34 protein-coding genes and 1 pseudogene are annotated in these 43,269 nt (G+C 61.0%); 13 read left to right on the top strand and 22 right to left on the bottom strand.

Annotated elements, in window-relative coordinates:
- Positions 1-66: 66 nt before the first annotated feature.
- Both PLL20_10395 and PLL20_10400 read left to right on the top strand, forming a co-directional pair.
- Positions 67-2,424 carry a hypothetical protein gene (locus PLL20_10395; GenBank protein ID HPD30396.1) on the top strand — a complete coding sequence of 786 codons (2,358 nt, stop codon included), beginning with the start codon at positions 67-69 and terminating at the stop codon, positions 2,422-2,424.
- A gap of 44 nt (positions 2,425-2,468) precedes the next feature.
- Complete coding sequence (locus PLL20_10400; GenBank protein ID HPD30397.1) at positions 2,469-2,879, top strand: hypothetical protein; 411 nt, start codon at positions 2,469-2,471, stop codon at positions 2,877-2,879.
- A gap of 41 nt (positions 2,880-2,920) precedes the next feature.
- Here the strand turns inward: PLL20_10400 and PLL20_10405 are convergent, their stop codons facing one another.
- The 8 genes from PLL20_10405 to PLL20_10440 form a co-directional block, all read right to left on the bottom strand.
- On the bottom strand, positions 2,921-3,775 hold the full coding sequence (locus tag PLL20_10405) for a protein-glutamate O-methyltransferase CheR (GenBank protein HPD30398.1): 855 nt from the start codon (positions 3,773-3,775) through the stop codon (positions 2,921-2,923).
- Complete coding sequence (locus PLL20_10410) at positions 3,766-4,899, bottom strand: chemotaxis response regulator protein-glutamate methylesterase (GenBank protein HPD30399.1); 1,134 nt, start codon at positions 4,897-4,899, stop codon at positions 3,766-3,768. The genes PLL20_10405 and PLL20_10410 overlap by 10 nt, the downstream gene beginning before the upstream one ends.
- Before the next feature lie 36 nt (positions 4,900-4,935).
- Complete coding sequence (locus PLL20_10415; GenBank protein ID HPD30400.1) at positions 4,936-6,594, bottom strand: methyl-accepting chemotaxis protein; 1,659 nt, start codon at positions 6,592-6,594, stop codon at positions 4,936-4,938.
- A 157-nt stretch (positions 6,595-6,751) separates the two neighbouring features.
- Entirely contained in the window at positions 6,752-7,237 is a 486-nt protein-coding gene (locus PLL20_10420) for a chemotaxis protein CheW (protein ID HPD30401.1), read from the bottom strand.
- Positions 7,234-10,356: a chemotaxis protein CheW gene (locus PLL20_10425; protein HPD30402.1), complete on the bottom strand. Its 3,123-nt coding sequence runs from the start codon at positions 10,354-10,356 to the stop codon at positions 7,234-7,236. Before PLL20_10425 ends, PLL20_10420 begins: the two co-directional genes overlap by 4 nt.
- A gap of 40 nt (positions 10,357-10,396) precedes the next feature.
- Complete coding sequence (locus PLL20_10430) at positions 10,397-10,705, bottom strand: STAS domain-containing protein (protein ID HPD30403.1); 309 nt, start codon at positions 10,703-10,705, stop codon at positions 10,397-10,399.
- A 17-nt stretch (positions 10,706-10,722) separates the two neighbouring features.
- On the bottom strand, positions 10,723-11,160 hold the full coding sequence (locus PLL20_10435) for an ATP-binding protein (GenBank protein HPD30404.1): 438 nt from the start codon (positions 11,158-11,160) through the stop codon (positions 10,723-10,725).
- A gap of 8 nt (positions 11,161-11,168) precedes the next feature.
- Entirely contained in the window at positions 11,169-12,440 is a 1,272-nt protein-coding gene (locus PLL20_10440; protein ID HPD30405.1) for a fused response regulator/phosphatase, read from the bottom strand.
- A 666-nt stretch (positions 12,441-13,106) separates the two neighbouring features.
- On the opposite strand from PLL20_10440, the gene PLL20_10445 reads away from it, so the two are divergent.
- The 5 genes from PLL20_10445 to PLL20_10465 all read left to right on the top strand — a co-directional run bounded on the left by PLL20_10445 (position 13,107) and on the right by PLL20_10465 (position 20,239).
- Positions 13,107-14,123 carry an ATP-grasp domain-containing protein gene (locus PLL20_10445; GenBank protein HPD30406.1) on the top strand — a complete coding sequence of 339 codons (1,017 nt, stop codon included), beginning with the start codon at positions 13,107-13,109 and terminating at the stop codon, positions 14,121-14,123.
- A 142-nt stretch (positions 14,124-14,265) separates the two neighbouring features.
- Positions 14,266-14,961, top strand: coding sequence for an HAD family hydrolase (locus PLL20_10450; protein ID HPD30407.1), 696 nt, complete (start codon positions 14,266-14,268; stop codon positions 14,959-14,961).
- 445 nt (positions 14,962-15,406) lie between these two features.
- On the top strand, positions 15,407-17,059 hold the full coding sequence (locus PLL20_10455) for a polysaccharide biosynthesis/export family protein (protein HPD30408.1): 1,653 nt from the start codon (positions 15,407-15,409) through the stop codon (positions 17,057-17,059).
- Between the two features lie 22 nt (positions 17,060-17,081).
- Complete coding sequence (locus tag PLL20_10460; protein ID HPD30409.1) at positions 17,082-18,005, top strand: exosortase/archaeosortase family protein; 924 nt, start codon at positions 17,082-17,084, stop codon at positions 18,003-18,005.
- The gene (locus PLL20_10465; protein HPD30410.1) at positions 18,002-20,239 is read left to right on the top strand and encodes a polysaccharide biosynthesis tyrosine autokinase; all 2,238 of its coding nucleotides are present in this window, start codon (positions 18,002-18,004) and stop codon (positions 20,237-20,239) included. The genes PLL20_10460 and PLL20_10465 overlap by 4 nt, the downstream gene beginning before the upstream one ends.
- A gap of 105 nt (positions 20,240-20,344) precedes the next feature.
- On the opposite strand, the gene PLL20_10470 is transcribed toward PLL20_10465, so the two are convergent.
- The 11 genes and pseudogenes from PLL20_10470 to gatB all read right to left on the bottom strand — a co-directional run bounded on the left by PLL20_10470 (position 20,345) and on the right by gatB (position 31,163).
- Complete coding sequence (locus tag PLL20_10470) at positions 20,345-21,433, bottom strand: hypothetical protein (GenBank protein ID HPD30411.1); 1,089 nt, start codon at positions 21,431-21,433, stop codon at positions 20,345-20,347.
- A gap of 119 nt (positions 21,434-21,552) precedes the next feature.
- Complete coding sequence (locus tag PLL20_10475) at positions 21,553-22,392, bottom strand: sugar phosphate isomerase/epimerase family protein (GenBank protein ID HPD30412.1); 840 nt, start codon at positions 22,390-22,392, stop codon at positions 21,553-21,555.
- A 342-nt stretch (positions 22,393-22,734) separates the two neighbouring features.
- On the bottom strand, positions 22,735-24,375 hold the full coding sequence (locus PLL20_10480) for an SPASM domain-containing protein (GenBank protein HPD30413.1): 1,641 nt from the start codon (positions 24,373-24,375) through the stop codon (positions 22,735-22,737).
- A gap of 219 nt (positions 24,376-24,594) precedes the next feature.
- Positions 24,595-26,529: a DUF115 domain-containing protein gene (locus tag PLL20_10485; protein HPD30414.1), complete on the bottom strand. Its 1,935-nt coding sequence runs from the start codon at positions 26,527-26,529 to the stop codon at positions 24,595-24,597.
- A 26-nt stretch (positions 26,530-26,555) separates the two neighbouring features.
- Positions 26,556-27,176 carry a leucyl/phenylalanyl-tRNA--protein transferase gene (gene aat / locus PLL20_10490; protein ID HPD30415.1) on the bottom strand — a complete coding sequence of 207 codons (621 nt, stop codon included), beginning with the start codon at positions 27,174-27,176 and terminating at the stop codon, positions 26,556-26,558.
- 266 nt (positions 27,177-27,442) lie between these two features.
- Positions 27,443-27,742 (bottom strand): DUF2442 domain-containing protein, encoded by a 300-nt coding sequence (locus PLL20_10495; protein ID HPD30416.1) that lies wholly within the window; start codon positions 27,740-27,742, stop codon positions 27,443-27,445.
- Between the two features lie 123 nt (positions 27,743-27,865).
- Positions 27,866-28,289: pseudogene (locus PLL20_10500) on the bottom strand (HEPN domain-containing protein).
- On the bottom strand, positions 28,279-28,713 hold the full coding sequence (locus PLL20_10505) for a nucleotidyltransferase domain-containing protein (protein ID HPD30417.1): 435 nt from the start codon (positions 28,711-28,713) through the stop codon (positions 28,279-28,281). Before PLL20_10505 ends, PLL20_10500 begins: the two are co-directional and overlap by 11 nt.
- Before the next feature lie 3 nt (positions 28,714-28,716).
- Positions 28,717-28,941, bottom strand: coding sequence for a hypothetical protein (locus PLL20_10510; protein HPD30418.1), 225 nt, complete (start codon positions 28,939-28,941; stop codon positions 28,717-28,719).
- A 66-nt stretch (positions 28,942-29,007) separates the two neighbouring features.
- Complete coding sequence (locus tag PLL20_10515) at positions 29,008-29,541, bottom strand: hypothetical protein (protein HPD30419.1); 534 nt, start codon at positions 29,539-29,541, stop codon at positions 29,008-29,010.
- A gap of 140 nt (positions 29,542-29,681) precedes the next feature.
- Positions 29,682-31,163 (bottom strand): Asp-tRNA(Asn)/Glu-tRNA(Gln) amidotransferase subunit GatB, encoded by a 1,482-nt coding sequence (gene gatB / locus PLL20_10520; GenBank protein ID HPD30420.1) that lies wholly within the window; start codon positions 31,161-31,163, stop codon positions 29,682-29,684.
- A gap of 350 nt (positions 31,164-31,513) precedes the next feature.
- On the opposite strand from gatB, the gene PLL20_10525 reads away from it, so the two are divergent.
- The 6 genes from PLL20_10525 to PLL20_10550 all read left to right on the top strand — a co-directional run bounded on the left by PLL20_10525 (position 31,514) and on the right by PLL20_10550 (position 39,411).
- On the top strand, positions 31,514-33,169 hold the full coding sequence (locus tag PLL20_10525) for a hypothetical protein (protein ID HPD30421.1): 1,656 nt from the start codon (positions 31,514-31,516) through the stop codon (positions 33,167-33,169).
- 216 nt (positions 33,170-33,385) lie between these two features.
- The gene (locus PLL20_10530; GenBank protein HPD30422.1) at positions 33,386-34,315 is read left to right on the top strand and encodes a sugar phosphate isomerase/epimerase family protein; all 930 of its coding nucleotides are present in this window, start codon (positions 33,386-33,388) and stop codon (positions 34,313-34,315) included.
- A 314-nt stretch (positions 34,316-34,629) separates the two neighbouring features.
- Positions 34,630-36,018, top strand: a complete 1,389-nt coding sequence (locus PLL20_10535) for a Gfo/Idh/MocA family oxidoreductase (GenBank protein HPD30423.1) — start codon at positions 34,630-34,632, stop codon at positions 36,016-36,018.
- 173 nt (positions 36,019-36,191) lie between these two features.
- A complete protein-coding gene (locus PLL20_10540; protein HPD30424.1) occupies positions 36,192-36,431 on the top strand; it encodes a DUF433 domain-containing protein in 240 nt (79 codons plus the stop codon).
- Positions 36,432-36,930: 499 nt separating this feature from the next.
- Positions 36,931-37,992: a tRNA preQ1(34) S-adenosylmethionine ribosyltransferase-isomerase QueA gene (gene queA, locus PLL20_10545; GenBank protein HPD30425.1), complete on the top strand. Its 1,062-nt coding sequence runs from the start codon at positions 36,931-36,933 to the stop codon at positions 37,990-37,992.
- Positions 37,993-38,001: 9 nt separating this feature from the next.
- The gene (locus tag PLL20_10550) at positions 38,002-39,411 is read left to right on the top strand and encodes an RtcB family protein (protein ID HPD30426.1); all 1,410 of its coding nucleotides are present in this window, start codon (positions 38,002-38,004) and stop codon (positions 39,409-39,411) included.
- Between the two features lie 417 nt (positions 39,412-39,828).
- Here the strand turns inward: PLL20_10550 and PLL20_10555 are convergent, their stop codons facing one another.
- The 3 genes from PLL20_10555 to PLL20_10565 form a co-directional block, all read right to left on the bottom strand.
- Positions 39,829-40,740 carry a PEP-CTERM sorting domain-containing protein gene (locus tag PLL20_10555; GenBank protein ID HPD30427.1) on the bottom strand — a complete coding sequence of 304 codons (912 nt, stop codon included), beginning with the start codon at positions 40,738-40,740 and terminating at the stop codon, positions 39,829-39,831.
- Positions 40,741-41,527: 787 nt separating this feature from the next.
- Positions 41,528-41,731: a hypothetical protein gene (locus tag PLL20_10560; protein ID HPD30428.1), complete on the bottom strand. Its 204-nt coding sequence runs from the start codon at positions 41,729-41,731 to the stop codon at positions 41,528-41,530.
- Positions 41,732-41,791: 60 nt separating this feature from the next.
- On the bottom strand, positions 41,792-42,601 hold the full coding sequence (locus PLL20_10565; GenBank protein HPD30429.1) for an alpha/beta hydrolase: 810 nt from the start codon (positions 42,599-42,601) through the stop codon (positions 41,792-41,794).
- Positions 42,602-43,269: the final 668 nt, after the last annotated feature.

Below are 43,269 nucleotides of genomic sequence, written 5' to 3' on the forward strand. Positions count from 1 at the left end.
ATCGCACCGGTCAGCCGGCGCCAGCGCTGGTCGCTATAGGGGTCTGAACGGTTACGCAGTCCCTTGGTGCTCGGCCAGCCGCCCAAGGCCGTGAATGAAAACACGGTGTCATGGCAGGGCAAGAGCTGGCATTTGATCGATGACGAGGGGGTGTTTGCCTGTGAGGCGTCGGTCGCAGGGGAACGTCAGGCCTTGCCGCCGCCCAATCGGCCGGCCGGAGAAATCATCAGCCGACGCGGCTGGGATACACCCGTCAAATGCCGGCTGGTTGACTCCGTCGACTGTACCCAAACCGACCACGGTTTTGAAGACGACGGGAAGTCGCGGGTGCTCGACCTCCCCGGCGGCAAGTTCCGGGTGACCGGTGCGGCCAAGGGCTTCGAGCTGACGTGGTTCTCTTACACGGTGCAGACCGCAGACCGGGCGGGCGTGCCGCACCTCGTCGTCGTCGAGACCCCCAACGACCGCGAGCGCTATACGACCGTGTCTCTGACTATTCCGAAGGGTGAACCCTGGTCGCCCCCGTTTGCGGGCCAGGAGGCTGTCAAGGTCAATTCGATGGAGATTTCGCAGGAGCCCTTCTGGTATGAGCCGGACGTGGGTCTGGCCGTCTATACCGGCCGCGAGCTGCCGATCAACGACAAGCCCTTCACGTTTCAGTACGTCTTTTTTCCGAAGGCGGCGAGGATCCGTGTGGCCGTCAGCTCAAGCGGCTGGGCCAAACCCAACACTCCCGAGAGCGGTGGGGCGGTCTCGCGGATGTGGGTCTTCGAGATTCTCGACCGGTTGGCTGACCGGTTGCCAAAGATCGACCCGCCGAACGGGCGGCAGCGTCGCGTCGGGCTCTACGCCACGCACCCCTGGTACTTCCTGGCCCATTACGGCGTGCCGCCGCACACGCCCCAGCAGCGGCGGCAGTCGTTCGAGAACATGTGCGACCTGCTCGCCTTCTGCGGCATGAACCTGATTCAGTTCAATGCCATCAACGGGTCGGACCGGGCCGGCCGTGCGTGGTACCCGGGCAGCTACTATCGGCAGCTTGGGGCCGATCTGCTCGCCGAACTGCCACCCGTCGCCGCAACCCGGGGCATCGATATCGTCCCGGTCGTGACCTCGATCACCGCTCCCGGTAAGATCGAAGGCGGCAAACCGAACAAATACGGGTTTTCGGAGTTGTCTTTTCAAAGACATGCCGACCCGAAGGCCGATCCACGGGCGTTTGAGCATCGGCCGCCGGACCCGCTCCGCGCCGAGACGCAGCGATGGCTCATCAGGCACCTGCTGGAGATCGGCCGGCACTGCAAGCAGCACAAGAATGTGATCGGCATCGGCTTTCGCGTCAACGGCAAGATTGGTACCTGCTATATCTCCGGCGAGGACAAGTCCGGCGGCGAGACGAAGGTGTACAGCGCCGAGATGATGGGCTACTCGTCGTGGAACCTGAGCCAGTTTCGCAGCGAGTCGAAGCTGGCGGTGCCCAATGAGTCCATGGAAGCCTACCAGTGGCTCAAGGCGGATCCGAAACGGTGGGACCAGTGGCTCAACTTTCGCTGTCGGCACACGCGGGAGTTCTGGATTAAGGCCCGTGACGCGATTCGCAGCGTTCGGCCGGACTGGACGCTGTATGTGCTCACCGACCTGCCGTCGGAGGTTACGGGGACAAACATCGAGTGGCCGGGCGCGGACTCGCCGGATGCGGAGAAGATCACACTGGACTTGTTGCGGGCCCACGGCTACGACCCGCGGATGTTCAAACAGGACGAGGGGATCGTGATCCAACGGGTGATGATGGTGGACATGGAGCGGTTCTTCAGCAAGTGGGGCCCCCCGTGGGGCAGCAACCCCGAACGATATCGCGATTTTCACGAACAGGAGTTCCTGCCGGACTGGTTCCGGACGCCGGCCGGGTCGGCAACCGAGTTGTATCACAACTACTGGGAAGAACCGTTCCATCCGGTGGGCTGGGAGTTTGGCCCCGACGATCGCGGAACCGGTATGCGGACCTCAACGGCCACGGCCAGGGGGCGCGCCTTCTATCGACCGGCGACCTTTGCGCTTCGTGTCGGTGACACCGACACGATCGCCATTAACGGCTGGCAACGGCCCGTCATGGGGCACGAACATGACCTGCGCCGGTTCTGCCAGGCGGTCAGGGCCTTGCCGATCGGCGAATCAAAACCGTTGAAAACAACGCCTCTCGACCCGAAGGTGTCGGCTACCCGGTACGCAGACCGCATCGCGGTGATCAACGATCGCGACAAGCCCGTGACGGTTGCGGTGAAGCTTGATGAGGCTTTGCCGCCGGACAAGCGGTTGCGAGATCTGGCCACGGGGCATGTGCTGATTGAAGCGGGAACAGGCAGCCGGGACTCTTTCGTCGTTCAGATGGAAGACTACGATCTTCGTGCGATGGCGGTTGAATAAGAGGGCGGTTGACCGGTTCGTCACGCGGCGGCAGGGAGACGATCGTGCAGGATCGAGAGAAGCTGGAGCTGTTCAAGGCGGCGTTGGCGGTTGCAGCGGCGGACCGGACGCTCAAGCGGTCTGAGCTGGGCCTGATCCAGGGGCTGGCCGTCAAGGTCGGCATCGGGAAGGCGTCTTTTGACGCCATGATGGCGGCTGCTTTGCGCGGTGAGCCCATTGCCACGGGCGTATGTATCGGGTCGCCGGACACGGCACGACTGGCACTCAAGCTGCTCGTCGCCGAGGCCCGCATAGACGGCGAGATCAGCGACGCCGAACGCGATCTGCTCGTCACCATCGCCCAGCGGCTCAAGATCGCTGGCGACCAGTTCCAGGCGATCTATGCCGAAGGTCTCAGCCAGGCCGACGAGATTCGCCGCCGCCGCCGTCTGTCGAGTCAGGGAGAAAAACCGTAAGAGGGAGGCCTGCCCGGCGGGCAGGCGGTGGCGCGGACACCTCAAACCGCGACGGGAACAAGCGACGTCTTGTTGGGTTGATAGAAGATGGCGCGGCAATGATGCTGGGGAATGAATTGCGGGCCGAGATCGGTGAGCGACTCGGATGATCCGACGAACAGATATCCCTCCGGGGTCAGCTCCTTGACCAGTCGCTCGAAAAGGGATTTGCGGGCCACGGCATCAAAGTAGATGGCCACGTTCCGGCAGAGAATCACATCGAACGGTCCGATGCCGTTAAAGGGTTCGAGCAGATTCAAGCGGCGATATGCGACCATCGCGCGGATCTCGTCCTTGATCTTCCAACTGTTCGGTTCGCGGATGAAGTATTTCTCAAGGATCTCCGGCTTGAGGCCGCGTTGAATCTCGATATCGCGGAATCTGCCGATGCTGGCCTGTTGAATCGCGGAGTCCGAGATGTCGGTCCCGGTGATCCTGATGTCCCAGGTGGCGATATCGGGCAGGAGTTCGTGCAGCACGATTGCCACACTGTAGGGTTCTTGACCGGTGCTGCAGGCGGCCGACCAGATCCGAATTCGCTTGGGCGTGGCGGTCTTCGCTTTGGCATCGAACAGATCGGGAAACACTTTGTGCTGCAGGGCCTCAAAGGGTGACGTGTCGCGGAAAAAGAGAGTCTCGTGGGTGGTGATGGCGTCAATGATCTTGATCTGAATGGTCTTGTTGTTCTCGTAACGCGCCTTGTAGTACAGTTCCGAGAAGTTCTTGCAACCTGCGTCTTCAGCAACCTTGGACAGGCGGCTCTCGATCAGATAGGCCTTGCTTTCATCAAGGACCACTCCGCAAAGGTCGTTGACGAGACGGGCGAGGATTTTGAGTTCGTCCGGCGTCACCCGCATGCCAATGCTCCTTTCCCGGCAAAGCGGGTAATTTCAGACGCGATCCGGTCCAGCGGGGCGATCACGTCTGACAGGCCTTCTTCGGCTGGAGCCTTGGGCATGCCGTACACGACGCAGGTCGTCTCGTCCTGGGTGATGATGGTTGCGCCGGCGCGCTTGAGCAATCGACAGCCCAGAGTGCCGTCGTTGCCCATCCCCGTCATGACCACGCCCAATGAGTAACGTCCACAGGTGTAGGCGACTGAGCGGAACAGGTAGTCCACGGACGGCTTGCAGTTGTTTTCCGGCGGATCGTCGGTGATTCGAGCCACGAGCTGACCGTCGACGCGTTCGATCTTCATCTGGCGGCCGCCGGGTGCAATGAGAATACGCCCGGCCTCAACGGCTTGGTGGTCGACGGCCTCGCTGACCGCGAGTTTGCTGCGATTGTCGAGGTCGTCGGCGAGCGATTTGGTGAACTTCGGCGGCATGTGCTGGACGATCAGCACGGGCGCGGCCAGGTCTGCGGGCAATGCCGGCACCATTTTCGCGAGGGCCGCGGGACCTCCCGTGGAAATGCCGATGGCGACGACTTCCGGCTTCCCGGCCGGCATGGCCGAGATTTTGCGCATCCGCTGAGCGACGTCGGCTGTCGGAGCGGAAAGGACGGGCGGACAGTACCGTGTCGGGGCCGGCTCTCTCAGTCGCCGCTTGACCGCAGCGGCACGAGCGAATGCCTGGATTTTCGGAACCAATTCTGAACGCAGCGCCTTGATGCTGCTCTCGATGCTGCCGGTCGACGGCTTCAACACGAAATCAAATGCCCCCAGACTCAGGGCGGCGATCGTTTCTTCGGCACCCTGTGTGGTAAAGGCGCTCAGCATGATCGCGCCCACCGTGCTGCCGGTCGCGCGGAGATGGCGCAGGACGTCGAGACCGTTCAGCTCGGGCATCTCCAGATCCAGGGTCAAAAGGTCGGGCCGCAGTTGATCGATTTTCTGGATGGCGATCCGGCCGTTCGAGGCAGAGCCTAAGAGCTCGACCTCCGGCACCTCGGCCAGAAGGTCGCTTATGACCTTCCGGTAGGTGACGGTGTCGTCGACGACCAACACCCGGATCCTGTCTGTGCTTGCGTTGACGTTCAAGTCGCCTCTCACTCGCCACCCCCGCCGCGAGGTTCCTTACACCTTGAACTGCCCTACCAGTTGCTGGAGGTTCTCCGCCAGTTTGGACAGCTCCTGGCCGGCCGTTTGGGTCTGGGCTGCGCCCTGCGCGGTTTGCCGTGCAGCCTGATCCACACCGGCGATGTTCTTGGTGATTTCCTTGCTCGCCGCGGCCGATTGGTTGACGCCTTGCGAAACAGTCTGTGCCGCCGTCGCCGTCTGTCCGACGTTCTGAGCGATCTCCTTGGTGGTGATGCTTTGCTCTTCGACGGAAGAGGCGATCGTGCGAGACACCTCGTTGACCTTGGTGATCACGCCGCTGATTTCGCCGATGGACTTCACCGCGTTGCCCGTCGAAGCCTGGATGCCCTCGATTCGCCTGCGGATGTCCTCGGTGGCTTCTGCGGTCTGTTTGGCGAGTTCCTTGACCTCAGTGGCGACGACCGCAAAGCCTTTGCCGGCTTCACCGGCGCGGGCCGCCTCGATCGTGGCGTTAAGGGCAAGCAAGTTCGTCTGTTCGGCGATATCCTGAATGACCTCAATGACCTTTCCGATCTCGTCGGCGGCGGCGCCGAGTTGTCCGATATCCTGATTGCTCGTCGCGGCCAAATGGGCGGCTTGCTCCGCGACGTTCGCGGCCTGCTCGGCATTCCGGGCAACCTCGCCGATGCTGGCGGTCATTTCTTCAACCGCCGCAGCCACCGTCTTCACGTTGTTGGACATTTCCTCGGTGGAGGCTGCCATGTTCTGCATATTGGTCGACAGTTCCTCCGCCGCACTGGCGACGGTGGCGGATTGCCCGGTCGTCTCCTCGGCCCCGCTGGCGAGTTGCGTGGCCGTTGCCGATAGTTCCGTGGACGAACTGGCAAGAGTCCGAGAAGTGTGCGCAAGCTCGGTGATCGTCTTACGGAGGTTCTCGGTCATCGTTTGAATGGCCTTGGACAACGCGCCGACTTCGTCGCGACGGGTTACGAGATCTTGAGCCACGTTCTTGGAAATGTCGCCTTGGGCCACGTTATCAAGCTGACGAACCACCTGGCCGATCGGCACCGATACACTTCTCCCAATCAGGACGCTGAAAACCATTGCCAGAATGCTGGCCGCGGCGCCGATGGTAATGAGCATCTTATAGACTCTCGAAGAAGTCGTCGCGGCTGCCTCGTTGCACTCTTCCTGACGCTTGCCGACGAACGCGACGTAGTCCATGCAGGCCTGCGCGGACGAGTCCGCGTGTCCGGCCAGGTCTTTTGCAGCCATGGCGGCGGCTTCGGCGGTCTTGCCTCCCTGGGCCAGTTCAATGACTTTGTTGTTGACGTCCCTGGCATCCGCCAGCTTCTGCTGAATATTGGCAATCAGTTTCTTGCCGTTCTCGTTTGTTTCCGTCTGATCAAGGTTCTCCATGATCCTCTTGTACGACGCTCTCGACGTCTCCACGTCTTTCGACAGTCTCTCAAGGCCGGCGGCATCGGAGGTCACCGACATCAAAACGATGGAGAAGAAAATGCCATCAACGGTGCTTCGCACCTCCGTCGCCTTGGAAGCCATCGCAGCGGCTTTCTCGTACTCGGCCATTTTCTCGTTAACCTGACTGAGTCCCCAGTACCCGACCGTGATGACGCCGACCATCATCGCCACCACAACGCCAAACCCGGCCAGCAACCGTCTTCCGATTTTCATGTTCTTGAACATAGTGGCACCTGATCCTCAAAAAAGACTCTCTGAACCCAAGGCGGTCCGTCTTTGTGCGGGCCGCAACCCGAACGTACAGCGATCCGAAAACATGCGCGCAACCCGCACGGCTCTCTGGCCGTAAGGTGCTAACCTTTCACACGGTTCACGTCGTCTGCTTGGAGGCCCCCTCGCTGGCGAGCGCCTCTTCCACGTCAAGAATGACCACGAGCTCCGACTCCAGCTTGTATACACCCGCGAAAAAGCGGCCGTCGATGCCGTTGACATTCGCGGGCGGAGGCTCAATCTGATCGGTGGCCGCGATCACGACGTCGGCGATCCGGTCGACCAGCAGGCCCACGCGCTCACCGCGCGAGTTGACGATGACGTTCCTGCTGTCTTCGGTGATAATCGTCGGTTCCAACCCGAGCGCCCGGCGCAGATCGAGGACGGTGACGACCTCGCCGCGGAGGTTCACCACCCCCCGGATCGTCTCGGGCGTGTGGGGGGCTGGGGTCATATTGAGCTGACGGTTGATCTCCTCGACCTGATGGATGTCGACTCCGAGGAGGAGGTCACCCACGTAGAACGTGGTCAACTCCAGCTCCTTGCCCGCCATGTTTCTCTGTTGTCTTTGCATGGTGGTTGTCATGCGTTCCTCCCGCTAACCGCCGTAGCCGACCTCTTGATGAGCCGGGTTACCGCGGCGATCAATTGGTCGCGATCGAGCTTGATCTGATACTCATCAATACCGACCTCGCCGCCTTTCTGTATGTTTTCTTGTCCGGCCAGCGAAGTCACCGCGATCACCGGTATGTTGGCGAACCTTTGATCGTTCTTGATCTTTCTGGTCAGCTCGTAACCGTCCATATTGGGCATTTCAATGTCCGTGACGACGAGGTCGAACGGCTCTGCACTCTGTTGTATGGCATTCCAGGCGACCAGACCGTCCTCGCAGGCCTGGACTTCATAGCCGGCCTCGGACAGGAAACCGGCGACCTGTTTGCGGAAGAAGGCCGAGTCTTCCGCGAACAGGATCCGACGGCCGGCGTCGGTCGCCGCGGCCTGCTGCTGTTGGCTGAACCACTCGCCGTGAGCGGCTCGGGCCAGCTCGGACAAGTCGATCAGGCGAGTGGTCTTTTCGTCGATCACCAGTGAGCCGAGCACTCCGGGTTCGCGGAACGTCACCACGTCGATATCGGTGCTGATCTCCCGGATATCCACGAGGTTCGGGGCGATCAGGCCGATCTCCTGCCTTTGGCCGATCAGATGGAAGACAATGACGTACATGTGCGGCTGCTCAGGCCGCGGCTTGGCCTTGATCAGCTTGTCCAGACTGAGCAGCGGCAAAGAACTCCCCCGGTATTGCAGGACCTCCTGGCCGCCCACGCTGTCGATCTGCTCGGCGCGGATGCGCTCAATCCGCGAGATGAGACTCATGGACACGCCGAATTGCTCTGATGGATCGTTGGTAAAGAGCAATGCCGTTTGATGCTCGGCTTTTTGCGCGGCTGATTCCTCGGCACGCGCCGTTGCACCGTGTTCCTCCGGCATTTCGATCGCGCATTGCGCCGCGATCCCGGCGATGTCGAGGATCAGGGCCACGTGACCGTCACCCAGTATGGTCGCCCCCGCCAGGCAACGGACGCCTTTCATGTGACGCCCGAGCGGTTTGACGACGATCTCCTCGGAATCATGCAAGCCGTCGACCACCAGTCCGTATCTGAGTTGGCCGGTTTCCACCACGATGATGTTGAGGGCTCCGGCCGTCGTGTCCTGCCGGCGCTCCTGACCGCTGCGGGCTTCGACCTCGGTTGGGTGTTCCTCGTCGGCACGCCGGTCCGCGAGGTTCTTCCGGCGGTCATCCTTCAGTTCGGATGGCACCGGGTCCAGGTACTTGGACTGGAGACCGAGGGCGCGGCTGAGGCGAACCAGCGGCAGGAGATTGCCGCGAAGCCGGAGCACCTCGGCGTTCTTAATGTGCTCGATGCGACTCTTGACGTCACCGGCCTTGATGCGAACGAGTTCGTTGATGTTAACCTGCGGGATGGCGAAACGCTCTTCTCCGCAACGCACGATCAGCGACGGAATGATGGCCAGCGTGAGCGGCAGGCTGATTCTAATGGTGGTGCCCGAGTTCACGCGGCTTTCGATCTCCACCGTTCCGCCGAGTCTCTCGATGTTGGTACGGACCACGTCCATGCCCACGCCTCGGCCGCTGACGTCCGTGACCTTCTCCGCCAGCGAGAAGCCGGGCAGGAAGATCAGACTCAGCGCCTCGCGGTCGGTCATTTCCCGGGCTCGTTCGGTGCTGATCAAGCCCTTGCTGACGGCCTTGGTCTTGATCTTGTTCACGTCGATGCCCGCACCGTCGTCGGAAATCTCGATGTTGACCTTGCCGGCCTGATGGAAGGCCCGGAGAGAAATGCGCCCTATGGGGTTCTTGCCCTTGGAGGTTCTCTCCTGTGGCGCCTCGATGCCGTGGTCGACGGAGTTGCGAATCAGGTGGGTCAATGGGTCGCCAATGGTCTCGAGAATGGACTTGTCGAGGTCGACATCCTTGCCCTCGATGGTCAGGTCGCACTGCTTGCCGAGCTTACCGCTCAAATCGCGGACGATTCTCGGGAACTTGTTGAAAACCGTCCCGATCGGCTGCATGCGGGTCTGCATGATCGCTTCCTGCAACTCGCTGGTGACCTGGTCGAGGCGGGCGCTGACGGACTCGAGGTTCCGCGTCTCCCTATTGTTGATCGTCTGGACGAGTTGGTTGCGGGAGAGAACCAGTTCGCCGGCCAGGTTCATTAGATGGTCCAAGAGGCCGACCGATACGCGAATGCTGGTCTCGACATTTGTTTTGGACGTTTCCGAAGGCGGCGAAGAGTCCTGGGCGCTGACCGGCGGCGCGGCGGGCGCGGCCGACGAAGGAGGCGCGGCAGGTGCGGCCGGGATCGCGACGGCCTGGGCTGCAACTGCGGGGGCAGCTTGCGCCGCAGGGGCGGGAGATGCCGAACCCGCATCTGCGACCTGGTGGATGTGCTCTTCCGCCAGACCAAACTCCACCATCAGCATTTGGCGATCGACCACCGTGCCGATCAAGGCGACAAAACGCAGCCTGTCGGGTATGCCGGTGGAGAGATCCCCGAGATTGAACGCATCGAGCCTCGCCTCGACCACTTCCCCGAGGGCCAGAAGATCCTTGATGAGCGACAAGGGCGTCTTGCCCCGTTCCTCGACATCCTTGATCAGGTCGAAGTCAAGCACGAAGAGCTGGTGACCCAGTCGCCGGTGGGTTGCCAGAAGGTGCTCCGACACCTCGAACATGGCGGTGGCCGGTTGTCCGACCTGTACGTTGCGCTCGAGGCTGGCCGAGACCTCGGGAGACGCCTGGCCGCTGATGATCTGCTTCAGTGCGTCGATGAAGGATCGGACATCCTGCTCATTGGAGGTGTTCACGTTGTTCAGCAGCCCGCGAAGCGCGTCCACCGATCGCAGAAGCGAATCGACCACCGGCGCGGTCGGAACCAGTTCCTTCGAACGGACAAGGTTCAGAACGTTCTCCAGGCTGTGCGCCAGATCGTTGATCGTGGTCAGCCCGAGGAACCCGGCGGCCCCCTTGATCGAATGGACGGCCCGGAATACCTTGTTGACCAATTCGGGGTCGCTGTCCGCGCCGCCCTCTTCAATGGTAAGCAGATCATTCTCGACGTCGGCCAGGTGTTCGAAAGACTCGACGACGAACTCTTCAATCATCTTCTGGTTATCAAGGGACATGTTGTGACTCCGACCAGTTCTCCCATCGAATTCAGCAGTATCACAGGCTCTCGGCGATCGTAAAGTGCTCGTCCATGCGCATGACATGGAACAAATGCCTGAAGTCCTGATTGCGCGTTAAGACCGTAAGCGAACCTCCGGCGGCGCTTACACTCTTGTGACAGAGCATCAGGACCGCCAGGCCCTTGGAATCGATCATTTTCACGTCGCCCAGGTCGATCACGAGGTGAACGTGACCCTGGCTGATCAGATCCTGAAGCTGCGCGCGAAACTGTTCCGTGTGCGAGGCGACGATATCGTAGTCCGGACGGACGGTGTGCGTTTGTCGTGTTTCCGTTACAGATGTCATGCTGTTCTCCCATTCTCTCAGATAACACACCCGACCGGCGGGGTGAGCTCATGGCGAACGCTCAGTTCGACCCGGTTGCCGGCCTCGTTGAAGGTCACTTGTGAAGCGTATGTTTTCATCAGCGGCAGTCCCCTGCCGCCGTCACCCGTCACGTCGAATCCCGCTTCGCGGTTTTCCCAGACAAACCCGGGACCGTTGTCTTCCACGATGAGTTTGATTTCGTCCGTTGCGAAGACCAGTGCCACGCGGACCTGTCCTTCGGGCGCCTCGCGACATCCGTGTGTCACCGCGTTCAGGGCCGCCTCGCGGAGGAGGATACGCACCGCGAACATGTTGACAGGGACCTGACGCCGGTCGAGTTCCTGGGCGCAAAGATCATCGGCCCGGTCGATGTTCTCGAACGACGGGGACATCGTGATCCGCAACGCGTCTGGAGTATGCTCGATGTCGAACATGTCCGGCCTCAAAACTCGATTCCCATCAGAACGACGTCGTCTTCCGCCTTCCCGCCGCAATCACACAACAGTTCGTCCACCACCGAATCCACAACTTGATCGATCGGCAGGGCGCGCCGGGCGAGCAGACCTTCCTTCAACCAGGCCATGCCTTGGACCACGCTTAAGCGCCCATCGGGACCTCGCCGGCTTTCGATCAACCCGTCGGTGTAGAGAAACAGTCGTTCGCCCCGTTCAACCGGAAAGCGTTTTGACTCGAACCTGGCGGTCTCCAGCATGCCCAGAATGTCACCGCTGAGATCGATGAACTCGCCCTCATGGCGCGATGACTGAAAGAACGCCGGCGGGTGGGCGGCATTGGCAACCTCCACCTCCATGGTCAGCTTCGAGAAGCGCGCACAGCAGGCGGTGACATAGCGTCCCTCGCTCAGAAACTTGAGGAGACTTGAGTTGTGCAATGACAAGACCTCGAGGGGGGTCAGCGATTCGTTCAGGAACGTGGCCGCCAGAGCTTTGAGGGCCCCCGTAACGAACGGGACGCTCAGGTCATGGCCGGAAACGTCACTGACCAGAAACCCGAACTCATCATCGCACAGACGGGCGATCTCGTAGAAATCTCCGCCGGCTTCATGGGCCGGTTGAAACCGGACGCCCAGTTTCAGTTCCGGCAGGCTGCTGGGCGGTGTCAACAAAGACACCTGTCCGTCGCGAACATCCTCAAGGCGGTCGGCGCTCTCCATGGACACGGCTTCGTAGATCGTTGCCTTGCGGCGAAGCAATCGGCGATTCAGCGACAGCTCCAATCGGCTTCGAATGCGCGCGAGGAACTCCTGTCGTTCAATAGGCTTGGTGATGTAGTCTTCGCCGCCGACCGCAAAGCCCCGGGCCTTGTCGCTGGGATCGGAGCGGACCGTCAGGAAGACCACTGGCAGATCCGCATAGTTGGGATTCTTCTTCAATTCGAGGCAGGTGCTGAATCCGTCGAGACGGGGCATCTGGCAGTCCAGCAGGATCAGCTCCGGCAGACGCTTCTCCAGCATGGCGAGAACCTGCTCTCCATCCTCGGCTTCAAGGACCTCGTATCCGGCCTTTTTGAGAAGATGTCTGATCAACGCCCGCACGTCCGGGTCGTCATCAGCCACCAGAATGGACGCAGTGCCGGGTTGGGATCCGAGCATGCCCAGGGCGTCGACTTCAGGTGTCGCGTCCCGCTCGGCGCCGCTGCTTGGCGTCGGGACGGCACAGCGGAGCAGTTCGGCCTCTGTGGGCGAGGTAGCCACAACCCGTCTCCTGAGGGCAGATCGAACACATAGACTGCGCGGCGGCCTTGCCGCCCACCTGTGCCTCCGTGCGCTGTGCCAAGCCGCAACCCCGGGTATCTCCCAAGCCGTGTCGGGAAAGACACTGTGATGGCCGCTGACGGATCGATGGTGTTATCCAGACGTCGTGGTCCGGACGGCACCCCACGCCGAGCCATAACCCGGGGAAGATTCAGCCAGACGACTGGTGTATCGACCCCCGGAAACAAGGCCTTTACTTGCCATCGGATCGGGAAATCACGGGAAAATGCTCATCCTGATGAGCTCAACAACGCCGGCGAAAGGGTTCACTTGGCACCCAGTCGGAAGCCGCGTTTAGTCCGGTAACCGCACAGGTCCGCGAGACCTTGCTGCCTGTGGTTTGCAGCCTTGCGGCCGGTTATGGCGCTATGGGATCCTGCAGTACGCGTGGCCTGAGTAGGCCGGCCAACGCGGGTTTGCCCAGGACTTGTGTGTCCTGTTTGTCTTGTCGATGAATAGCCAATGGCAGGGTGTGCCTTGAGCCGCCGGCCAGGATTATTGGACACTCGTCCAACGGCCCGGGGCTGGGCAGGTTGACGGCCGGTCGAAGGGGCGTCAACCTATAGGCCCAAGTTGAACTGACGAAGTCGATATGACGGGCACTGGATGACCGGAATACAAGCCATGTACGGAGCCGGCGCGCGCCGCCGAGATGTGGGGATACTATTCACTTGCGCCGGCAGGCGAATCGAGTTGATCAGTGCGTTTATACGAGCAGCCAGGGCGCTCGGGCTTCGTCCGAGTATCCACGTGGCGGATACTGAGAGCCATTTTGCGGCTGCTTGTATTGCCGATGAGGCTCACCAGGTTCCTCCGACTCACTCGACGGACTATATCCGTTCATTACTGAGAATCGTCAAGCGCCGGCGGATCGACATTCTCGTTCCGCTCACGGATACGGATCTGGTCAAGCTCGCCGAGTCTCGAGATGAGTTCGCCCGATCGTCGTGTATTGCCCTGATTTCATCTCCGGCCGTTGTGCATACCTGTCGCGACAAGCTGTTGACGTACCGATTTCTGACGAGCCACCGGATCGACACGCCGGCCACGTGGACTGCGCAGGAGGCTCTGGCGCGGCGGCGCCATCGCTTTCCCTATTTCCTGAAACCCAGGCGTGGAAGCGCGAGCAGGGGAAGTTTCGTGATCCACCATCGGCGGGATCTGGAAGCCATGGTACCCAGAGTGCCAGAGGCGATCGTTCAGGAGTTTGTGCCCGGGCTGGAGCACACGCTTGACGTGTACGCGGGTTTCGACGGTTGCCCCCGGTGCGTTGTTCCCCGCGAGCGCATCGAGGTCCGCGGGGGCGAAGTCACTAAGGCCCGCACGGTTAAGAACCGGCGGATCATGGCGACCGGCGTACGCGTGGTGGAGGCATTGGCCGGGTGCGTGGGGCTGATCACGATCCAACTGATTCTTTCTCCAGACGGCAGGATCCGGGTGATCGAGATCAACCCTCGATTCGGCGGCGGGGTGCCTTTGGCGATCCACGCAGGTGCGGACTTCCCGAAGTGGCTGCTCACCGAATGGCTGGGCCGCAAGCCGAGAATCCGTCTGGATCAGTTCCGCGACGGCGAGATCATGCTTCGCTTTCATCAGTCGTTCTTTGTAAGGGATAGGGACTGACGCTGCGCCGACCCTCGATACGAACTGGAGAGCCGAATCCCGAGGCACCAGGAGCGGCTCAAAGGCGGCCAAGGGTTGGGCACGCGCTCGAGAAGCACGAGACAATCAGCCAAGACAAGCCAAGAACCGAGAATCCAATGCGATGAGCGAGCGGTTCGTCGAACTTACCGGAATTGCGGTGGTCGTTTTTGATCTGGACGATACCCTTTACCCCGAGCGGCAGTTTGTCTGGAGCGGGTTTGAGGCGGTGGCTAACTGGCTTCGCCAACAGATGGACTGCCCCGATGACCCGGCCCGCCGGATGCGCGAGCTGTTCGAAAGCGGATGTCGGCGACGGGTGTTCGATGAACTGCTTGCCGAATGGAGATGCCCACATGCCGAGGACTGGGTTCGACAGATGATCGCCTGCTACCGTGACCACAACCCAGTCATTCGGTTGTATCCAGACGCAGAAGCCGTCCTTCTGAAATGGCAGGGGCTGTTTCAACTTTCATTGATTAGTGATGGCCCCGTCAGGATGCAGCAGAACAAGGTGAGGGCGTTGGGATTGGAGTCTCTCTTGAGACCACTCGTGCTGACCGATCGGTGGGGGGAAGCCTTTCGGAAACCTCATCAGAGAGCCTTCGAGTACATTGAGAGTGTGACCGGCTGCCGGGGTCCGGAATGTCTCTACATCGGCGACAATCCGCAGAAAGACTTCGTTGCTCCAAACCAAATGGCTTGGCGATCCGTGTGCGTCCGGCATCAGGACGGGATCTACGCGAATACCGAAGCCCCACCAGAGGGTCAACCGGAGTTCCTGGTCTCGGAATTGAGTTATATTCTTATCTCCAAATAGGTAACGCAGGTTCTTGGGCCGCCGGGTGCACCAGGCAATACGAGCCGTGGACGCTTAGCCGTCTTGTCGCTCTTCCTGCCCCAAAGTATTGTGTAGCCGGTTGGCAGGATTGAAGCAGCACAAATGACTTGAAATCGCGAACCTTCTGGCCGGCAAAGCGGTACAGTAGCTGTGAGTGGATTTCCGGGAGGGTGCTTAACTGGGCCATCTTTGGCGGCTCATCCTCAACCGCCAACTGCCTGTGTGCCGATAACTTACGGATCAGTCTGCGAAAAAACACAAAGGCAGACGGAATGACAGCGCAGTTTTCGCGCCACCCCACAGGGTGGCTGGGGCGCTGGGCGTTTTTGCCCAGGTGAATAGGTGATCCCGAGGAGCGGGGGCTCGAGAGCCTTGCCTTGTTTCGGCAGGTAGGTTATCCAGCTCAGAGTCAGGACGGACTCATATGCGATTAAACCCGAAATACAGCCCGGTTCGCTGGGGGTTTGGATTGGCAGGCACTCTCTTGCCGGTGGCCTTCATCTCAGGTTGTGCCTCGGCATGGTGGAATGGGTTCCTGGACCCTACTCAGGTTGGGAACTTCCGCGAGAACGTGGTCACGGAGATCCAGGACACGGTCAGTTTCGAGGACAAGCCTTCCGGTATTCCCAACGCGGTGGACCCGACGCCGGACGACTTGGTTGCCACGGTGGAGAACTACCAGCTGGGTCCCGGCGACGTTTTTCAGATCACGCTTCTGGATTTCATGGCCCGTGGGGCACAGAGCGAATTCGTCCTGACCGTGGACGACCTGGGCTATGTTGACATCGCACAGATCGGTCGAATTCGCGTGGAGGGGCTTACTCTTCCTGAGGTTAGAGACGAGGTTGCTCGACAGGCGAAGGCAAGAGGCATCTATGCCGAAGAGAGCGAACCCACAATCACGGTGATAATGGGCGATCAGCAGAACCGGACTTTCAGTATTACGGGCGCCGTTCAGGCGCCCGGCACCTATCGGATTCCCCGCCCGGATTTCAGGCTCACCGAAGCACTCATCATGGCCGGCGGGTCGGATGAGATGCTTCAGCGGCTTTACGCCGGCGGCCGGGTCCGGACGATCTACGTGATCCGGAACGAGCGGCGCCCGAAGACGGTCAAGGAATCGGTCGTGAAGGGCAAGCCAAGCCGTGATGAAACCAACCTTAAGCCGGCAGACACCGGGTTGCCGTCGGCCGTCGTTCCTGAGCCGGCTGTTCCCGAGCCTCAGTCGGTCCAGCCGTCCACACGACCAGGAACGCAGGGGCCGGCATTGCCCACCGACTCCGTGGAGCAGGATTTGATCGACGCCGTCGCCCCCGAGGGAGCATCTCCTCGACGGGGTGAGTTGCCTTCCTCCGCGCCGCAATCGAAGAACGAGAGCCCGCCCCCGTTGAGACCTTTCATCTTCGTCAACGACAAGCTGATTGAGGCGCCTGCGGGCCAGGAAGCCCGTCGGGCGGCGACTTCGGCTTCGACCGTCGTGGAGACGGTTCCACAGACTGAGCAGGCAACCCGACCGGTGGACTGGAGCGAGTTGGCCGGCGAGGGACAACAGAGAATCATCCGCATCTCCGCCGAGGCTTTGCGAACCGGTGACAGCAGCAGCAACATTGTGATTCGACATCAGGATCTGATCCGGGTTGATCCCGGCCCGATCGGGACTTACTACGTGGGTGGTCACGTGGTCATGCCGGGTCAATACCCGCTCAACGGTGAGCAGGTGACCCTGGCACAAGCAGTGATAGCCGCTCGCGGTCTCGATCCGCTGGCGTGGCCGACGCGGTGCGAGATCCGCCGGAGAATCGACCGCGATCGGGAGCAGATCACGCAATGGGATTTGGCTCGAATCATGGCGGGCCAGGACCCGGACGTCTTCCTGCGCCCCAATGACGTGGTCAACGTGGGGACGCACGCGATTGCCCCCTTCTTGTATACCATTCGCAATGCCTTCCGGTTCAGCTACGGATTCTCGTTTTCGTACGACAGGAACTGGGCCGAGTACGACACGCTTGCCGGCCAGTACTATCGAGCCCGGACCGAGGCATCACGGAGAGGTCTGCTGAGCGCCTTCGACTTCTGAGGCGCAAGGGCGCTGAACAAACATGAGCACCAAGCCTCGATCCCTGTGGACGCCGGCCAACACGCTGCAGGCAGCGGCGTTGACCACTCTGCTGGCCGTCCTTTTCTGGCACGTGCTGCATCGTCTGGTGCTCAAGTGGCTGTCCAGCGAGGACTGGTCGCACGGGTTTATCATTCCTTTGTTCAGCCTGTACTACCTGTACATTCGCAGGGACATGATGCCGGTCGGTTTGCGGGACCGCAGCGTACTCCCGCGGCTGGCAGGGGCAGCATTCCTGACTCTCGCGTTTCTGCTGTATCTGAAGGCAACCATCGCCCGGATCGACTATCCCAAGAACGTCGCCTTGGTCATGAGCATCGTCGGGACTCTGTTGATGGTATGCGGCTGGCCGCTGACCCGATGGAGCTGGTTCGCCGTCGCCTTCCTTATGTTCGCGATGCCGCTTCCAGACAACGTATACGGACAGATTACCAGCCCGCTCCAGCGAATCGCCGCTCGCGTCTCGGCGGGGGTTCTCTCCATGGTTCCGGACATGATGACCGAGGCGACGGGCACGATCGTCGAATACAGCTACCAGAACCGGACGGGGACGCTCGACGTGGAGCGGGCGTGCAGCGGCATGCGTCTGCTCATGACGATGACGGCTCTCGGGGTGGCCATGACCTTCGTGAACGAGCGGGCCCTTTGGCAGCGGCTGATCATGATTCTGGTTTGCGTGCCGATCGCCGTGTTCTGCAACATCATCCGGGTTACCACGACCGGGTTTTTCGTCGTTTTCGGTCGCCAGGATCTGGCGCAAGGCACGGCTCATACGCTGTTGGGGCTGATGATGCTTGCCGTCGCCTTCTCGCTCTACGGTGCGACATCGTACGTCTTGAATCATTTGTTTGTGGACCATCAACCCGAGCCTGAGGACGGAACGGCCACGGGAGGTATTGCGGGATGACTTCGTTACCCATGACGGTTCAGGAACGGATTCCCATGCCGATGGGGCCGATCATTCGCCCCGAGCTTGCAGGGACGAGCATCACGGTCCAGGACGTGATCCGCATTCTGAAGCAGCGGATTTTCCTTATCCTGTTCATCTGGATTCTCATTTTCGGCCTGACTATCGGGGGCACCTACCTGTGGGTAAAGTACTGGCCAGGCTACACCGCAATGGGGCAGGTGGTTGTGGAGTCGCCGCTGCCGAAAGCGCCCATGGAGTTTACGAACCCGATCGTGCAGGTGGACCTGCTCGACCGCGCGGTGGCCGACCAGATGGTTCGGCTCAAGAGCGAAGGGTTGCTCAGAGACCTGATCACCAACGATGCCCGCGTTCGCGAAACGCAGTGGTTCAAATCAGGCCGCGACGCCAACGAACGCGTTCAGAAGCTTCAGAGCAGTCTGAGCGTCAAACAAATACCGCAGACAAACTACATTCTGGTCAGCCTGTCGACGAGGAATCCGGAAGACGCGCCGGTCATCATCAACCAGCTCATTGATAAGTACATTTTTGAGACCACGACCGGCTCTCAGAGAAGCTATCGAGAGGAACTTGACACCTACACTAGAGAAGAAGAAGCGATCAGAGCCAGGTTGCAGAACCTTCGCGATCAACAGGCGGATTTCCTGAAGATGGAGTTGACCGAGCCGGGCGCGATCAAGGGAATCAATATTGTGGGCGAGACCTGGCGCGTCTTGGCCCAGGAGGCCGCAAGAATCGGTACGGAGAAACTGCAATACCAGGCCCAATATGAGAATCTGGTCAACCGCGATCCGTCCCAGGCGTTCATTACCCCTCAGATGCGGATGATGATCGAGCAGGATCCGGAGGTGGTGCAGCTACAAAACGCCAGGGTCATGCAGGAGCAGCTTCTGTTGGCCCGTCAACAACAGGGGCTCGGCGAAAACCATCGCGAGATCCGCGAGCTGAAAAGTCAGATGGAGTCGATCGACAATCAGTTGGCCGATGCCAGGGCTCGAAAGGAGCAGGCGGTTCTGGAAGCGGAAATCGCCCAGGCGCAGACGATGTATTTCAACGCGATGCATGCCGAACAGCAACTGCTGGAACAGATCGAGCAGGAGCGATCCAAGCAGCGTGACCTGGACCGGCAGATCGTCGAGTATGAAAACCGTGAAAAGGAGTACGAGCTTCTCCAGCAGCAGCTTGAGCGCGTGAGCGATTACATTGCCCAGTTGAACATGCTGATCCGCACCACCAGTGCCATTCGCCTTTCGGGGGTGAGGGCCTTGGTGCCCTTGGAGCGATCTTCGCCTCGATGGGAGTACAACCTGCCGGCCGGTTTCGTACTTGGCCTGTTGTTGGGCGTCGGCTTGGCGGTGCTTCTGGAGTTCATCGACACGTCCCTGAAGACGGGCCGAGACGTCATCAGACATGTTCACGTGCCGGTTCTCGGCACTGTGCCGGACCTGGACGACGAGGAAATCCCCATTGACGCAATCGAGCTTGCGCCGCATGTGGCGCCTCGATCCATGGTCGCGGAGGCGTTTCGAAACATCCGGACGAACCTGCTGTTGACCTGTCCGGCCGACCGACAGCGGACGGTGCTGATCACAAGCCCCAGACCGGAGGACGGCAGAACCGCCGTAGCGGTCAACCTGGCGATCTCGCTGGCCCAAAGCGGCCGGCGGGTGTTGCTGGTCGACGCGAACTTCCACCGCCCCAGGCTTCGGACCATTTTTCCCAAGTCCAATATAGACGGCCTGAGCAACGTCCTGCTGGGACGCACCCGCCTCGCGGATGTGGTTTCCAAGACCGAATTGCCCAACCTGGATGTGCTGACCACCGGTCCCATTCCGCCCAACCCGACGGAGTTGCTCGCCGCGACCTATTTGCAGCAAGTGATTACCCAGGCCACCGAGCGATACGATCAGGTGATTTTCGATGGGCCTCCGGTGCTGCTGGTCAGCGACGTTCTGGTCATGACCCCAAGCGTCGACGGCGTCATCCTGGTGTTCAGGGCCCAAAACACGTCTCGCGGCGTTGCCCAACGTGCCCGCGAGCAGATCGAGCGGGTTGAGGGACACATTTTCGGGGCAATCCTGAACGCGGCCCAAGTAACCCGAGGAGGCTATTTCCGCGAGCAGATTCGCAGTTATTACGACTATCAGTCCGAGCAGTTGCTTGCTGCTGAATCGCGCCGCGAGCTTCCCGGAGACCAAGGCAAAGAAGCCTGACGATGATTGTCTGACGGGAGAGCCTTATCGAAAACGGCCGGCCTGAGGGCCGGCCGTTTTATTTGTGTGCGCTCAACCACCCTGCCGGCGACCCGTCGGGTAAGCTCAGTCCGCACAGTGCTCGTCGGCTTCAATGCCCGGTCCACTGAGGCATAGCCAGAAGAGACTGAAATCGTCCAAGTCGACGTCAGCGTCCGCGTCCATAGTCGCGTCGGTGCACGTCTCGGCCGCCTCGATGCCGTTTCCCGAATAACATGCCTGGAACAGGCCGTAGTCGGTCTGGTCGACGTCGCCGTCATAATCCAGATCGCCCGGGGTCGAGACCGTCAAATCCACGGGCACGGCAACCACCGGATTGACCGCCGCCGGATCAGCAACGGTGATGCTCGCCCGGTAGAAGCCAACGGACAAGCCGGCGATGTCATAGGCAATGATGATGCGATCGACTTCGCCTGTGCTCGTGCCGGCCGAGGGCACGCAGCTCAGCCACCTGACTTCGTCGGTGAGGGCGTACTCCAGGATCCCGCCGCCCACGTTCTGTACCCAGAGCGTACCACTCTCGATGCGTCGTCCCTTGACGGCTTTGATCTCGAACGAACCCGGCGAGACGGATATCTGCGGCGGTCCCGCAGATACCTGGGTGATGGACACGTCGTCATACCATGCGTCCCCGTCCGTATGGCGGGTCAACAAGACGGCTATGCGATTCGTTCCTTCAGGCGGGACGACGGTCCAGGTAATCTCGCGCCAATCGTAGTTGAGCGCTTCCTGCCGCGGCATCTTCGATTCACCGATCCAGGTGTCATTGCTGAGATACCATATGCCGAATACGTACCAGCCGGCGGGGTTCTGCACGTTGGCGGTCCTGATCCAGGCGCTGACGCGATATATCATGCCAGGACTGATAGAACCGTATGGCGTCACCTGGCGGACCATGCCCAGATCCCAGGTTGGGTGGGCCTTGAGCCATTGCGAATGGACCCCCGAGTATTTCGTCGAGGTTGTCAGGACATCAATGTCCGGGTGCGGCTGGGCGTCGTTGGTTTCCCAATGCAGCCCCACACCCGGATATGTGGGCGATTCGCCTTCCTCGAAGCCGGGATTGCGGATCAGGTTTGGCCCACCCCGAGCCGACGCCGCCGCCAACGCGGTCAAACCGGAAACCAGCGTGATCGTCATGTCACGTCGAACCATGTTGTCCCACCCATGCCGGACTGATTCCCGTGGCTCGCCTGACCACTCACGGAACGAAGCCTCCCCTGGCTCTGTCGCTGCCGTCACGGCAAAGGAGACCACCCGCACGCGCGTCGGCCCTACCCGACATTCGCTCGCAGGAACCTCAGGCCGCGCTTGGCCAGGTCATCGCCGTCTTTCGCCAGCGGTCTCCAGATCGCCGCTGCTGCGGCCAGTTCCTTAATCGCCGGCACGAAACTCTCGATCGTCAGCCAGCGGTTGTACTTGAGTTGCTTGAGGGTCTTGAAGAAATCCTTCCACGGCACGTGGCCGGTCCCGGGAATGCCGCGATCATTCTCACAAGCATGGACGTGGAACAACCGCTTCCTGCCAATCTTGCGCAGGGCGGCCGTGGGATCCTTTTCTTCGATGTTCGCATGGAAGGTGTCGTAGTGGACGCCGACATGGGTGCTGCCGATCTCGTCACACAGGGCGGCCGCGTCCTCGCAGGTGTTGAGGAAATAGGTTTCGAAGCGATTCAGGGGCTCAATTCCCACGTTGATGTCAAGGATCTCGGCGACATCGGCGATCTTGCGAAGGCTTGCCACGGCGTATTTCCATTCGGCGGCGTTGCGCCCGCGGCCAACGAGCCTGCCGACCGGCGAGTACAGCGGACCGGCCACACAATCGGAGCCGAGTTCCTTGCTCACCTCCAGGACGCGAACAACATGGTCGATCGCTGCCTGGCGTTCACGGGCTTCTGGGCTGATGGGCGAGCCGGTCACGATGACGGTACACACCGTGGAGCCGAGGCCGGTGGCTTCCAAGGCTTTGCGCGTTGCGCGAACATCCACGGCCTTGGGGTCAAACATCGGGAACTCCACTCCGTCGAATCCCAGCTTCGCCACCCTCTCGATCAAGGGGATGCTCTTGCGTGTGAAGCAGCCCGTCCACAGCATCAGGTCACAACCGATCTTCATGTCGAACCTCCTGACATTGTCTGGTCTTCTGAAAAGGGTTGAGACAGTCGACGAGCCGTTCAACCCGCCAATACTCCATCAGCCGGCCGTCAATGTTGGCGCACGGGGCCCGCCGGGTTGCGAACATCATACCCGGCCGGTCAGTGATGTGACAGTTCTCGGCATGTGGCCTCTCGTGGTCATCGTGCTCCCCGACGGCGAAGCCGGCTCACGAGCTCAACGGTGATGCCGCCAATGCCCCGGGTATGCCGGAAACCATTCGCGAATGGACCAGGGCTCACGGCGGTCGTCAGGGCAATGGCGGACGTCCTTCTGTACCGGCCGGGTGCCAGAGCACGACGGCTACGGTCGGTTCCATTCCTCGCAGAGCGGGCAGAGCGGGATGCCATCAAAGCGGTGATCCAGATGCGAGCGGCGGACGGCCATCATGATCGGGCCGGTCCACAAGGAAGAAAGCGAGGTGTCCGTCAGCGATCCGATAGCATGGTTGCCTCTGTAATCCTGGTCACAGACGGTGACCCGGCCATCGGCCAGCACGAACGTGCGGCGGAAGATCCTGTAACAGGGGACTCTTGCCGGCGGGGCCATGGACATCACCGCCAGTTCCGGCCACTGGCGGGCATAGTGACTGGGACCGGCCACATAGACCGAGCCCGTCTTGGCGATCCAGTGGTCAAAGAACTTCTCCATCTCGCTGATCGTCGCTCTCGTTTTGGCCATCTCACAGACGATGAGCGGCTGAGGTTGTCGGCGCTGGTGGTTCGCGATACACAGCGCCTCGATGTTGGCCGCAACCTGTTGATAACAGTCGGCACGGTGAACATCGCGATAGGTGGCAGGGGTCATGGCGTCGATGAGGACATTGAGCACGTCGACGCGCGGGCTCATGAGCGCGTCGATTGCCGAGGCATCCAGGTTGATGCCGGTGGTTCGGACGGCTATGCCGAGAATCCCCGCTTGGCGGGCATAAGCCGCCATCGCGGGCCATTCGGGGTGCAGCAACGGATCACCGAAGCCGCCCAGGACAATTCTCGCGTCGTCCCGGGTGGCCAGTTCGTCAATCAGCCGCTTATACATGTCCATGCTCATCGGCCCGCGTCGGCCGACGGCCGATCCGCGCGGCCGAAGCGTCGTGTTGGGAAGTGAGTCCTCGGTGGTCAGCTCGATTTCGACTTCTTCGGGCAATACTCCGATCTGGTCGTACCTGTGGTCGAGCAGCCAGCGGGAAGCGGTTGTGGCATCAGGAGTCTGGTTGTCCCGGGCGGTCTCGACCAGGATTTGGGCGACACGGTCCAGTGCGGCCTGAGTGTCGGCGATGCAACGGCCGACGGCATGGCTGATCTCGGCCGGGACGGCATAGTAAGCGCTCTGGGTGGCGAGATCCTTCCGCGGCTCCTCCGGCCGGTAGGCCATGATTCGGCACAAAGGTTGCCCGGCCTTGGCCAGTTCGGCGAGCAAGGCGGGTTGGCACACGATCGCAGATAGGCCCGGGGCGGTCTGCGTGAGGGCCAGACGCATCTCGGCGCGCACCTGGTCATAGTGGTCGATGAGTCGATCCAGCAGATCGGGATCGAGCAGCGGTGCGGCCGACGGCACGGCCACCACGGCGTCGGCGTGATCCATCCGGCAAACGGCGTCGATCAACCACGGATTGAGGCTCTCGTCGAAGACGGTGGTCCCAACCAAGCCGCCGCGCCAGGCATCAAGAGACCATTTACGCCCGCTGGCCACCATCTCGCGCCACGGCACCGAACCGGCGTCATGGGTCTGAACGACCACATCGAGGCCCGCCACGGCCGCGTCAGCCAGGTGCCTCTCGCGACGATGCACAACCAGGTGGGTTCGGTCAACTCGCTTTGCCGCCAGGACGCGCCGCAACGTCCGCCGCAGGACCGTCTCGCCCAGCAGATCGTCATTCAGGCGGGCCCGCGTGCCGAGTACCCCTCGTGCAAAATCGGCTTCGATGACAGCAATGGTCTTCATGGGGTTGGACCGGGTTTCCCCCCTTCGCTTTGCTTCAGCGCGGCGAGCAGGGTTCGGGGTTCCCTTCGGGTCTGAGCCTGAGGCTCAGCCTCAAGGTCGAAGACAGGGTTCAGAAAGAAAGGATAGAGGATGAAGGATGAAAGACGAGTCAACAAGACCCCACTGTCGGTTCTGGCTGATCGCTGATCGCTGATCGCTGACAGCTCTTCTCCCATACCCTTACTCCTTGGCGATCACGGCGTCAAAGCGGGATAAGGCTTCGCTCAGTATCTCGCGGGCCACGCCGGCTCCTTCGACAATCGCCTCGACGAACTGGATATCGCGACGCAACTGGCTTCGGGCCCGGGAAACGTCATCATGTTCGCTCATGGCAATGCGGCGGTCGGCGCTGAATCGCTGTAACTCCGCGTGTTGTGACACCGCGCTGACGATCTCGTAGGTCTTTACCAGTTGGCGCATCCGGACGCGCAGGGCATCAACCTCGGCAATTCGCCGATTGAACTCAGCCGGCCGGTCAAGCAGGCCGGTAAGTTCCTTGAGTACGGCGAGCATGTGCTGGCACGTTTGGCGCATCTCGTCGATATCCTGCAGTCGCTTCTCAACTTCCGCCTTGCCGGCGGCCAGGCGCGAACGATCATTCCAATCGAGCTTGCGGAGGTAGTCGAACTTCTCGCGCGGTATGGGACGGGTGCAGTACCGCTCGGCCGTTTCAGAGAGCTTCATTACCGTTGTGCCGGCCTTGCGTACGCCGCCTTCCGTGGCATCGATGACCCGTCCGCGAGGCAGCGCGGCAAAGTCACCCTCAAATTGCTGGAGATAGGTGAAAAGCTGCTCGTCGGTGTAGATGTCGTTGCCATGAATGTCCTTGGCCTTGATCAGGATCGGCCGGGCTCGAACGATTCGTTCCCATTCCTTCATTTCGATGGAGTGGAAGCGGTTCAGCTCCGGCCGCCACAGGTCGTGGATGGCGACACCGGGCAGGTAATAGACGTGGTCGGTGCATCCCAGATCCTGGCCGACGAAGATGATCGGATCGCAGCCCATGTAGACCGCAAGGTACAGCGACAAGTGGGCAACCGTCGCCCCGGCTTTGAGACCGTCGCGCGCGGCAAGCTTGCGGCCCAACACGGCGGTCGCAAAGCTGTTGGACAGAATGGACACAGGTCCCTTGTAAAGATCCAAGACGCCCCAGTTGACCTTGGGTTCGGCGATCATGTGTGTACCGCTGAAATCCTGTACGCCCTCGAAAAACCGTTTGGTCAGTTCGTGGTAATCCAGGACGGTGACGAAGTCGGGAATGACGCCCCGGTCAAGCAGCGTCTTGTATATGGCGTGTACCGCGATGATGACGGCTTTACCCTTGAGCGCTGCAAGCTGGTCGATATTGCGTCTCAGGGATGGCCCGGCGGAGACGACGATCGCCGGGTAGCCGGCGAAGCGATCGCGAAGCACGTCGATCGGCGGAGTGGCCAAAAACCGCGGCAGGTTGTTGGCGATGTTGCGGCAGGTGATTCGGGAGTTGGTCACCAGCGTGACCAGGCTCATTCGGCAGTAGGTCATGTGGTCGGTTAAGAGCTTGCGGATCGCGGCCTGGAAATCTGCGGCAATTCGCCCGGAGGGCGCATGACTGACGAACTGAGCACCCATCATCATGGCGGTGTTGTGGGGCTCCAGGCGGGTCTGAACCTCGTTCTTGTCGGTACTGGTCAGAATAATGCAGCGGTCGGAACGGAAAAGGTCGGCCAGATCCATGGTTTCCATGGCGGCCTTGAGAAGCGGCAGACTCGGCTCGGTCACGATAATGAACGCTTCGCCCTTGAGCCGCGAGAACAGGGCCCGCACATGGTAACCCAGGCCGAATCCGTTGATGATGTAGCACAAGGAGTCGCCGATCTCGACCGAATCGGCCCATTTCTTTGACTCGGTTTCGGGGTCGATACGACTGTGCAGATAGAATGGGCGCTCAGAGCCGGGTAAACGGACCGCAACCGTGGGCACCCCGGTTTTCGCTTGTTCGATGACCACCGAGTCGTCGTCGGCGCACTCGTCGATGCGCTGGGCAAGTCGCGGGTCGCTGCGGAACAGGGCGGCCATATTCCGGCAGTATACCTCATCACGAACGAGGGGGTTGGTTGCTGGTGCGGATCCCGACAAAACCCATTCTCCTTGATCCGGTCACGTCAATCGACGAAGCTCGCCCTGATCTTCAGTGCATCCTTCAGGCGTTCGAGGTACTCGCGACGAGGAATCTCGACCGCCCCGAACCGCTGAAGGTGCGGCGTAAGGAATTGTACGTCAAGCAGGGCGAAACCGCGACTGCGCATTCGTTCAACCAGGGCGACCAGGGCTACCTTGGAAGCGTCCCGCTGTCGGCTGAACATGGATTCGCCAAAGAACGCGCCCCCGATAGCCACCCCGTAGAGCCCGCCGGCCAACTCGCCCGCCGACCCTTGGCTGCTCCCCGCAGGTTGGTCGATGGCCCGCCAACTTTCGACCGAGTGAGCCAGGCCCAGTTCGTGCAGTCGGCAATAGGCCTCTACGATCTGCTCCGAGATCCAGGTGCCTTCGCGCCGGTCGGCGCAGCCGCGCATGACCTCCTCGAAGGCGGTGTTGACGCGGATCTCGAACCGCCCGCTGCGCCAGGTCTGCATGCACGTCTTCGAGGCGTGAAAGCCGTCCAGCGGAATGACCGCCCGCGGATCGGGGCTGAACCACTGGATCCGGCCCTCCACGTCCATGGGGAAGATGCCGCTCGCATACGCGGCAACAAGAACCTGAGGCGTGAGGGGGAGCGTCTTCATGCCTTGAGTATACAAGGTTCAGCGTTCGGTGTTCAGTAGGGCCGACCCGGCGACGACACGGCTTCTCCTTGGCTGTGAGCAACACGGTCCGCACTCACCGATTGATCTTCTGGCGGACTTCGGCAACCACATCGTGTCGCCGTGTCGCGCGCCCTCGTCGGCCTTCCACGATTCAGGGTTCAGTCATGAGAGGCGAGGAACACAGGGGCGTTGAGTACCCGCGACGGCCGGATCTCGCGACCAGCCGCAAGCCCCGCCGTTTGGACTCATGCACCAGTGCCGGCCGCCACCAGCTTGACGCGGACACACTTGGCCGCCGTCCAAGCAACCTCACCGGGCGAAGGGGCCCCGGTGGCGATGTGGTACAGGACGTCCGGGCAGATGTCTGCCCCGTTGGGCCACACCAGTGTCTCGGCTTCGGGATCGACGCGCACTTGTGCGAAAACGGCGATGCCCTTCAGATCCGCAAACAGGCCGCCTCTCTCGACCAATGGAGCAAAGTCCAGATCCGCGCGTACGCCATCCTCAAAGGTGATCGCCAGACGGTAGCCACCTTGCGATCGCACCTGTGTTGGTCATGGATACATCCCCCGAGTCTCCGTTCAGGCCAACGGCTCGATCCCCGCCGGCAGCTGACCCGCCTGCACGCGGTTCCAGGCATCCGACAAATCGCCCGCGTTGCTCAAGAATCAACGACGTCGCCGTTTTGGCTTGGGAGCGGGAACGATCTCGCGTGAAGCCCATCGGAGAACCGCTTCGGCGGTCCGGACCAGACGCTGGTATTCCTTTTTCCGGACCGGACCAGCCAGGCCCGGATACCGAATCTCGACCGCAAAACGCGTCAGCGCCCCCGGCTCGCCCGACCGACGCTGGAATCAGGCAGCCGCCCTGTTCGAGCAGAGAGAGTAATCGTGCCAGGTCGTGGATGTAGGGAAAGCGAATGCCGCGATGAATAAACACGGCCTTGACCGCCTTCTCGGCGGCTTGTTGGGCATCGAAGCACAGGTCTTCGAGATAGGCCCCCGCGACCTCCGTTTTCGCTCGAGCCAGGTTGCTCCGGGCCCGGTTCAGCCACTCCCTGGGGCCGTCCGGTGGAAAACGCTTAAGGGGCATAGACCACCCTCCCTTCCGCCAGCGCCGGGGCAATGACCAGGCAATGGGTCTGGCGACATCGTTCGACCTCCTGCGGGGAGGCGATGATGACGTCGACGGCCGCGCCCGCGCCGTGCAGGCTCAAGTAGATCCTTTCTATCAGCCGGCCCCGGTCAAACTTACCTCGCTTGATCACCAGCAGATCAAGATCGCTGTTGGGTCCCATTTCGCCACGCCCGGCGGAGCCAAATAGGATAATCCTCTCGGGGTGGGCCACTCGAACGATGTGGCGGATGATCTCCTTGAGAACCGCAGGAGCGGACTTGCCCCGACCTGGCGTGCCTCCTGAGACGCTGGTGCGACCGGACTTCGGCGAGAGCGGTCGAGCTGCGTCTCGCTTGCGTGATTTCAGAGTTCTGGGATGCGCACCCAATCGTTTTGGCATGGCTCAGAGACTTTCGAAACTTCGTTCCGGCTCTTCCGCGACCACACAGACCGAGCGGGCATCCAGGTCGATGTTGAGTTTACGCCCGAAAGAGACATTCACTCCTGGCGCCGCCTTGCTCGGGGCCTCGCCCAATCGCTCGATCACGACTTGCTCGCCAGGACGAAACTGCGCTGGCTCGTCCGGCACAAGGGCACGCCCGTCGAAGTGAGCTTTGATCCCCGCCATAAGCACCTTATTACATAGTATACTTGCTTGACGGACGAGCCAGATACCATCCGGGGCAACGAGCGGTTACCGCCGTCGGAAGCCAAGTCGGCCATCCCAGCAGTCGGGATCGCCGTAATCCTCGATGATGAGCCTGTAGGTCTTGCCGAATTGGATAACCCTCAGCAGGGTCAGGCTTGTCCCGGAGGCTGTTCTGAGCCGGAGGTTCCAGTCGTCGATGCTCCATGTCCCGGTTGCCTGAGTTGCCCCGATCCTCGTTGCCAGCGGCTGCTTCGCCTTGAGGTCCAACGTGCCGTCGGCATTGACCTGTAGGGTTGTGCCCCTGTCAGACCAGAGACCATGGAGATCCTGCCGGTTGACAGCCGAAGGGTTGAATTCGATCATCGATTCAAAAAGGACATTCGCGGCGAACTGCATGGCTATGCCGCAGGATAGAAGGGCTCCGATGGCAATCCTCCAACGAGACCGAGGGCGTTTTCGCAGGCCCTGGACTATCAAGACGGTCCCAGCAGCGACCGCTGCTACGGACACACAGCAGAATCCGAGGTAGGCAAATGGTGCGGCACTGCGAAACTGCAGCAGTTCCAGGATGCTCTCCATGAGCGACGTCCTCTCGGACGATTCCTTACGTGGCCGTCCAGAATCTCTACTTCTGCGTTTGAAATCGGCCGCTCATGGCCACGCAGAGCCGTGGCCATGCCACCCGACACCCGAGCTAATAGCTAAGAGCTAAAAGCTTCCTAAGAACTCATCCCCTCAAGCTTCTGATCAATCAACTCCCCGACCATCTTCGGATCGGCCTTTCCGCCGGAGATCTTCATCACTTGGCCGGTGAGGAAGCCGCGGGCCTGTTGCTTCTTCTTGGGGTTGGCCAGGGCATCCCGGACGGCCTTCTCGTTAGCGGCGAATGCTTGGTCGACCCAGGTTTGCATCTGGCCGGTGTCGCGGACTTGCACGAGGCCTTCTCGCTGGGCAATGGCCGTCGGGGTATCGGGGCAATCGAGCATCTTGCCGGCGATGGTCGCCGCGGCGGTGGCGCTGACAAGACCTTCGGCGGTAATGCGCGACAGCTCGCCGAGCCGGGCGGCGTCAATACCGAGCTGGGCGATGGTGCACTTGCGCTCGTTGGCCCTGGCCGACCAGAAGCTGATGAACTGCTTGCCAAGTGTGGGCGGATGTCCACAACCGGCGGCCTCCTCGAACAGATCAGCCGTGGCCCGGTCGTTCAGGATTGTCGCGGCGTCGGCGGAGGTCAGGCCGTATTCGCTTTCCATCCGAGCCTGACGCTCAAGCGGAAGCTCGCCGACGCTGGCCTGCAATCGTTCGAGCCATTCGTCGTCCACCACCACCGGCACCAGGTCGGGGTCGGGGAAATAGCGGTAGTCGTGGGCCTCTTCCTTGCCCCGCTGGAACTCAGTGACCCCTCGGACATCGTCCCACCCGCGGTTCTCCTTGGGGCTCTTGCCGATGACATAACCCGGGTCGGCCATCCAGTCGTTGATGTGCCGCTCGATCTCGTAAGCGATGGCGTCGCGGACGGCCCGAAAGCTGTTGAGGTTTTTCACCTCGCAGATCGGTGTACGGTACTCGCGGCCGTCGTATTCGATGGCCACGTTGATGTTCGGCTCGAATCGCATCTGCCCCTTCTGCATGCTGCCTTCGCTGACGCCAAGATAGGTCACTAGACGCTGAAGCTCGATACAGAAGGCGTATGCTTCGTCGGCCGAGGCCAGATCCGGTCGGGTGACGATCTCCAGCAACGGCGTGCCGGTGCGGTTAAGATCCACAAGCGTGACCGAGGGGTTGTCGTGAATGTTCTTGCCGGCATCCTCTTCGAGATGGGCCCGGATGATGCCTACGCGACGGATCTCGCCGTTAGGCAAGGGCACGTCAAACGCCCCGTCGAAACTCAGCGGCAGGTCGTACTGGCTGATCTGGTAGTTCTTGGGCAGGTCGGGATAGTAATAGCTCTTGCGGTCCCACTTGGTGAACCGGGCGATCTGGCAGCGCAGGGCGATGGCCGTGCGCATGGCGTGCTCAAGGGCGGCCCGGTTCATCACCGGCAGCACTCCGGGCATCCCCAGACATACCGGGCAAACGTTGCTGTTCGGCTCGGCCCCGAACTCTACCGGGCAGGAACAGAACATCTTGCTCCGCGTGGCCAGTTGAACGTGGATCTCCAGGCCGATGATCGGGCGAATCTTCAGTTGGCTGCGGTCCATGGCTCATTCTCGCTCGTTCATGCTCAGACACGCAATATGTTGTACCCCATCTGAGCCGATGCCGCCAGCAGGCATCACAGTGGTTGGTGCCCGCTTTGATCGCTGCGTCGCCAGCATCCGCATGTCGCTCTATCTTTGCGCGCCGCGTTGTGGGTATACTGTCAGACAGGCGGCTCCGGACGCTGGAGACGGTCGAATGGGTGTCTCGCGATTCAACCCTGCGCCGCGGCGCCTGCCGTTGTCCATACGAGAGGTGCACGAGCATGTCGGGACAGAAGCAACTGAGAACAGCAGGCACAAGATGGCCGGTCAGGCACTCCCGCTGCGGCAGAACGTTCCTGAGCGCCGTCATGATGGCGGTCGTCGTGAGCCTGGTCGCGCCTGGACCGATGCAAGCGGACTGGGAGCTCCAAACGGTAGACAGCGCGACTACGGCCGTGGCCCTCGCTCTCGATGGGGACGGGATAGCGCATCTCTGCTACTTCACGCCGCCCATTGATCACCTGTCGGGCACAACGGGACATCTTCTGAAGTATGCCAACAATGCCGGCGGGCCCGGCATATGGACCACCGAGACAATCGAGACGCTCACGAAAACCGGCGACGGCTGCGACATCGCGGTGGCGGCCGATGGGACCGTCCGTGTTGCGTACATCGTCGGCGACGACCTCAAGTACGCACGGAGGGACGGCGGCTCGTGGATGGTGACGACAGCGGTTTCAGGCGGCGTCAAGTGGCGATGCGCGCTCGCGTTGGACTCCAGCAACACCCCTCATATCGCCTTCAGCCGATTCAGCGACTATGACGACCCTTATGACCGTGTGATGTACCAAGGCCTGCCTTGTTATGTGACTTGGACGGCCGGCGCTTGGCAAGAGACGGCGCTTCAATGGGCGGCGGGCGAACCGGAATACCTGCTGGACACCGGCGAGTGGCAGGATATCGCGCTGAGCTCCGACGAAACCGTCTACGGCACATGGAAATCGGCCTGGACGCTGAGATTCATGGTTCCGCTTTCTCATGACCCCAGCCACTTTGCGGGTTATCAGACGGGCCTGCCCGGCACCGCGAACCGGTTCCGGATCGACGCGTTCGATGACTTCTACGCGGCCGGGATCGGCAGCGACACCGGAGCCGTCGTCTTGGGGCGGAACACCTCCGACCCAAGCGACGAAACGTCCTGGTACTTCTTCTGGGAAAGGTACGAGCTGGACAACACCGGAACCCACTATGGTGATGACAGCGAGCAGCATCTGGGCTTGGCCGCCGACTCCGAGGCGGGTGCGCATCTGGTGTTCTACGACGCCATAGACAACGACTTGAAGTACATATGGCAATCGGCGTCCTGGGCCTATGGGGAGTCAAGCCCCGTCCAGCGCATCCACCCCTGCTTCACGGAACTCGTCGACAGCGACGGCGACGTGGGTCGCAGTGCCGACATCAGCGTCGACGGATCGGACGACCCGCACATTGTCTACCTCGACACCAGCAACCACGCGGTCAAGTACGGCAAGCGCATGGCGTTCTCAGGGCCGCAACTGCGCGTTTTGCCCTCGCGGTGGGACTACGGCCACGCGGAGATCTGGCCGACCGAGAACCGCAAGGAGTTCATCATCATGAACCCCGGCTCGGAGGACCTGGTGATCACCTCCATCGGCGTTGACGATGTCACTTCGTACCCCGCAGGCGGTGCTCCGCCGTTCCGGATTTGGGCGGTCAAACTGACCGAATCGCAAGTGCCGATGGGTGACCTGCCGGCGACGATTCCGCCCGGGGAGCACCGGACCTTTGGAGTCATCGCCTCCCCGGATACCATCGCCAGAACCAGAATGGGAGAGCTGATCGTGCGTTCAAACTGGGGTGACGTGGTCGTCTCGCTCAAGGCTTACGGAGTGGGAATCGATCGAACACCGGGCGGGTGCGGCACAATCGGGCCTGTTTCGGGAATCGCAATGCTGGCCGGTTTCGCTCTGTTATCGATTTGCGGCCACAGGCGACGAGACTGATGCCGGTCTGCATCGGCGGGCCCGGCTTCGGCAAGGCTACACCGGGAGAGCAGACTGTCGGTGGTACCTGGGGAGCACACGCCCGCCGAATGCGTCACAAACCCGGGGCAGCATGTCCGAGCCTGTTCGGTTGCGGCATAGGCGATGGCCGTCTAGAATCCGTACCCAAGTCGGTTAACGATCGGATTGAGGCAGCGCAAGACCTGAGGGATCATAATGAGCATCGAGCAGAGTATCGATCGGCGGGATTTCGTGAAGCTGGTGGGTGCCGGGCTGATGGCCGTAGGAGGGGGCCACCTGGCGGCCGGAGCCGAAAACACGGCGGTACCCGCGGCCAAGCCGGCGGCGAAGTTCAAGAAGGCCATCGGTTTCGAGATGGTCGGCGAGGACCTCTCGGTGCTCGACAAGTTCAAGCTGCTTAAAGAACTGGGCTTTGACGGTGTCGAAGTTCAGAGCAGCGGACGACCGGACCGCGAGGAGTTCCTCAAGGCCCGCGACGCGACCGGTCTTGAGATCCACAGCGTGATGAACCCCGATCACTGGAAGAAGCCGCTGTCGCATCCCGATCCCAAGGTCCGCGAGGAATGTCGCAAGAGCATGCAGGGCTCGCTTGAGGATGCCAAGTACTGGGGCGCCGGCTCCGTCCTGCTCGTCCCGGCCGTGGTCAGCAAGGAGATCGCCTACGACGAGGCCTATACCCGGTCTCAGGCCGAGATCCGCAAGCTGGCCCCCATTGCCGAGAAGCTCGGCGTCGTTATTGGCATCGAGTTCGTCTGGAACAACTTCCTGCTCAGCCCGCTGGAGTTCGCCCGTTACATCGACGAGATCAATTCACCCATGGTCCAAGCGTACTTCGACTGCGGCAACGTGGTCCGCTACGGCTGGCCGGAACAGTGGGTCCGCATTCTGGGCAAGCGTATCTGCAAGATCCACATCAAGGAGTACAGCCGGCAGAAGGCAAACGAAGAGGGCGTTTGGGCGGGCTTCGACGTCGAACTCATGGAGGGCGACTGCGACTGGCCGTCGGTCACCAAGGCCCTGCGTGAGGTGGGCTACAGCAGCTACATCACCGCCGAGGTCAAAGGCGGCAAGAAAGCTCGTCTGGCTCAACTGGCAGAACTGATAGACAAAGTCATTGCGGGCTGAAGAATTGGCTGCCGTGACAGGGAACGGTCAAATCCATCCTGAAGGCCCCGGCAACATGCTGACCGGCCGGATCGAAGTCGTCACGCACCCAACAGAACGACTGATAGCACGCCGGCATTGAACCGGCCCGGTCAGTTGGTTAGTCTCATCTGGTATTGGAACCTTGTAGCCGGACATCTGTGCGGCTTGCACGCAGGTTTCTGGATCGCAGTGCGGTAGGGTTGCGGCCCGCAGGAAGGCGACCTGCCTTAGGGCAGCAGAGGAGCGTCCGGTCGCCTGGGACAAACACTGGTTTCTTATTCGAAGGGTCAATCATGCAAAGCGGTAGCAAGTCCGGCAACGCCACTGACGCGGTATCGCGACGGGTTTTCTTGAGCGGGACAATGGGAGCGGCGGCAGGACTGGCCGCACCGTACGTCATCGGGTCTCGGGCCGGGGCGGCCGAGACAAGACCGGCGGCTGCCCGAGTGAGCCCCAACGACAAGATCCGGATCGGGCTGATCGGGGCCAACGGGCAGGGCAAGTTCAGCCTCGACCAGTTGATGCAGCAGCCGGACGCGGTCATCACCGCGGTATGCGAGGTCTTCGAGAAACGTCGCGACGAGGCTCTCGCCAAGTGCAACGGGACGGCCAAGCCGTACGGCGACTACCGCAAGGTTCTCGAAAACAAGGACATCGATGCCGTGGTGATCGCCACGCCCCCGCACTGGCACGCGCTGATGGCCATCGAAGCGGCCGAGGCGGGCAAGGACTTCTACCTCGAAAAGCCAATGACCCTCACCGTAGGCGAGTGCCTAGCAGTGCACCACGCGGTCCAGAAGTACAAGCGCATCACGCAGGTGGGCACACAGGTCCATGCCACGGCCAATTACCGGCGAATTGTCGACGTCGTCCGCTCGGGCATTCTCGGGCCGATCAGCATGGTTCGTGTGTTCCACGTCCTCAACCAGGGGCCTGAGGGGATCGGCAGGACACCGCCGACCCCGGTACCCCAAGGCCTTGACTGGGAGATGTGGCTGGGACCGGGACCCAAACGCCCGTTTCATCCACTGCTGTTCAAGAATTCGGAGTTTCACCCATCGTTCATGGCTTACAGCGGGGGTTGGACACCCGGCATGGCCCCGCACCTGCTTGACCTGCCGTACTGGGCCTTGGACCTTGGCCATCCCACGTGCACCAGCAGCACAGGCGGCCGCTACATCATCGACGACGATGGCGACGCCTACGATTTTCAGCAGATTCAGTGGCAGTTCCCGAAGCTGACCGTGTGCTGGTGGACCTCGCTGGTCAACAGCTTCGGGTTTGACACGCAGGGACAGCCCGGCGTGCACCGCCGGCGCGGCATCTACTTCCACGGGACCAATGGCACGTTGATCGCCGATTACGGTTACCTGAAGATTGTCCCCGAAGGCGACCGCATGGAGGAGGAGGACGTCGAGAAGGTTGAGAAGGTCACGCCCGACTCGCCGGGTCATCATCGCGAATGGCTCGACGGCATCCGCACGCGCACGCCGCCCAGTTGCCACGTCGGCTATCACTACAAAGTGGATATGGCCATCAACCTGGGGATGCTTTCGCTGAAACTTGGCCGTTCGGTGCAGTTTGACCCCGTAACCGAGACGATCCCTAACGATCCCGAGGCCCAAAAGCACGTAAATCCCGTCTACCGCGAGCCGTGGAGGTTTCCGGCGCAGTACGTGTGAACTGCGGGGTGGCCCAGATTCGTCTTGAGTCTGGGGTCGCACATTCCTTTGGGCCGAGCGGTCCGTTGACGAGTAGCTGTACGCGTTGGCCCACCGGTCGGCGGTACCTGGGTCATCCGCCATTGCGCATCTCCGTTACCTTGTCGTACAATCAAGGCAAGGTGATGCAGGTCATGGATTACCAACAGTTCATAGTCCGCGATCCGCGGGTCTGCGGTGGCCAACCGGTGATTCGGGGCACAAGGGTGACGCTCCAGACCGTGCTGGCGAGCCTGGCGGATGGAGATGGGATCGACGAAATCCTGGCGGATCTCCCCACACTTACGAGATCGCAGGTCGAAGCAGTCATTGCCTTCGCGGCTGCTTCCGCCAGCGAAGATCTGCCCACTCCTGGCGTCCCCCATCTGACATGAGGCTCAAACTCGACGAGAACCTGCCGGCCCGGCTTGTGGGTGAGCTTTCCGCCTTGGGACACGACGTGGATACTGTGCCCGAGCAGGGGCTAAAAGGGTCTCCTGACCCCCCGCGTCTGGAGCGGAGCCCAGGAATCGGGACGGTTCCTGATCACCCAGGATCTCGACTTCTCCGATCTCAGGGTTTTCAGGCCTGGCACGCACCACGGCATTCTCCTTGCCCGTCTCCGCGAGCCCTCGCGTCGATACCTGATCGAGAAAATCCGTGACATCTTCAGGAATGAGGCCGTCGAACGATGGAGCGGTGTCTTTCTGGTCTGCACCGAGAGCAAGGTTCGGGTTCGATGGCCGGCCTCGCGGGGCTCCTGAGCCCAGGTATTACCAGAACGAATGCGTGTTTCCGCCGCGAACACGTCGTGGTATTGTCTTCGTGTTGCCGAAACGCCGATTCGGCCTGTCCCGCAAGGGGATTGGCCTGTCGCTGGGGTGAGACTGCACCGTGCGTACAAGCGAACTGCAATATGAGCTGCCGACGGAACTGATTGCCCAGGAACCGCCGGAGCAGCGCGACGCCAGCCGTTTGCTGGTGCTGGATCGGTCCACCGGTACGCTGCGACACGAAGTGTTCGCCAGGCTGCCACACCTGCTCCCCCCCAAGGCACTGCTGGTCATGAACGACACGCGCGTGCTGCCCGCGCGGTTATACATGGCTCGCCGAAGCGGCGGGCGGGTGGAAGGCTTGTTTCTCCGGGAGACCGAGGCTGGAGCGTGGGAGATCATGTTGACCGCTTCTGGTCGGCTCAAGACGGGCGAGGAATTACGGATCAACGGCTCGACTCGCCGGCTGCGGTTGACAAGGAGTGCTAAAGCGGGGGTGTGGTTCGCCGAACCGGTGCCCTGCGCGCCGGCGGTGGAGATCCTGGCCGAGTGCGGTCATCCACCGCTGCCGCCGTACATCCGGCGCGGCACGCAGGACAACAGTACTGCCGGCAAGGACGAGAGGGAGAGACTCGATCGCGATCGATACCAGACGGTGTACGCCCGCCGGCCCGGGGCCGTAGCCGCGCCGACGGCCGGGCTGCATTTCACGCCTGCCGTGCTGAACGAGCTGCGGACCGCTGGCATTGAGACCTCTTTCGTGACGCTCCACGTGGGCGTGGGCACTTTCGCCCCCATCCGCTGCGATGATCTGGCTGAGCACGAGATGCACGCTGAGTGGTATGATTGCCCTGCGGCGACAGCCGAGGCCGTCAACGCTGCCCAAGCGCAGGACCGGCCGATTGTGGCCATCGGCACCACCAGCGCCCGCGTCCTCGAAACATGCGCCGACGAGAGCGGTCGCGTCACCATGGCCAGCGGTTGGACGCGGCTCTTCATCTATCCCCCGTACCGGTTCAAAGTCGTAGAAGGCATGGTGACCAATTTTCACCTGCCGGGTAGCACGCTGCTCGCGATGTTGTTCGCCTTTGCCGGTCGCGAGGCGATCCTGAATGCCTACAATGAAGCGATTCGAGAGCGGTATCGCTTCTATAGCTATGGCGATGCAATGCTGGTTCTCTGAGGAAACGCCATGAAGTCGCGCGATCTGATCAAGATGGGTTATCCGGCCGGGCCGATTCTGCATCTGGCCCTGTCGGCGGCAGGCGAGGCGCGCGTTTCGGGGCAACGTAAGTCAAAAGTCCTTCAGACGTTACGCATGTTATTGATCGACGCTCACCCTTATGTGGAAGACCCCTTGTTCGGCAAGATCGCCAAAGCGTTGATCGCGGCCGGTCTCGTTGCCCAGCCCAAGCCGACAGCCGCTGACTACAAGCTCAATGAGTCCCTGGAATACAAGGTTTGGGGAGACGATATCGACGAACAGGCCCACCAGCAGATGCGAAATGCGTGCAAGCTGCCCATTTCAGTGGCCGGGGCGCTCATGCCCGACGCCCATGTGGGCTATGGCCTGCCCATCGGTGGCGTACTGGCAACCGACAACGCGGTCATTCCCTACGCCGTCGGCGTGGATATCGCCTGCCGGATGATGATGACCGTTTTCGACCTGCCCCCGCATCTGCTGCAGGATCAGGATGATCGTTTCAAGGCGATCATCGAAAACAACACCCGGTTCGGTATTGGAGCTGAGTGGAAGCCGAAACGCGAACACCCGGTGATGGACGAGGACTGGAACATCTCGCAGGTGACCGCCCGCCTGAAAGACAAAGCCCACCGGCAACTCGGCACCTCCGGTTCGGGTAACCACTTCGTCGAGTTTGGCGAGGTGACGTTTTTGGAATCGGTGCGTGGTGTGTCGCCAGGGAAATACCTCGCCGTCCTTTCGCACAGCGGAAGTCGCGGTCCGGGCAACGAGGCCGCAGGCTTCTACAGCAAGTGGGCCATGAGCCGGCACAAATCGATGCCCAAGGAGTTGCGTCATTTGGCTTGGCTTGAACTGGACGGTCCGGGCGACGAGTACTGGGCGGTCATGGAGCTGATGGGTCGCTATGCCTCGGCCAACCATCACATCATTCACCGGCAGATCGTCAAAGCGGTCGGTGAGCCGCCCCTCCTGCAGATCGAGAACCACCACAACTTTGCCTGGAAGGAGCAGCACGGCGGACGTACGGTGATTGTTCACCGCAAGGGAGCCACGCCGGCAGGCAAGGGCGTGCTGGGAATCATTCCTGGCTCGATGGCCAGCCCGGCCTATGTGGTGGAGGGGCTCGGCAACGAGGAGTCATTGCAGTCCGCCTCGCATGGGGCTGGCCGGTTGATGTCCCGGGGCGAGGCCATCCGGACTTTCAAGTGGCCCCAGGTCAGGCAGTTCCTGAAAGAAAAGGGTGTAACCCTCTTGTCCGCAGGCCTGGACGAGGCCCCCTGGGTCTACAAGGACATCGAAAAGGTCATGGCCGCCCAGGAGACGCTGGTTCGTCCGGTGGCCAGGTTCATGCCTCGCTTGGTAAAGATGTCGCCACCTGGGGACCGACCGGAAGACTGACCCCTCCACGGCCCCAGCACCCTTCAGTAACTCAACTCATTTGCGCCTCCCCTCGCAGGTTGCCTGGCGCAATCCCGTTATCCACGTTCGTGGCTATCCAGCGAGCACATGACGGCTCGTTCCGGCCTCCTCATCAAGTCCGTTTTGCCTCTGTTTCGCGCGATTTTCGGGACTGCGAGAGGAACGCGAACCTGGGCATGTCTGGCCCGCCTGGCGGAGGCGGATTCGAAGGGGGCGTTAGAGAGATTGGCGATGCGGGTGCGTTTGGGAGTACGACGAATTCATGAGCAATTCATCGGCGCGTGATGCACTACGGTACGCAGTCGGGTGCGGCAGTGAAACTTGCGCGACCACGCAAGTCGCAGCGAAGCACAGGCATCCAAGGTGTTGCTCGCACTGCGAATTGCCGCTTGTGCGTCATCCCTTTCGTCTGCGGAACAACGCCAGCCCGCCCAGCGTCAATATCGTTAAGCTTGCCGGTTCAGGGACCATCGGCGACGCCAGGTCTCCTCGCCCAGCGTTCATGTCATTGAATATATACAACGCCACGTCCGTGCGGGCGTAGTCGTTTCCCAGGTCGAAGCGAAGAATATCGTCGTTGTTCCAGCCCGCCGTCACGTCGAAAACGTACAGATCATCGACATCGACGGGGCTAAACGCCGCACCCACCATATACAGGGAAATGCCGCTGACCGTGCGATCGTACGTCATCACGCCCGTGGCGGTGTCCACGCGGTAAAAGGCGTCCTCGAAGACCAGCCAGGCGTTCCCCAATGCATCGAAGGCAATGTCGCCGGATTGATTATGCAGATTGAATGTGTCGCCTTCATAGATCAGCCCAACGGAATACAGTACGCTCCCCGTGTTCGGGTCGATGCGGAGCAACTCGTCGGACGCCTCGTCCGTGGCCCAGAGCCGGTTGCTCGTGTCAAACGCCGCACCGAAGATGAACCGGCCGGGCAGCGTCACGCCCGCGCCGGCTACCGCCGTGTCCGGATTCAGCGAGCGAAGCGTCGAACTCACCGGCTCGCCCGGAGCGGACGGTTCGAAAAACCACATCCCCAACGAAACCGACCACGCCAATCCATCGGCGCGCAGTTGGGTTCCGTCGCCGTCGGTGATATAGCCCACCATCGTCGGCGAACCGCCTCTATCCGCGAAATGAAAAAGAATCGACGGGGGTTCGTATTCTTTCGTCCCATCGCCGCTGGCTGACCGGTTCTTGATGCCGTAGACATCCGCGGAAACCGGAGCCGCCATGAAAAGGGTCTGAATCAATATTGCCGTAACTACCGTGATCGTACATGGTTTTAATTTCTCAAGAAACATGGTTGCCTCCTGGGGCTCAGGAAAAACCTGTTATTCATCGCCTGTTTCTGTTTTCCCATCGCAATATGGGGTCCTTCCACCGACGGATTAGTTATGGGAATTTCTCTCTCTTCGGATCAGCGCCAGTCCGCCCAGGGCCAGCAGGCTCATTGTCGCCCGCCGGTTTACAGGTCACAGACACCCGCCAACTTTTATGCTACACCCGATACGAGATATTGTCAAGAGCTTTTTGCGATGTTGAGCATTTTAGCCTTACCCCACACTAGAGCATTTTCATCTTTTTTGTAGCGTATATCCGCAGTGGCGGAAAAAGTTTCTCGCGTCTTTTGGCGTGATCAGCGACATCAGTCGCGGCGTGTCTTGCCACATCGCTTCTCGCGTACGGTGTCGCACACGTCATAGCTCCTGCTTGATTTTCGAAAACGCATTCTCGATCGGCATCAGGTCCGGCGAGTACGGCGGCGATCTCCTGGCGGCGCTCGTGCTCACGTCTCGCGGGGTCGGCGAACGGTTCTTCCATTGCGGGCTCCTTGCGGATGCGCCCACAACGGCCTTCGCCTGGCGACCGGCGCGCTGTCTGGCTGGGTTGGTGCTCTTCGTCCTTCTCTTACTTACCCGGCGCGAGTTCGAAATGGCGGCAGGGTCTGGTGCGAACGGGTCTGTTGACTGGGCGACGGCTGTTTACGAAAGAGACCGAGAGTCTGGCCTAGAGTTCGGCGTGCGGGCGAGAACGTGGAGGTTCACGGCCGCAACGCGGCGGAGGCGAAGTGAACTGCTGGCTGCCGTATCATCGTTTCGGCGGCGCGGTCCGGCCCTCCTGCGATGCGGGCAGTTCAATTTCTTCCGGGCGGACCCAGGCAACCTTGCCGTCGCGCCGCTGAGGGACGAGTTCGCCGGCCGGCTTGGCTTCGTTGATCGCCTTGCGGGTGGCGCGGAGCAGCGCCGCCTGCGTGCCTGCCATATCTTGATTCTTGTCTGACCAATTCATCATGCCTGGCCTCCTTCGTCGATGAGCACCGGCGGGGTCTTGGTTGCATCGTAGACCTGCCAGCTATCCACCAGTGGATGGAATCGCATCGACTCCCATAAACTGCATGAGTGCATGAAGAACAATATCCGGCGACTCGTCGAACGCAGCGTGCTCGGCAAATGGGATATTCAGGAGATGCACCTTGGGGACAAGTCCTTTCAGCCGAGCGAAGCTCGCCAGATTGGTGAGAAAGTCGTTATCGCCGCGAATGATCAACATTTCGGCGTCAATCTCACGCATTCTCTCGTCGGGATGTCCATCGGTGGACAAGTCAGTCCACATGCCGATGACGCTTGCCGCGAACTTGTCATAATCAGGTTTGGGATTCAGACGCATATAAGCTTCGTAACTTGCCGGAAACATGTCCTTCCACCTTTGGCCGGTCATTCCGCAGATCATCTCCCAGCAAGGCTCCTTTTCGTTCATTTCCCAGCTTGCGCCAACGGTGACGACTTTTTGGAGACGCGGATCCTTCCTGGCCGCATACCTGTAAGCCACGACGCCCCCGTCGCTGAAACCGAATAGGCTGAACTCGCGAAGATCGAGAGCTTGGATCACGGCCGCAAGATCATTTTCCAGCACTTTGTACGACAGCTTCTCGCTTCCAAGGCTTGACCGCCCGTGGCCACGACTATCGAGTCCTATCAGCCGGAAGTGTCGGGCAAGGGCTGGCGTGATGCCATTGAAATCTTTGATGGTACCAAAGCCGCCATGCAGCATAAGCAGAACGGGGGCCGTCGGATTTCCGATCTCCTCGACATATATCTCGGCGGTGCCGCTGGAAACAAGGCGACCCCTGGCATGATCAAACACCGTGTGATAACGCGTCATTGGGTTCTCTCTTTCTACGATGCTTGTGCATCCGGTCATTACAAGTACAAGCGAGCATCCGGCGATGAATACCCCAAAAAAGCTTCGGGCGAAGGTCATCCTACCGGAGCCTTTGGGGCCAGCCAGGATCAGGGCGCGAGGTGCGGGCGTCCGCTGCGACGAAGTCATATCGCAGCCCCGTGGCCGACGAGCTCGAAATCGCGGTGGGGTCCGAGACGGACGGGGCTGTTAACTGGACGACCGCTGTTTACGAGAGAATCCGAGAGTTCGGGCCGTTGCTTTCGGGCGGCGGGGCGGAACGTGTACCATCCCTGTCGCAACGTCGCGCACACGGTGCGAAACAGAGAGTCGGGTTGTCGTTCGCGTTTGGCCATAACCCTTTGGTTCCAACGGGTTACAGAAAAGCCCCGATGGCTTACGCCCCGGGGCTTTCCGTTAACTGGATCGGCGGAGAAGCTCGCCGTTTTCAATCAAGCTCCCCAGGAGCAACCCTAGCCGAACCGCTCTCAGCATGAACACGACCGGGTGGCCCGTGAAGGCTTTTCCGAAGCGGCTTCCAGTCTATCCGCCACACCTTTTCGCGTCCAGCAGATTCGCCGAGCTCAGCAGTTTCCACTTGTGAACACCGGCGAAATACGGATAATAGTCGCCGTGACAGGCGGACGATC

It is taken from the genome of Phycisphaerae bacterium (genome assembly GCA_035384605.1).
GTDB lineage: Bacteria > Planctomycetota > Phycisphaerae > UBA1845 > PWPN01 > JAUCQB01.

Excerpts from the sequence above, each read along its gene's own strand:
- PLL20_10405 (HPD30398.1), bottom strand. The coding sequence starts at position 3,775 with ATGCGGGTGACGCCGGACGAACTCAAAATCCTCGCCCGTCTCGTCAAC.
- PLL20_10415 (HPD30400.1), bottom strand. The coding sequence starts at position 6,594 with ATGAAAATCGGAAGACGGTTGCTGGCCGGGTTTGGCGTTGTGGTGGCG.
- PLL20_10420 (HPD30401.1), bottom strand. The coding sequence starts at position 7,237 with ATGACAACCACCATGCAAAGACAACAGAGAAACATGGCGGGCAAGGAG.
- PLL20_10425 (HPD30402.1), bottom strand. The coding sequence starts at position 10,356 with ATGTCCCTTGATAACCAGAAGATGATTGAAGAGTTCGTCGTCGAGTCT.
- PLL20_10430 (HPD30403.1), bottom strand. The coding sequence starts at position 10,705 with ATGACATCTGTAACGGAAACACGACAAACGCACACCGTCCGTCCGGAC.
- PLL20_10435 (HPD30404.1), bottom strand. The coding sequence starts at position 11,160 with ATGTTCGACATCGAGCATACTCCAGACGCGTTGCGGATCACGATGTCC.
- PLL20_10445 (HPD30406.1), top strand. The coding sequence starts at position 13,107 with ATGACCGGAATACAAGCCATGTACGGAGCCGGCGCGCGCCGCCGAGAT.
- PLL20_10450 (HPD30407.1), top strand. The coding sequence starts at position 14,266 with ATGAGCGAGCGGTTCGTCGAACTTACCGGAATTGCGGTGGTCGTTTTT.
- PLL20_10455 (HPD30408.1), top strand. The coding sequence starts at position 15,407 with ATGCGATTAAACCCGAAATACAGCCCGGTTCGCTGGGGGTTTGGATTG.
- PLL20_10460 (HPD30409.1), top strand. The coding sequence starts at position 17,082 with ATGAGCACCAAGCCTCGATCCCTGTGGACGCCGGCCAACACGCTGCAG.
- PLL20_10465 (HPD30410.1), top strand. The coding sequence starts at position 18,002 with ATGACTTCGTTACCCATGACGGTTCAGGAACGGATTCCCATGCCGATG.
- PLL20_10470 (HPD30411.1), bottom strand. The coding sequence starts at position 21,433 with ATGGTTCGACGTGACATGACGATCACGCTGGTTTCCGGTTTGACCGCG.
- PLL20_10475 (HPD30412.1), bottom strand. The coding sequence starts at position 22,392 with ATGAAGATCGGTTGTGACCTGATGCTGTGGACGGGCTGCTTCACACGC.
- PLL20_10480 (HPD30413.1), bottom strand. The coding sequence starts at position 24,375 with ATGAAGACCATTGCTGTCATCGAAGCCGATTTTGCACGAGGGGTACTC.
- aat (HPD30415.1), bottom strand. The coding sequence starts at position 27,176 with ATGAAGACGCTCCCCCTCACGCCTCAGGTTCTTGTTGCCGCGTATGCG.
- PLL20_10505 (HPD30417.1), bottom strand. The coding sequence starts at position 28,713 with ATGCCAAAACGATTGGGTGCGCATCCCAGAACTCTGAAATCACGCAAG.
- PLL20_10510 (HPD30418.1), bottom strand. The coding sequence starts at position 28,941 with ATGGCGGGGATCAAAGCTCACTTCGACGGGCGTGCCCTTGTGCCGGAC.
- PLL20_10515 (HPD30419.1), bottom strand. The coding sequence starts at position 29,541 with ATGGAGAGCATCCTGGAACTGCTGCAGTTTCGCAGTGCCGCACCATTT.
- gatB (HPD30420.1), bottom strand. The coding sequence starts at position 31,163 with ATGGACCGCAGCCAACTGAAGATTCGCCCGATCATCGGCCTGGAGATC.
- PLL20_10525 (HPD30421.1), top strand. The coding sequence starts at position 31,514 with ATGATGGCGGTCGTCGTGAGCCTGGTCGCGCCTGGACCGATGCAAGCG.
- PLL20_10530 (HPD30422.1), top strand. The coding sequence starts at position 33,386 with ATGAGCATCGAGCAGAGTATCGATCGGCGGGATTTCGTGAAGCTGGTG.
- PLL20_10535 (HPD30423.1), top strand. The coding sequence starts at position 34,630 with ATGCAAAGCGGTAGCAAGTCCGGCAACGCCACTGACGCGGTATCGCGA.
- PLL20_10540 (HPD30424.1), top strand. The coding sequence starts at position 36,192 with ATGGATTACCAACAGTTCATAGTCCGCGATCCGCGGGTCTGCGGTGGC.
- PLL20_10550 (HPD30426.1), top strand. The coding sequence starts at position 38,002 with ATGAAGTCGCGCGATCTGATCAAGATGGGTTATCCGGCCGGGCCGATT.
- PLL20_10555 (HPD30427.1), bottom strand. The coding sequence starts at position 40,740 with ATGTTTCTTGAGAAATTAAAACCATGTACGATCACGGTAGTTACGGCA.
- PLL20_10560 (HPD30428.1), bottom strand. The coding sequence starts at position 41,731 with ATGATGAATTGGTCAGACAAGAATCAAGATATGGCAGGCACGCAGGCG.
- PLL20_10565 (HPD30429.1), bottom strand. The coding sequence starts at position 42,601 with ATGACGCGTTATCACACGGTGTTTGATCATGCCAGGGGTCGCCTTGTT.